Raw genomic sequence first — 57671 nt, forward strand, 5'->3', positions numbered from 1 at the left:
CTGCTACTGGTGCTAGTGTTGTTGTTACTCAGAAGGGTATTGATGAGGTTGCTCAGCACTTCCTCGCTAAGAAGGGTATTATGGCTGTGAGGAGGGTGAAGAGGAGCGACATAGAAAAAATAGCCAAGGCAACAGGAGCAAAAATAGTAACGAATATCGACGATATTACACCCGAAGACCTGGGTTATGCGGAGCTAGTAGAAGAAAAAAGAGTAGGAGAAGACAAAATGATATTCATAGAAGGAGCAAAGAACCCAAAAAGCGTAACAATACTCATAAGGGCTGGATTCGAGAGACTCGTCGAAGAAGCTGACAGAGCTTTGCATGACGCTCTGAGTGCTGTAGCAGATGCAGTAATGGACGGAAAGATCGTCGCTGGCGGGGGAGCAGTAGAGGCAGAGATCTCAAAACGGCTGAGAGAGTACGCAAAGACCGTAGCCGGGAAGAAGACACTAGCAATAGAGGCTTTCATAAGAGCCCTAGAGGCGCTACCACAGACTCTAGCCTACAACGCTGGCCTCGACACAATAGAGATACTAATGAAGCTGAGGAGCGCCCACGAAAAAGGACAGAAGTGGGCAGGCCTAGACGTCGAAACAGGGGAAATAGTTGACATGATGGAGAAGGGCGTCATTGAGCCCCTAAGAGTTAAGGCAAACGCCATCAAGGCTGGAACAGAAGTGGCTACAATGATACTCAGGATCGACGACGTGATAGCAGCCAGGAAAACCAAGGAGGAAGAGAAGGGCGGCAAGAAGTAGAAATAACACGATCGCTGGAGAAGAACACAACACTTAATTTCTTAATATATTTATCTACGTTCACCTTTTTCGCTATAATGGGTGTCTAGTCACGCGCCCAATAATACTGCTCTCAGGAACGCCTGGGACGGGAAAAAGCTCGATAGCACCCTTACTAGGCGAGGCCTTCAATTGTATTCACGTCGACTCTTCCAGGTTCCTTCGAGACTTAGGTCTAGCCGAGAGAGATCCTACTGGGAGAGAAACCAACATTGTACAACCGAGTAGAATAGGACAAGCTGTAAGGGAACTTGTTAGAAGCGGCGAATGCATAATACTTGAAACAACATATCCGTCCCTGTGGCTTGAAAACGGGTTAGACGAGTATACAGCCATTATCGTGCTACTCAGAGTACACCCCCTTGAACTATGTAAGAGGCTGGAAAATGCTAGGAACTGGCCTCCAGATAAGATAATAGAGAACTGCTTGGCAGAGGCTTTCAACGAGGTAGCTAACGAACTGCTCGACTATGAGCACTCGGTTATAGAAGTGGATACCACGGGTAAAGGTGCACGGCAGGTGGTGGAAGAGATCACAGAGGATCTCATCGAGTGGAGGACCGGGATAAACGTGGACTGGCTAGAGATGGATCCGTCCCTCATAGACTACATCTCGAAATGGATTGAAAGGCTTGACTTTGACAAGTACAGGTTCGGGTATGGAGGGCGCCTGGACTAGTGCCTCGCCCCTGACGAGTTTATCCAGTAAATGAACTTTATCGTCGCCGAGACCCATGGCCGCCTGGATTGTCTGCTTGTCCCTCTGGGATCTAAGAGCGTGCACTATCTTGGTATTCGTGTTGAGAAATACTCTATCAGGGACCATGCTTGGAGCCTGTGTCGCGTAGATTACGTGGAGCCCGAATTTCCTGGCCTCAGAGAGGAGTTCCTCGAAGAGACTAGAGTCGCCATTAAATAGATTATGGGCTTCATCGACCGCGACTAGCACATCTATCCTCTTCTCCCTTATATAGAGGTAGAGATACGAGAGTAGGGATAGCGCGTAGACCCTCCTAGCCCTAGGACTTTTAATGGAAGAGACATCGACGACAATATAGTTATCCTCTAAGATTAAGTCCCCCTGCAAAGCATTCTCTATATCCGTTAGAATAGCGAGCCTCCTCCTCAGCCCCCTCTTAACCTCTCTATCCCATCCCGACTCCTCGGGCCACGAATCTATCCTAGATAGCAACTCTAGTGCGCTAGACACCGGCGAATCCAGTATCCTACCTAGTAGATAAGCCTGGGGATCTGATAAGCCGAGACTCGACGCTAGAATGTCCACCAGCATTCTTCTTCCTTCACGAGTGAATGTCATCTTAACTAGTGGAACGGGAAAATCGCCCCTATCAGCTCTAGCAACCCTATGCCTGCTTCCGAGTGAGTGCTCTCCCGTCCAGTCTACCACTATACTCTTCCAGCCAAACTTAGCTGCTTGATCGGTTATGATCCGGAGAGTGGTCGACTTACCGCTACCCGTCGAGCCATATATACCGATGTGACCCTCCAAGTCTTCCATAGTCAAGTAGACGGGTTCCGGTAAAGGAGTCTCTATTGTCTCGCCTAGATAGATTCTCTTCTCTCCATCTCTCCGGGAGGATTCTCTTATATCCGTGAGATAGTGAATGTATAAACCACTATCTGAGGAGTTATCTGCCACGAATAAGTCGAGTATCGGTCTGGCGTCCATTTCTCCTCTAAATTCGAGTCTAGCTCCTTTGACTAGGGCTGCTATTATGGTCTCAAATATCTCTACCTCGCGATCGAGCAACTCTTTCCTCCCGCAGAGCAGTAGGCGCGTCGACCCATCATTGTTTTTATCAAAAAGCGATAGCAGAATATAGCCTGAATATCCGCGTTTAGCACGTTCCTTAATAACCTCTACTATGTTACTAGCCGTCTCGGGCTCTCTAGCTTTAACGGCATACGACCTACATACTTCGAGGGAGTCTGAGAATGTCCTCTTAACCAGAAGTTTTCTATTTTTAATTAATAACAATATAAATATGAATATGAATAAATATATTGATATGAATGGGTCTTTGTACTCGTATACGGCTAGGGAAAAGCCTGCCGTCTTCAACAGTAAGACTAGCCCCACGAGGCCCGGTATGATTCTAATCCATCTAGGAATATCTGCAGGATCCATCAATCCCCACATAGGAAAATTCTAGGTTATACTAGGGGTGGGGGAGGAGCCCGGTACTAATACATATAGCATGAGTTTACAATTACTCCCCTTCACTTAATCCTCCTAATGCACAGGTAGTACTTCGTCTCCGGTTCTAGGCCCAGGCTAGGTTTAAACTTAAAGAGTATACCCCAGACGGAGAACAACGTGAAGTCATCTTCAAGCTTTGACGTGACATATCCCTGTCCACAGAAAATGAACTTATCTAGACTAGAGGGCTTCGACGTGTAAAACTCGAATACGATCTTGTCTCCCTCCGAAACTGTAATAGTATCCCCTATCAAGTCGAATTCCACATGGGCCCTACGACTCCCAGCCTTGGCGATCCTCTGTCCTCTCAGTTTGCCTGGCTCGATCCCCTCGACGGTCACGGTCAGCTTCTTAGCCGGTGAACCCATCACACGACACCCGCCTAACTCTATTAAACCCAGCCCTTTACGTTGTCGTGTTGGGGGTAAAAATGGCACTTGTAGGGGAGGCCTCCAGAAGGTTTGTGGCGCGTCTAAACGCCCTCCTGGGAAAGAGCGTTATAGTCCATACCATGAAGGGTAACACGTATAAGGGTACTCTCTATGGCTTCGATCAATCCTCTCTAAGTATTGTGTTAACTAACGCGGAAGACGCCAAGGGTAATAAACATCCAATAATCCTTATAGCCGGGCACAACTTGGCTGAGATCAGAGTCGAGGAGACCGCCATATTTGATGCCAGGGAGTTCGCTGACTTCCTAGTACGCTATGGGGGAATAGCACTGCATCAGGTGAGGGTTTACGAAGACTTGAACATAGTCGAGGTTTCGAGGAGTGTGAAGGTGTCGAAAGATGGTGTTGAGGGTAGCGGTCCCCTAGCCCAAAAGATCTACACTCTCTACAGGGAGTACCTAAGGAAGAAGGGAGTCGGGGAATGAACAGGGTCCCCGGCGTTTTCGAGATAAAGGAAACGGACCTTCATGGGCGCATTGGGAAGCTACATACTAAGAGTGGAGTTATTGAAACTCCTGCATTCTTGCCTGTTATAGATGTATATAGGCAGGAGATTGCCCCCAGCAAAGTAAAAGAGATCGGCTTCAATCAAGTGATAACAAATGCTTACTTGACCTTCAAGAGGTTCGGCGAGGAGGCGGTCAAAAAAAGTATACATGGTGTGATTGGCTTCGACGGAGTGGTTATGACCGACTCCGGAGCATATCAGATGCTTGAGTATGGCGATGTAGACGTCGACCAGGAAACCATAATAAAGTACCAAGTAGACATATCAACGGATATAGGTGTGATCCTGGACGTCCCAACCGGCAAGACAGACTATGATAGTGCTAAGCAGAGCGTTGAGAAAACAATACAGAGGGCGAGAGAAGCGGTTGAACTGATAAAGGATACCGAGCAAGTGTGGGTCTTACCAGTCCAAGGGGCTGGTTATAGTGATCTAATAGAGGAGAGTTCTAAGCACGCAAGGGAACTATCTATACACTATGGCATGCTGGGGATAGGAGGGCTAACCGAGCATATGGAGAGCTATGACTACCTAACAGTCATCAAAACAATCTACTCGGCTAAGAGACTACTCCCCGGAGGCAAGCCTGTTCATTTATTCGGGGCTGGGCACCCCCTGGTCATAGCTCTGGCTGCTGCACTCGGTGTCGACACATTCGATAGCGCTAGCTACATCCTCTACGCTAGAGACGATAGGTACATAACGGAGTATGGTGTAGAGAAGCTGGACCGCCTAGAATACTTCCCATGCAATTGCCCCGTCTGCACCAGATACTCCCCAAGAGAATTGATGGAAATGGACAAGAGGGAGAGGACCCGGCTATTGGCTATACACAACTTGCATGTGATCCGGAAGACGATAGAACGAGTAAAACAGGCTATAAAAGAGGGTAGGCTGTGGGAGTACCTCGAAGAACTCTCAAGAAGACACCCCTCTGCTTACGAGGCCCTTAGAGCACTTAAGGACAAGACAGATCTGCTGGAGCCTGGGACACCCTATGTCAAGGGAATAGTAAGGGGGCTACGACTGTACAATGAGGAGTCAACATGGAGGCCTAAAATCAGAGCCTATAGGAGAAAGATCGAAGCTTACCTGCAGGGTAGGAAGGCGCCTGTGATAGTCTTGAAGCCTTATCCTCCCAAGCCGGAGGATTGCCCAAGGCCGTCCGGCATCGATAGGGGGGTTCTAGTCCTGTACTACACCCCGTATCTTGGCCTAGTCCCGGAGGAGCTGTGCGGGGTGTATCCCACAATTCATTTCAATTATCCCGAGAGAACGCTGCCTCTTGAGGTTGTTGATGACATGATAAACTACATTATAAAAATTATTAAAAAATATTATAACGATTCTAAAATCGTGGTTGAGGATGGCGTGGGCTGGAGATCCGAAGCATCCCGCCGTATAAGAAGAGCTATTATTCTATAGCGCTATTGTTTAGCTACATGTAGATCCCAGGCCTCTCTTTGTCCTCGCCTCTCCGGGACTCCTCCTCTATCATCCGCATTAACTGCTCCACAAGTTCTCTTTGTTTCACGCCCATGTCCTCAAGACTCTTTACATCGACATCTCTTCCTAAGAATTTCTTGGCCACTAGCTTGACGCCGAAGGCGGCCGCAGTCCAATCTGCTTCCTCGGCGGTGGTATAGGGCAGTACTATAGTCGCTGGTACTTGGAAATAGTCTAGGTGCATATAGAGGAGGGCTAGGGGACCCATAACTCCTAACCCCGTCTCCATAGACGGCGCTTCTAGCTCTGGTCCGCGATAGAACTTGTTGGCTATGTATCTATAGCCGTGCTCTTCTCCCTCGGGTCTATACTCGACTCTCAATCCACCGACCAAGACCGCTACTCTAGGCTTGAACCTGCTAACCCACTCGCTCAACCCCCAGATGTACTCGTCGGTATGCTCTCTCTCTGGTAACGCTCTATTGACCACTATCACGGTCCTCGGATCCTCAACTAGGTAGATATCGTAGGGATACCCCGGCCCGTCGTCTTCGATGAGGACTACGGGGGGCATAGACTCAGTAAGTATGTACCCGATCTTCTTCCCACCCATCAATAAAGCAAGATACTTCGAGACAAGATAGCCTACCATACCAAATCCGCGGAAACCGGTTACGAATACGGCGCCCTCTAACTCTCTCCTATCCACATCAACTACTACTTCTACGGACACTCCTCTCACACCCTAGATCTAACCCTGGCAACCTCGCCGTATACAAGGCCTTCCATCATATTAACAGGCACTCTGAGCCTGCCGACCCCAATAAGAGAATCCTCCTTATCGACAATCACCACCTCGTCCCCCGGTCTCAGGCCCGGATCGATGCCAACGATATCCCTGGCTAGAATACTCCCCCTAATTTCCCTATCCCCCCTGACCACTAACCGGAAGCGGGGCGGGACAGTTGACGAGACTATCCTCTCAGCGGCGGGTATCGATACGGAGAAAAGGCCATCGTTAGGTCTTAGGGTCAGATAGACTCGCCCCTCTAGTATAACGTATCGCACCCTACCTCTTCTAATATCAACGGAGAACTCCTCGCCTTCAGGGAAGAGAGAGAACGCCACATTCCAGTCCCATTGGAATGCTGCTATAGCCCTGAGGACCTCTATCTCATCTCGTGAGGCTTTCCTCCTCAACACCAGTACCCACGGGAGGGGATGGGGGGAGGGGCTAATAGTGTTGAGTTATTGAAACCCCAGAATTGTTCGAACCCATTCTCTCCCTCACCTTGTCTATTGCCTTGAGTAGGTCCTCCATGGTAATCCTCTTTCTCCCACTCCTAATAGCGTAGTAGCCTGCTTCGGTTACGACCGCTTTTATATCTGCCCCGCTAAAGCCCTCTGTCAGGCTAGCAAGTAGTTCGAGGTCTACGTTCCTGGCAAGCTTAACCTTCCTCATGTGTACCTTAAATATCTCCAGCCTGGCCTGCTTACCGGGTAGTGGTACCTCGATTATCCTATCGAACCGGCCCGGCCTTAGTAAAGCCGGATCGAGTAGGTCTAATCTGTTCGTTGCAGCTATCACCTTAACGTTGGACAGGGGTTCGAAGCCGTCTAGCTCCGCTAGCAGTTGGAGAAGCGTCCTCTGGACCTCCCTGTCCCCGCTGGTGCCTAGATCTGCTCTTCTAGACCCTATAGCGTCTATCTCGTCTATGAATATGATGGCCGGGCTATTGTCGCGGGCGTATCTAAACACCTCGCGGACCAGCCTAGCCCCCTCGCCTATAAACTTGTTCACGAACTCGCTCGCCACAACTCTAATGAACCTAGCGTTAGAGGCCCTAGCGACTGCCTTGGCGAGCAGGGTCTTACCGGTGCCCGGGGGACCATATAGGAGAACGCCCTTAGGGGGCTCTATCCCGACCTCCTTGAACAATTCGGGTTTAACCAGGGGTAGGACTACGACCTCCTGGAGCTCCCTTATCTGGTCGCCGAGACCTCCTACATCCTTGAAGGTGACGTTAGGCCTCTCGATAACTTCCATAGCCTTGACCATGGGGTCTACACTGTTCGGTAGGACTCTCACTATCGTCGAGCCCCTGTTGTTTAGCGCGACCCTCATTCCAGGCCTCAGGGTTCTCGGCTCTATACCGTTGGAGACTTTGACTATAAGGTTCGGGCCCGTAGTGCTTTTGACCACGACGGAGTCATCGTCTAGAACTTCTATGACGGTGGCCTCTATATGGGGCGGACTCATCAGCTTTTCAATCTCTCTCCTATACCTCTCAAGATCTTGCTCTAGGCTCATCTTTATCTGGATCAAGTGCTTGACTCTCTCGCGCAGGAATCGCACCTCCTCCTCTACGTCGTCGAAGTGCCTCCTACCACTAGCACTTAGCGACAAGCCCCATCTCCACCATGTTATACCGTTGGTCCATGAACCTTTATAACGTGAGGAACTAGCTCGCCGTCCCGTATATATCCGGAAGATACCATAGTATTCCGTAGTAATACGCGAACTGTATTAAGTCCGGATAGATAACCTAGTTTGACCCTGGGGAGGCGCTGGTCAGTGGCTCGGACAGGAGAGGTACTGTACTGCGAGATGTGTGGATCCAGGATCGCTGGTAGGCCCTACCGAGCAGTCGTCGACGGCGTGGAAATGGTCCTGTGTGCGAGCTGCTATATGAAGCTGGCCAAGAGCGGGAGAGCAGTTCTCCTAAGAGAGCCCTCTAAGAACCCTACCAGGAAGAGGCCAGCGCCTGTCAAGAGAGTATCCAGCAAAAGGGTTCCCCTAGACCAGTTCGACATAGTAGAAGACTATTATGACAGAATAAGGAGGGCCAGGGAAGCGAAGGGTTGGACCATGGCGGTGCTAGCTCAAAAGCTAAGGATAAGCGAGGCGATGCTCCGAAAGATAGAATCCGGTAAAATGAAGCCCTCGATAAACCTGGCCAGGAAAATAGAGAATCTCTTGAAGATAAAAATACTGGAACCCACAGAAGTCAGCGAAGAAGAGGACTACAAACAGGAGCCGGGGACCCTCACTCTAGGTGATGTAGTTATTGTCAGGAAAGACGAAGACTAGCTCTATAGAGGAGGCCATACTCCTAATTCCAAGGAAAGATATCGCCTACCTGGAAGAAGCGTTATCTCTTGCACAAACAGCTGGCTATAGAGTCAAGAGCATAGTAAAACTAAGGAACCCGAGGAGGCTGGGAAGAGGCCTCATAGAAAAAATAGCCATAGAGGCCGAGGAGAATGGGATCGACACGATAATTATCTATGCAGAACCCCCTCCGACGACTATATACCAGCTGCAAAAGGCTACACGGAAGAGAGTAGTCGATAGAGTGTCACTTATACTGGAGATCTTCTGGAGACACGCAGGATCCCGTGAAGCGCAACTGCAGATAGAGGCAGCCCGAATAAAACATCAGCTCCCTCTCCTCCGGGAATACGTCAGGAGGGCGAGGATGGGAGAGGACCCCGGCTTCCTAGGTCCCGGCGAGTACGCCATCGACAAGTACAGGTATAGTCTAGAGAGGAAACTAGCCAGGATAAGGCGGCAGCTCGACGAGATAAGGAAAAGGAGAGTCGACTATTTTGAGAGGAGACGACGGCTTGGCATGGCCCACGCCTCCCTAGTGGGGTATGCCAGTGCCGGGAAAACCACTCTCTTCAACGCCTTGACCGGCGAGACTAAGCCCACGGGAGAGGAGTATTTCACCACACTACACCCTAAGCACAAAGCCATTGTCGCCGAGGGAGTTAAGATTGTCTTCGTAGACACAGTTGGTTTTATTAGGAAGGTCCCCCATGAGATAATAGAAGCCTTCAAGTCTACGCTCGAAGAAGTCGCCTACTCTGATGTAATAGTCTTTGTAGTCGATGTGGCGGAAACCGATAGGGATATCATCGACAAGGTTGAGGCGGGCCTTGACACCCTAGCCAACATAGGAGCAGCTGGCTTAGACGGCCGTCTGATAGTAGCTGCCAACAAAGTGGACTTGCTCAAGGACTACGAGCGTGTACACAAGATAAAGCTAGTCGAAGACGCGATAAACGAATACGTTCCACACACGCCTGTAGTACCCGTGTCGGCTAGGACGAGAGAAGGTTTGAGAGACCTGCTCAAGAGGGTGGCACTGATTGCAGGAAAGACTGTCAGGGCCCTGGGACCCCTATCGTAGAGTCTACGTACTACGCCTTGGGCATAGGCCTGCTAGAGATAAGCGGGTAACCACCCATGTAGCACTCGTTGCCAGGGCTTTCGGTGCCAATGGGTTCGTCCTAGAGGGAGTGTGCGATGAAGGCATAGAGCGTGGCTTAGAGAGAGTATCCCGGTGCTGGGGTGGCAGTGTCCACTACGAGTGTGGAGTGAATGGGAAGAGCTATGCGAAAAGATGGAAGGATAAGGGGGGAGAGATAATACACCTCACGATGTATGGGATTCCCCTAGACGACGTGATAGACTCTATACGGGTTAGCGCGAAGCCCAAGCTAATTATAGTGGGCGCTGAAAAGGTTGAGAGATACTACTATGATATAGCAGACTATAACGTAGCTATAGGCAACCAGCCTCACAGCGAGGTTGCTGCTCTAGCCGTCTTCTTGGATAGGCTATATAGGGGCCGGGAGCTATATAATGTATTCACCGGGGCGCGAGCCCAGATAATACCTAGCGATAAGGGGAAAACGGTGACTGGAGGTGTCAAATGCGGATAGTAAAGCCAAGACAGAGGCATTATATAGGTTCATAAAAAAGCTAGCGAGGAAGTCGAACCTCAACCCAGAGAACACCGTCAAGATATTCACAACGCTACTATCTTCAACCGATGGGAAGGGGTTGAGTGACGAGGAGCTATCTGAACACACAGGGTTAAGACAGGGAGAGATAAGGAATATCCTCCGGCTGTTCTACTCCCTACGCATGGTAGCCTATAGGAGGGGCAGGCATCCAGCGACTGGCGCTACACGGTATTACTGGTATATCGATTTCTCCGGGATAAACATGAGCCTATACTGGAGGAAGATACAGGTCCTGGAGAGGCTGAGGCAGAGGCTAGAGTACGAGGAGAACAACACGTTCTTCAGATGCCCTAGGGATGGAGCACGCTACACCTTTGAAGAGGCCTTCGAGTACGAATTCACGTGTCCCCGGTGCAACTCGATCCTGGTAGAAGAGGATAACACTAAGATCAAGGAGTTGCTCCGCAGGGTCATCGCCAGGCTCGAGGAGGAGATAAAACGGGATGAGGAACTACTACGAGCTCCTTGACCTCTTCTCAGGCGCCGGGGGATTCGCTAGAGGGTTCGAGGAGGCCGGTTATAGGCCGGTTGTGGGTGTAGATAACTTCCCTCCGGCTGCGAAGACTTACAAGCTGAACTTTCCGGGGGCATACTTTATAGCGGATGACATCAAGGAAGTCAATGCCGCCCTCATAAGGGATTACACCGGTTATGGTAGAGGAGATGTCAGTGTTATCATAGCTAGCCCTCCATGCGAGCCATTCACCGGAGCCAATCCGAGGAGGCAAAGGAATCCCCTGGATAGACTCTATAGGGATCCCGCAGGCCAGCTATTCCTGCATGCCATCCGGATAATTGGAGAAGTGAGACCAGCTATATTCGTCATAGAAAACGTCGCCGGGATACTGGAGCATCCAATACAAGCCGCTATACGCAGAGAACTGGCTACACGCGGCTACCGAAGCGTTTACTTCAACGTGCTGAAGGCCGAAGACTATGGGACCCCCAGCCATAGAGTCAGGGTCTTTGTGTCAAATATCAGGATCGAGCCGAAGAAGAGGAGGGCCCCGAGTGTCGAGGAGGCCCTGAGGGGTCTACCACCACCAGGGGCTCCGTATCCCTTCAACCACGAGGCTCCACTCAGGATCTCGAAGAGATACTCTAAGAGGCTAGCTAGACTCAGATGGGGCGAGTCCCTCATCAAGTATACTGGCGCCGGTGGGAGGAAGCTCCCTAACTACATTAGGCTTGACCCCCGGGGAGTAGCGCCTACAGTGATGGGGAGCTCCCGCTTCATACACCCCTATGAGGATAGACTCCTGACCGTGAGAGAGCAGGCCAGGCTAATGGGGTTCCCAGACTACCACATCTTTACTGGAAGCCGCGACGCCCAATATGACATGGTCGGGGAGGCAGTACCCCCTCCCCTGGCGAAGGCCATAGCAGAGGCTATAACCCGGGAGCTCGACAGGAGGTAGTGAGGGGCTATACCGTGGAGGTAATACCGGTCATCCACAACGTCAGCAGTGTACAACGCGTAGTTGACATGGCTAGGCTGGTGTATAGCCTAGGCTATGACACCCTCATAGTTACCAAGGCTTACGGGGGAGCCGCCCAGTCGGGAATCCCGGAAGCCATGAGGATCGCCTTACGCGAGAATAAGAGGCTCATAGTGCTTCCAGAGCTCTCTGACGCCGTCGAGTTGCTCAAACCAGACCAAATCTTCATTGTCACCAAGGATTACTCTGAGGAGCACCTAGACCCGGCGAAGCCCCCGCGTCTAGAGGGAAGGATACTCATAGCCTTCTCAGGCTCGGACCCCGACTTCTCGATACAAGAAGCCCGCCTAGGGAGGCCCATCTACTTGAAGGGAATCGAGGGGGGTAGACTAGGCCCCCTCGCCGAGGCAGGCATAATACTCTACGCCCTCAAAGGGAGGGATTAGGTGTATTGGCTGGAAGCGCTAGTGTAAAGGAATATATCAAGGAGGCTAAATACTATTCCAGCATCGCCGTCGACCTGGCGCTCTACAGCCTAGCAAGCGGGAACAAGATAGCCGCAATGGAGGTCCTACAGATAGAGGACAGGATCGACCAGGTGGTCAGAGACCTGGCTGCTAAGGCCAGCCTAGCCGTGAGGAGCCCAGAGCAAACAGGCTTAGCAGTAGCTATAACCGAGATAGCGAGGGCCTTCGACAGGATAACAGACGCCGCGGGAGATCTGGCAGGCCTCGTCATAAGAGACTACCCCATACACGAGTACGTGAAGGGAGTGGTTAACTGCTGCGGGGAGGTGATAAGCCTCATCCAATCCTCGAATACCGTGTCGAAACTAGAGGGTAATGTTGACATACTACTAGTGAGGAGGGGCGACAGCTACATACTAGCACCCGAAAAAGAGGAGATCCAGGAGGGAGACCTGGTAGTAGTCCGTGGGACCCCGGAGGAGGTGGCACAAGTAGCTAGGCAGTTGCAGAAACCCCCTGAGAGGTCCCCCCTGGGGGGAACGGAGCTCGTCACGGCCGCTCTAGCAGGGGACGAGCTAGCTAGTAACCTCTTGAAGCTGAAGAACCTCGGTAAACTCATGCTAGAGATGTCATTCCACGCATTGATCTACGTAGATAAAAGCCTGGCAAACCTCATACTCGACCTGGAAACCGGGATAGATACTCTATACCTGAAGGTCCTGGAAGACAGCTACGTGACGGTGATACCACTGAGATCGAGGGAGAGCGTCAGCCTAAGCATATTCGCAAACGCCATGGAGACGCTGGCCGATGCAGCGGTCTTCATAGCCAGGATAGTCCTGTCCCCCGAGTACTATGAATACTCGGAGTTCCTGGGCGAAGCCGTTGAGGAAGCGGAGGAGGGATACGCAAGGCTACAGGTGACCGGTAAACTGGACGGCACGCCCTTGAACGCCCTAGGGCTATCGGACTGGGGCGTAGAGATACTAGCCGTGAGGAGAGGCAACAAGTGGATAGTCCCAGTGCCCTCCAACTACACGCTGAAAAAGGGGGACATAGTCCTCGTGAAATACTTCAAGGAGCCAGGCGAGGATGCCAGGGACGAAGAAGAGATCCTAAAGCTATTGAGCGAGGCGGGCTTCAGGGAACTCGAAGAGGCAGAAGGAGATTAGCCGGGCGAATGCAACCCTATCTATTGTGGCGGCTTAGGGGGTCCCTCAGGGTGTAACGGCTTGCCACGGATACCGCCTGAATTATGCGCAAGGTGCAAGGGCTATAAGAGACTATGCGGGCTCCCTAAATGCCCAATCCTAGAAGCCTTCAGAGCCCAGGTATCGGCCGCCGCTAAAACCAAGGGGACCCTCGTTGAGGGGGCCACCCCGCCCGGTATACTCGTGGGGGAAGCCGGCTACCCCAACGTAAGGGTCTATTTTCTAGTACCGCCACGGGTCTACGGTGAGGAAGCCCGCTACCATGAAGCCCCCGCCGAGTGGGCCGATAGGAGGGAGCCCCTAGCCCGGATAATATCCCTCCGGGGCGAGCTCCTCTCAGCCAGCATAACCCTCCCCGTGAGGGACCCCTACAGGCTCTACGAGACAGAGATAGGCCTGGCGGCCATATCATCGGAGCCCGTAGACTCGGAGGTCAAGCTGGCCAAGCCCCCGATACCCCGCCTCTCCTTCGACGGAATAAGCAAGCCAAGGGGACCCTCAGCGCCAGCCGAGAAGATTAAGATCTCAGGGGACCCTAGGCTACCGCGGCCCGTGGAGAAAGCCATATGGGATGACGCGCCTGCTACAACCGCGATCAGCGAGCTCTACACTAGAGGCGTTGACATATACGAGATACAGAGGCTCATGGCGGCTGGCTTCCTGGGGAGGCTAAAGCAGAGGAGGATAGTCCCCACAAGATGGGCCATCACAGCCGTGGACGAGGCCCTATCAAGGACCCTGAGGGGACTGCTAAGCGACAAGCCGGAGATAGACTCGATAGAAGTCTACAGGGGGGAATACCTGGGCAACAGGTTCATCATAATACTCCAGCCGGGGCCCGGGACCTTCGAGTGGATCGAGGCATGGCAGCCCCAGACCCTATGGACCAGGAACGCGAGGGACCCCGTTATAGTCCGCGTCGAGGAGGACCCCCTGGGCCGGAGGAACCTTGAAGACGGTGGTTTCTCGGCTGCAAAGATAGCTGTGCTGGAGTATCTGGCGAGAAGGGGTAGGAGGGCCGACGTGGTGATACTAAGGGAAGTAACCCCCTCATACTATGCTCCCGTGGGCAACTGGCACATAAGGGAGACAGTGAGAAGGGCTATGGCCCAAGGACCCGTGCTAGTAGCCAGCGATATCGCTGAGGCTGCTAGCTACGCCTCGAAACACCTAGACAACTACACCCAGATGGCTTCGCGCAGCCTTACCCTGCCCGGCGGGAGGCATAGGAGGACTCGTATAACCGATTACCTCTAGGAGCCCCGGGCTATCAATATTACTCCTGTGAGCTCTAGTTTAATGCGGCGGGGCGGGTTGTCAAGGAACTTCATAGCTAATATCGTGTACTTGCTCCTCCTAGCGGCGTCGCTCTTCGGGGCCTACATAGCCTCCCAGATAGACGCTCCTTATGGTGTCTGGGCTGGCTTAGAGTCCATGCTATATAGCCTGGGAGGCGGGCTAGTGCTGTACTCCCTTGTCCCCCTCCTGGTGGGAGGTAAGAGGATGATTAGATCCTCCCTCCTTTTTGCAGTTGTGGGCCTTGCTATAGTAGCCCTCGACTATCGCTTGTACGTCACAATCTATCAGGGCTATTATACTACTCCAACCCCCTTCTATAGGTATATTGTCATGGCACCGTTCACATTCATCTTAATGGCCCTTTTCGGGGTCCTTTGGGTTTGGACAGTACTAACGTCTTGAACCCTGCTATTGCCCTAGAGGAGGACGCGTATATCTCGCCCTTCTAGAAGTTAGTAAACATACTATACGGGTTGGGTCTGGGTATTATTGTCTCCCACCCTGGGGTCCCTCGGGTAATATCACCGGTCAATATGCAAACAACTAGATTACATGCTCACCATAGTATGTGGCCGAAGATTCTTGACACGCCATAATACGACTGGTGTATAGTAGTATGTATGTTGCTAGTGGTCTCCAGTACAGGATTTGAGAGTCTCCTTCATGTTCTTTGTCAGCCCGATCCTCACACCAAGCCTTGGATCCGTGTAGATATAGATAATGCCCTTGCTCTGCAGCCTCCTAGCTATGCGTAGGAGCCAGTGGTAGTCTGCTTCCATTACGTCCGCTAAGTTGTCCAGGTAGATGTAGGTGCTCCCCCACTTTGTATAGTGTGAGAGTAGGCTTGAGAGGACTTCTAGCTCCTCCTCGTCTAGGTCATCCTTATACACCTCTAGTATGCATTTAGCCCTCTGCACCCTCTCTTGTAGTTCATTGTGGCCTTTACCTATTCGAGGTGCAATAAACGACAAGGAACCACTCCCCCCTCCCCTCTTGCCCTCCTTTTCTTTGTGGTTTATTGTATCCTTAACAGGATAAGTGGACAAGATACGTCTAGCAATGCTAGCCATCTTGTCAACGTCCTCTGCAGTCTCCCTCTCCAGCACCTTCTCCGCGTACTCCTCCCCCTGGGGGGTCAGGCTCCAGTAGCCGTTGACGTACTCCACGAACCCCCTAGCCTTCCAGTACGAGAGGTAGCTTGAGATGTACTTCGCCTCATACCCCAGGACAGCCGCCATCTCACTGCTCCTCATGGGCCTAGAGAGTAGTAGGACCATTATCGCGTCGACAAGCCGGCTCCGAGGCCCTCCTCGGCCCTTCTCCCTGGCTTGTTCTAGGATACGTCTCACTGTGTCTGTGACATCCTCCACTAAACCGCACCCGGAGGAGTCTCTTGGCCCGGGAATATACTAGGGAGGGACCCCCAGGTATCACCTACAGTACTCTGCGGAGATGAGCCTCAGCACTCCCGTGAAGGCCTTCGCTACGCACTCTCGGGGGACCACAACTACGACTCCACGCGCCACCCCGGGGTCTAGGCCGCGCAGCTCCCCGGCTTCCTCCTCGGGCAGCCCCGGGTACTGAGGGACCCCGTTGTCCACGCCGCCTACAATACATAGCCTACAGTTCTCGGCGACCAGGTAGTCCCTAACCCTATACACACCCACGAGGTCCCTCACAGGCTCGAGGACTGGTGTCACGATGACTATAGCCTCGCCCAGGGGCGTTGTCCTGACCCTGTAGAGGCGGACAGCCTCCTCTACTTGTCTATAGAGGCTTCGGCCCTTCTCGGTTGCGGTGTGTCCCCTCCCTTTTCCGGCCTTGGCGGCGAGGCCTAGGGCCTCTAGCCTCTGTAGTAGCGTCTTGACGGGGGCCTCGCCTAGCCCTAGGAGCCTCTGTAGACGGGGCCTGCCCAGGGGGTCCTCCTCGGATAAGAGTTTCAGGGCGGTGTAGACGTGGTAAGGGGTGTAGCCTACGCTTCCTCCCCTACTGCTCTCCGCCGCCCTTAACACGGCCTCTACCGCCTGGCAGGCCTCTCGCCGGCTCGACACTCCATGCTCCCTCGTCGGGTAGGATCCCCTGGTCGATCATGAATACTGCTAGGTCTTGGGGGGTTATGTCGTTATCCCCGAGGATCACGTTCTCTATACTCTTCCAGTCCCTCCTGGCCTTTCTACCGAAGTCGTCCCAGAGCCAGTCTATTACCTCGTCGAGATCCACCCCACTCCTCTTAAGCTGCTGCATAAGGGCCTCCTTGACCGCCCGCTCCTTAATCCTCACCCTGTAAGGTAACCCGTTCCCCAACCAGTACACCGAGCGCTCAAGGGGGAGCGGCTAGAGGCTATAACCTTGCCAGGGACCCGGGTATCCCTGGAGGTGGCGCGCTCGTGACCCTGTACAAGTTGAAGAGAAGGCACCTGGTCTGCCTCGACTCGTACACGCCTGACGAGCTTAGAGCGTTGATCGATATGGGGCTGGAGTTCAAGAGGCGCTACTATTCTGGGGAGAGACTAGTACCGGTGTTAAAGGGCAAGAGCATCGCCATGATATTCGAGAAGCCCAGTACAAGGACTAGGGTCAGCTTCGAGGTCGCGGCCTGGCAGTTGGGGGCCCAGGCCCTCTACCTGGGCTGGAGGGACCTCCAGCTCGGCCGGGGGGAGACCATCGCCGACACGGCCAGGGTGCTGTCGAGGTATGTGGACGGGATAGTGGCTAGGGTTAAGGAGCATGAGAAGGTCGAGGAGCTAGCCAGGCACTCAAGGGTCCCGGTAATAAATGGACTAAGCGATCTAAGCCATCCAGTCCAGGCGCTAGGGGACTACATGACTATCCTCGAAGTGCTGGGCCGGCTTCATGGAGTGAAGCTCGCCTTCGTGGGTGACGGAAGTGATAACGTGCTTCACAGCCTCCTGATAGCGGGGGCGAAGCTGGGAGTCGACATCACAGTAGCCACCCCCAGGGAGCTGAGGCCCAACGAGTCGATCCTCAGGAGAGCCCTTGAAGCGGCCCGAGAGTCAGGGTCTACGATAGAGATAGTAGAGGATCCATACACGGCGGTGGAAGGCGCCGATATAGTATATACTGATGTGTGGGTGAGCATGGGCCAGGAGGAACTGAGGGAAGCCAAGATCCGTCTACTGAGGCCGTACCAGGTCAATTCAAAGCTCATGGAGGCCGCGGGTGGAAGGGCTTTCTTCATGCACTGTCTACCAGCCCATAGGGGCGAGGAGGTTACCGATGAAGTGATTGATGGCGAGCGTAGCTTGGTGTGGGATCAGGCCGAGAATAGGCTACATATACAGAAGGCTATACTGGCCGCACTCATAGCCTAGACATTGAACCCTAATAATTAAACCATAGCCAACCCGATCTCCGGCAGGCCGGTCCTGGCGAGCCCGTACTCCTCGCGTATCTCATCGAACACGGCGTCTATTATATCCGCTAGCAGAGGGACCCCACCCGATGAAACCTCCCTCCCCTCGACTATGACCGTGGGCAGGCCCATATCCCTGGCCTCCTCTATGGAAACAGGGACCTTGACCACGTCCACCTCGACAGGTATCCCATACTCTACGGCTAGGAACAGCTGGGCCTTCCTAGCTATCTCCTCGGCCAGCCTACTCTCATCATTCAGGCCGGAGTACACGGTTATAGTGATCGAGTCTCCCATAGCCTCGACCCACCCGTAGGTGTTTTTACACTGCTATAGTGATATGCCGGTGCGGATGGTAGTCTCCCAGTAGTACCCACGCCCTATTCCCCGAAGGACCCTATAACCCTCTCGATCTCAACAGTGGGTACCCCGCCGGGTCTCATGACAACAGGCTTCCCAGTAGATAGATCCACGACCGTGCTCGGCACCCCGAGCTCTACCCGCCCACCATCGATGTACAAATCCACCCTATCCCCTAGCTGCCGGACAGCCTCCTCCACCCTTACCGGGGGAGGCCAGCCACTCCTATTGGCGCTAGTACCCACGAGGAGCCCGCCCACACTCCTAGCTATCTCCCTGACCAGGGGACACCGGGGCAGTCTGACCCCGAGGGACCCCCACCTGGCTAGGTGGCCTGGTAGATCCCCGCGACTCTTCTCGACTATCGTCAGGGGGCCTGGCCAGAACTTGATCGCTAGCCTCCAGAATAGGGGGCCTGGCTTGACTAATAGGAGTGCGTGGTGGGACTCGCCCAGGAGTATCGGCAGGGGCTTAGAGGGGTCCCTCTCCTTTACCCGATAGACCCTCTCGAAGGCTTGCTCGTCTAGGGGGTCTGCTAGGAGCCCGTATAGAGTGTCTGTCGGCGCCACTACCAGCCCGCCGGACTCAATGACCTCGACGGCGGCATCTATCACTTCTTGGTCCAGGCTCCTGCACCCGGCCTTGACCATCCTCACGCTGGCCACCGCTACACATAGTCTTCCACCGGCTTGGATAAACAATAGACTATAACCTCTGCCGGGTGCCTTCTCTGAAGTATAATAAGGCTAGGCCTCGAACCCTCTACGGTTGGGGTCAGCAAGGTGCAACGAGGCAGGATAGACGAGTCGAAGCTAGTGATCTCGCGGAGGAGGCTTGCCCAGCTGTTAAAGGAGGTTAAGAAATGGAGCGCCCCAGCCACGGTTTTGCTGAGCCTATACATACCGCCGGGGAGGCCTATAAGCGATGTGTTGAACCTGTTAAGCCAGGAACTCTCGGTTGCCGACAACATAAAGTTGAAAAAGACTAGGAACGCGGTGAAGAGGGCTCTATCGGCGGCCATCGATAGGCTAAAGATGATACCCAAGGTGCCTCCGAACGGCCTCGTTCTATTCTGCGGAGAGGACATGGATACCGGCGACTTTGCCTGCTACGTCTTCAGCCCCCCGGAGAAGATAAACGTCTTCTACTATAGGACTGATAAGAGGTTCATAACAGAGTTCCTAGAGGAGATGGTTGAGGACCGGGACGTTATAGGCATATTGATCGTTGAGAGGGACCAGGCCACTATAGGCGTGCTACGGGGCTCCAGGCTGGAGGTGCTTGAAGAGCTGACGGACTACATCCCGGGTAAACACAAAATGGGCGGTCAGAGCCAGAGGAGGTTCGACAGGATAATAGAGCAGATGGTGGAAGACTTCTTCAAGCGCCTAGCCGAGCACGCCGCTAGGCATCTCCTACCATACCATGAGAAGGGCAACTTGAAGGGGATAATCGTCGCCGGGCCCGGCTATGCTAAAATGGACTTCGTCAAGGGCAAATACCTGGACTATAGGCTCCAACAGCTCGTCTCGAAGGATCTGGTTGATGTAGCTTATCAGGGCGATCAGGGCCTAAAGGAAGTCGTATTAAAGGCAGAGAACGTGGTCCAGACGCAGCTCTACCGCGATGCTGTGGAAGCCTTGGAGGAGTTCAAAGGCCACCTGGCCCGTGGGACTGGAATGGTTGTCTATGGCGATAGCGAGGTCAAGGCTGCACTGGAGATGGGGGCCGTCAAGACACTACTCATACACGAGGATAGGGAGGACCTGGAGGACTGGAAGGATGTTGCTGAGAGGCTGAGTGGGGCGAAGGTTGTCGTGATACCCTCTGGCCTCCCAGAGGCCGAGTGGTTTAAGAACACCTTTAACGGCCTCGCGGGTATACTGAGGTTCAAGATAGCCAGGTAGCCTAGTCTTTGGCTAGCGCGTGTCGAAGCCTCTCGATCCCACCTATAGATAGTATATATTCGGCCGTGCTCCGGGTTACCGCGTTCATCCAGCGGGGGTCGCCTAGCGACATGAGCTCTCTTATCCGCTCGCCTCTCCATTCATCCCTGTTATAGACCGGCGGCTTGATTACCCCAATGCCAGCGTCCTCGAAGATCTTTCCTATGACCGGGTTCCGCGTGAGTATCGCGTCTACCCTGGGCACATATGATAGTACATAGTAGACTGATCCGATGCTGGTTTCCAGGGTTCTTATAGTTGCTGTGATGAACCTCTCCAAGCCTAGATCCTCGTCCATGAGGCTCAGCCTTATCATTTCTATCCTCTCACCGGCCGTGAAGGGGTTCCTGGGGGTATAGTTCTCGGAGGCCATACCGACTAGATAGACTATCTCCTCGAACCCGTTTTCCAGAGCCCACCGCGTTATAGCCAGGTGGCCCTTGTGGAACGGCTGGAATCTGCCGAAGATCAATGCCCTCTTAGGCTTTCTCCTCATGGATCCTACCCCACGGACCTAGTCTACGCTCGGGGATAGAAAGCTTGATAGGCATTAGTTTGCCCTACAAGAGTATCCCGGTGCCTAGGCTATGCCGGAGGAACTCGGAAGGCCTGGAGAGGATATTACCCGCAACCTAACGGTTATCTACCAGGACGACGATATAGTCGTTTATACTGCCCCCAACGAGGACGAGTTAAAAGATATCCTGCTAGACCTGTTGAGGAAACACCAGAGGATGAATATCAGAGAGTTGCACGGCCATCTCTCGGGGCTAGCCAGCGAGGATAAGATTCGCATGGCGCTGAACGACTTATTGAAGGATAACAAAGTTGTTGTTGACAGAAACGGGTACTTCTATCCAGCGGAGCTCGCCGAGGAGCTAGAGGAGGAGTACTATACAGAGTATGACTGGGATCTTGAGTACCCCAGTGAATATGACGCTGGAGAATTCTAGGGAAAGTTTATTAATAATAACTAACTGTTATTATTTACTATATCGGCCCTACTAGATATGCTTGGTTCACCACGTCCTGGAAGTCCCTCGGCAGGACCTTCTTCCTACTGGTATAGTACTCGTACATCTTCTCAAGGAACTTAGTGAATACCGGGCAACCATCAAACCTACCGTCTCTATCACACCTGCCAGGCTTTCCTTCAACAGTAATCATTAGCAGGCACTGCCCCGTCTTCTTATCGAAGTAAGGACACAGCTTGTGATACTTCTTAGCACTCTTAACCATATTATTAATCCACTTCTCCTTAAGCGATTCAGGCTTCTTCTCCTCTCCATGCTCAACCTCGGCCACTCCTACTTACACCTCCGTCGCAATAGTGGCCTACCCGAGGACATTATTTTTTATCCCAAACCCCTAGGAGGGCGCCATCCAGAGCAGTAGCGATAATACAAACATCACAATCCACCCATTCATGTCAGCCCGGAAAATCTTGCTTCCATCCAGAGGCGGTATAGGTAGCAGGTTGAAGAACGCGATCCACCCATTTATCATCGCTACAATCGACATGTAATGACTCCAATAACCCTTTACTAGGAGCGACGCGCCGAGAGCCAATAGACCCAATACTATGTTTGTAGCCGGCCCCGCCTCCACGCTCCTAACCCACCCCCGTGGATTGTAGACATAATAGGCGGTAACACCCACGTAGCCCGGGGCCAGGATAACGATCCCCGGTATAAACCCCGTCAGAAACGTCAAGAGGACTCCATAGGGCGTAGCATAGAACTCCGCGTACAATCCATGCCTCCTGGCAACGGTCCTATGCGCTATTTCATGGCCTATGAAACCTACAAGCACGCCTATAAAGTAGGGACTGGTGTAAAACGACGGCTTTAAAATATTCCATATTTTCCCTACGGCGACGATCATTGAAACTAGCGCGAGAATCCACGACACAGGCTCCCCTATAGGCCTCGATCCACGCATTCCATGCTTCCTCCAGATCCAATCGGATAGCCCGTTAACCTCCCTTAATACCGGTTCCGCAGCCATAGACTGAGGAGGAGGGTCCCCCGGGTATGAGTGAAATAGACTTTGAGCTGGCCCTCGAAATAATAGCTGAAGACCTCAGGAGGCTTGAGAGGGCAGCGAAGGCCCTCGAAGAAAACGGGAACATGCAAGCCGCCTATGATGCTAGGTCGTGGAAGATAGCCATGGGTAGGCTCTACGTGGACCTCAGGAATCTTGCCGACTCTATAGAGGGGGAAAGGTTCATAGAGGCCTCTGAGGGGGCATGCACGCTACTACACAGGATATACACGCTACTCAACGCTGCAGGCGAGGAGAGATACATGTTCGTGACCGGCCCCAGCAAGAGGATCCTCACGGCGTTATTAACCCTCGCCTCCAAGTACTGCAACAAGGGATGAGCGGGCTTCTCGGCCTCTTCCGATCGGTGAGGGAGCTTTAGGCCGGCGACCCGCTATACTCGGACTCGTTTAAACTCTAGGTATGAGATATATGTCCTCAACGGTGACTATATAATTATAGAGGAGGTGATGGTCAAATGGCACTGGAGAACCACGTCGAAGTCGAATTTCCCCGCGTGCCCATAAAGCCTGTTGGAGCTAAAGAGGTAAGAGAGCTGGAAATAGCTCTCATCATAGGGACTATACTCAGGCCCGACGTATTCAAGGAATTCCTTGAGCCCAAAGAGTTCACCACCTGGGTCGACAGCCTAGCTGTAGCGGCGGGTGCACTAGCTAGGGAGAAAGCCGGCTATACCATATCCAGGATCGCCGAGGAACTCGGCAGGTCCGAGGCCACGATCAGGAACCATCTACAGGGCAAGACGAAGGCAGGCCAGTTAGTCCGTGAAACTTACGACATGCTAAAGACCGGTAAACTCAGGATAATAGTCCCCATTGCTCCGGCGGAAGCCAGGAAGCTGGAAGAGCGGGTCAGGGAGTTAGAGGAAGAGAATAAGAAGCTCAAGGACAAGCTAGAGAAGGCTAAACGTACTCTGCAAGAGCTACTGGCCGAGCTCTAGCGTTCCCCACTATATACCCCCTCCACCGGACTCCACTACTGGAGGCGGGTGTATAGACGATTGTCTCATAGCCTAGACGAGTTCACGGCGGCTAAGGCTAAGAAGGGACCAGTGATCTACAAGCCAATCCATATACTCTACACGAGGCCTAGGTCCGAGTGCAATTTCTTCAAATATACCGAGGAGTCAGGCGGCTACATAGCCTGGTGCATGGTCCTAAACAGGCCGTTAACTAAAGACGAGGCGATAAAGTGCGAGAAGTACTGGAAAACTTGCCCCTATAGGAGGATCGGCCTTCAGATGGAGGAAGATAGCATGGAGGGCTAGGCTCTAACACGCCTGATTGAAACACCCAGCTCTCCTGCCCTAGCCCTAACCTGGTCCGAGAGCTTTGGACCAGCCCCGTAGAGGACTAGTATGGGCTTGTATCCCTCCTCCTTTGCCTTACCTGCTAGCCCCTCGACTATATCCACGGGGACAGGCCCGCTCTTATAGTAGACCTTCACCGCCAGTTTATCCCCCTTCTTGACAGCCGTGAAGTTATACGGTGCAGCTTCGTCAACCGTCACTACATCGACTCTATAGCCAGCTTCCCTGTACCTTCCTGCGACCTTACCCACAACACCGTACTTCTGGGCGAGTTTCTTCGCCTCGAAGGCCTCTCTCGCAGTGGTCAACGCGTATACACCCTGGTTGCATAAGGATGTGCCGTGCTTTTTTATGGCTTGCCGGGTTCTACATGGGTTCCACTATCTCCACGGTAGACACTGTATGCCTCCTCTAGGCTACCTATCGAAGCTGTCCTCCCAGTCTTCCTAACGTACTCTATGACGGCTTCGACCTTGGGCCCCATGCTCCCTGGAGGGAAATAGCCTTCACGGTGGTAGGCTTCTAGTTCGTCAACACTCACCTTTCCAAGCCATATCTCGCCTGGCCCGCCATAGTTTAATGCCACACCCTTAACATCGGTCAATATAATGAACCGGTCAGCCTTTATGGTCTGAGCCAGGAGGCTACTGGCTAGGTCTTTATCAATAACGGCTTCCACAGGCTCTAGATCCTCGGTAACCGGTATTCCCCCGCCACCGACAGCTATCACAATGTACCCTTCTTTGACTAGGCCCTCTACCACCTTAGACTCTAGTATCTTGATCGGCCTCGGACTAGGCACTACTCTCCGGTATAACCCACGGGGGTCCCTCTTGAACACCCAACCATGCCGCCTGGCCAGCTCCTCCGCCTCTTCCCGAGTATAGTATGAGCCTATGAACTTCGATGGGTCACGGAAGGCTGGATCCCTACTCGACACTACAACCCTGGTAACAACCGTGGCGGTCTTAACACTTATCCCTAGCCTAGCGGCTTCTCGCTCCAAGGCATGAGCTATCAGGTATCCAATCCAGCCTTGGGTCATGGCGACTGCTAGATCCAGGCTCTGCCTGGGCTTGTCCCTTGGCAAAGCCTCAAAAGCCTCAAGTAGGTATCCTACCTGGGGCCCATTGCCGTGTGTAATCACTAGTCTTACTCCGTCAGCGGCAATCCTGAGGAGCTGTCTTACGGCGCTCCGCACGGTTCGCCATTGCTCCTCCGGAGAACCCTTCATCCCTTTCTTTATAATGGCATTGCCTCCGAGGGCTATGACTAGGGTCTCCAAGCTCTTCACCGCTCTATACCGTACTTCAGCTTCATCTTGGCTCTGGCGAGGAACTTCTCTACGAGTTCTTCCAGGGTGGGTCCCTCAATTATCTTCACGTCATAGTATACCTGTACTATTGGCTTGTCCACCTTCACTATTCTATCCAATCTTATTGGGGTCCCGGCAACCACTACATCGGCAGGAGTGTTCTTTATGGTCTCTTCGAGGTCCCTTATCTGGCTTGGCGTGTAGCCGGTGCTTGGAAGAACGGGCCCCATATGGGGGTACTCCTTGTAGATCTCGGCGATGACCCCCTTGGCATATGGTCTGGGGTCTATTATCTCGCGTGCACCGAACTTTTTAGCCGCCACGTAGCCAGCGCCATAGGGCGAGCCTCCGTGGGTTACGGTGGGAGAGTCCTCAACTACCACAACTCTCTTGTCTCTTATTAGGCTGGGGTCGTCTACTTTGACCTCACTCACCGCAACGGAGATCTCTGCGCTTGGATTAATTCTCTTAACATTCATCTTTATCTCTTCTACGGCCTCCCTACTCGATTGATCGGCCTTGTTTATTATGACAGCGTCTGCCATCCTAACGTTTACTTCGCCAGGGAAGCTCTTAACTTCGTGGCCTGGCCTCATAGCGTCGGCGACCGTTATCATGTAATCGGGCTTGTAGAAGGGCCAGTCGTTGTTGCCCCCGTCCCAGAGTATTATGTCGGCTTCCCTTTCGGCTTGTTTAAGGATCTCGCCATAGTCTACTCCAGCGTAAACTACGACTCCCATGTTTATGTAATGCTCGTATTCTTCCCGCTCCTCTACGGTCACGTTATACTTGTCCAAGTCCTCCATGGACTCGAACCTCTGGACGGCCATCTTAGCTAGATCCCCGTAAGCCATTGGATGCCTGACGGGCACTACCCGGAAGCCCCTCGCTCTCAGGAGCCCAACTATTCTCCTCGATACACTGCTCTTCCCAGCGCCCGTTCTAACAGCGGTAACTGCTATAACGGGCTTCGCCGAAGCCAGCATAGTGTCTCTAGGGCCTAGGATCATAAAGGATGCCCCCGTCCCCAGGGCCGCGGATAGCTTATGTCCCACGTCATCGTAAAGGAGGTCGCTGTAAGCGAGCACTACCATATCGACTCCGAACGACTTGACCACGTCACCCAAATCCTCCTCTGGGACTATAGGGATCCCAGAAGGATACAGGCTACCGGCAAGCTCTGGAGGATAACGACGCCCCTCTATACCCGGTATCTGAGCCGCGGTAAACGCTACAACCCTATACTTAGGGTTGTCCCTGAAGAAGACGTTGAAATTGTGGAAGTCCCTTCCGCCTGCTCCCATAATTACAACTCTAACAGGCCTCTCCATAACAACCACCAATACTCATCGTCGCAGTACGTGGAATAAGAGGCTTGGTTATAATGATCCCACCAGTATATGGAGAGCGAACCGCATATTTTTGCCGTTACTCCTTCAGTCTCCACAGGTCGATTGGGTGCGTGACATTTGGCTAAGGGTAAGGGAGGTAAGGAGCGTTCCCCTAAGAAGCATAAAGGCGAGATAGGGGGCATCACTACCCGCCTAGCGCTACTCGCCTCAAAATATTCAACCCCGATAACGTTGGCCGTACTCATACTCCTGCTGGCGCTAGGCACTTACGTCAGGATCTTGCCAGCGCTCAAATACGGGTTAGAACTAGACGCCAACGACCCGTGGATCGCCTACTGGGAGGCGGAGTACTTCCACAAGCATGGACTCTTCAGCTTCTCAGGGCTCTCGCACGTGAAGGAGTTCTGGTGGCCCGTTGGGAGGGACATCCTCCACTCGGACTCGCTAGGGGTAGCCTGGCTAGCAGCAGCCACCTATGGGCTGGGGGCCAAGCTCGGATTATCCCTCAAGGAATGGATAGCGCTTTTCCCAGTGTTCGCGGGTAGCCTAGCTATACTAATGTTGTTCCTGCTAGTCTACACTATCACTAGGTCGAAGCTGGCTGGCTTGGTCTCCGCAGCATTCTTCGCCTTGTCTCCAGGAGCCATTACCAGGACGACTGTCGGATTCGTCGAGAAGACTGGTATAGCTGTCCCGGCCCTGGCACTATTCTATATCTTCCTCACCCTATCGCTTAGACATAGGAAGTCGACTAGAGGACTCTTGTATTCGGTACTAGCGGGGCTCTCGGGAAGCTTGGTAGGCTTCCTGTGGGGAGGCTATCACCTCGTGACTATATCAATCGCGTTAGCTATGTTGATAGACCCCCTCTTCGGAAAACCTGAGATAGACAGACTTAAGATGTATGCAGTGCTCACTATCTCCTACGTAATATCCGCCTCGGCCATCCCAAGCATAGGATTACAATATTTCGTGGGCAGGCTAGGGTCCCTCGACATAGTAATGCTCGTCATATACGCCCTCGAAGTATACGTGGATAAGATTCCCCTCATAAACAAGATACTGGAAGACGGAATCACACCGAGATTCCAAGCCTGGCTAATCCTAGTACTCCTAACGGCCGGGTTCATAGCAGTTTATACTGGCCTCATACCAATGAGCCTCAGATTCCAGGCAGCCCTAGGCATAAGGAATATCAGCCCCCTCGTCGAGAGCGTCCAAGAGCACCAGCCAGCGCCTCTCTCTAGGCTATTCAGGGAATACGGCCTAGCTTTGCTCTTCGTCCTAGCCGGAGTCATCGTGTTTACAGCCAGGTTCTTGAAGGGAAGATACGAGCTCCACGAAGCGATTCCGAGCGCTGTACTGTATTTCATGGCTCTCCTACTCTTCTATGCCAACAAGCAACTAGCGTACTTTACCCAGATGGCGTCGCTCTATGTGACGATAGCTGCCGGCCTGGCCGTTGCAGAGTTTACGAGCGGCGCGGTATGGGTTCACAGGCCAGGCAAGGCCGGCAGTAGACATGAGCTGGGCGATCCATTGAAGGTACTAGCAGGAATATTTATAGTGCTCATAGTCGGTATGGGGGTGGCGTACTATGGCGACCAAGCGTACAACTCCAACAGCTACAGAGCCCCGCAAATACTCACGTCAGGCCTATCGCCGTTAACCATCCTAACACCTGAGGGCGAGAGGAAGGTAGTAGTCCCGTTGAACGACGCGTGGTTGAACGCCCTCCAATGGATAAAGAACAATACTAGAAAGGATGCCCTAGTCATCAGCTGGTGGGACTACGGTTACTGGATAACAGTCAATACTGGGAGGAGAACTGTAGCAGACGGCTCTACCTTTAACGAGACGCAGATCCGGGCTCTGGCAAGGCTCCTGACAGGCGACGAGGGAGAGGCAAACTATCTCTTAAGAAGCGTATTCAAGGCCGAGCCCAATAACACCTACATAGTCTTCTACGAGGTCTTCGAGGGAGTAGTCGACTTAAAGAACAACATGACAATACTCTATCCCAAGCCCGAAGCGATACAGAGACCCCAGCAGGGCCTGCCAGGAGTAGTAATACACGGTTTAGCAGACTTCCCCAAGTCCATACAAATGCTCCGAATATCCTACAGGATCCCCCCATTCTCAAAGTCCATACTACACACGGCATACACTACAGTCTACGTCGACAGGAGGGGTAGCGAGTGGATCGAGTTCCCAGGCTTCGTAGGCCAGCCCCAGGAGAACGCCACCAGAGTCAAGAACGCTCTAATATATAAGATGGCCATAGACGGCATATCATCACTGCCCAAGACTGCGATCACGGATTCATCATGCGAGGCCGTGATTAACAGGACCAGAGCCTCCCTAATGGCGGTAGCTGCGGCTTCCTCGCCGATGGGAGGCTACGAGGTCCAGTATATACTCCCTGGGAAGCCTTTCAACTCGTTCAAACCAGTCGCGACAAGCATATCCTGTCCGATAGTGAACCAACAGACAGACAGGTACACGCTACTAGCGGTGGTAGTGTTCATATACCAGTGGACCGGTTAATAGGCTTCCTACACCAAATATTACATCGCCTGGGGATCGGATAACCGTTACGAGAGGCTTAGGGAAATGGCCAAAGGCTCCAGGAAGAGAAACATTATGAAGACCATGATGGAAGCACTGGCATTAGTACGTAGAGCGCAAATCGAGGTACGCAGGGCTAAAGCCAGGGCAAAGACTATGTCCAAGTTACTCTCAGAGGCCGAGTACCGGGAACTGGCAACCTCTCTCGAAACCCTCGATATAGTCTTAGAGAAGATTGCCCTGAGACTCCAAACTATGCTGGTCGCTGGGGTGATCAATAGAGAACTCCTAGAAGCCCCGCGGGAGATATTGAGAAAGGCTATGTCTATATCCTCTATGATACCGCCGAACATAGGAGAGACGCTGGCAGAGATATCAGACGCTATCGATATGCTCATCTCCTCCGCTCCAACGATGCCTGAGGAGGCGCCATCTTTGATCGAGATGAGTGAGTCATCGCCGTCGGATTACGCTGAGAGTGTCTTACGTGAAGCCAGAGAGGAAGCCAGGAGGAGGCTTGAGGGATTGAGTGAATAAATCCCTAGAAGCGACATGATTCTCCCTGCGGGCCCATGAGGAGTCCTAGCCAGGCTTAGCTGGCGTGCTGAGTGGACCACAATCCGAGGCCCAAATTATAACCCTCTCCCGGCCCTGGGTCGTTCTGGGTAGAGGAGTTGTGGGTTGGAGCATACTAGACCTCTTGAGGAACAATCCAGAAAAGCTAAAGCACTATGTAAGGATTAGGTTGATGGACGAAGCGCTAGTCGACAAGGCTCTGAACCTAGACGCTAGATGGCGGAGCCTTCTTACAGAGGTTAACGAGCTACGCCATAAACACAATGTGATTAGCAGGTCAATCGGTAAAACAAGAGATCCTAGCGAGAAGAGGAAGCTAATTGAGGAGGCTAAGGCTCTACTGTCAGAGTTAAGAGAGAAGGAAGAGGAGCTCAAGAGAATTGAAGCTGAGAGGGAGAGAGTTCTCCTAATGCTTCCTAATGTAGTAGAAGACGATGTACCGGTGGGAGACGAGACAGCGACTGTCCCAGTGGAGTTCTGGGGTAGACCTCGGGTGTGGAGGGGGCATCTAAAAGAGTTCATGGAGGAGACTAGGGGCTTTAACGTGGAGTATGATGTAATCGACTGGAAGCCGATAGGCCACGCGGACATGCTGGAGAACGTGCTAAGACTAGGTGATACTCTAAGAGCCGCGAAGGTGGCTGGTTCACGGTTCTATTATCTCTTCGAGGACCTGGTGTGGCTTGACTTGGCTCTGCTCCAGTACGCGCTCGACGTATTAACCAGGAAGGGCTACACTGTCGTCCTCCCTCCATATATGCTGCGCCACGAGGTCATGACAAGGGTTATCGATATTGATACCTTTAAGGACGCTATCTACAAGCTAGAGAACGATGACCTGTACTTGATTTCAACCGCTGAGCATCCCCTGGCATCACTCTATTACAAAGAGGAGCTCTACGATGACGAGCTGCCCTTGAAGCTGGTCGGGATAAGCCCATGCTTCAGGAGAGAGGCTGGTGCTGGTAACAGGGACTTGAAGGGCATATTCCGTGTACACCAGTTCCATAAAGTAGAGCAGTTCATATTCTCTCGGCCGGAGGATAGCAGGAAGCTCCACGAGGAGCTTATAGAGAACTCCAAGGAGATCTTTCGAGGGCTGGAGATCCCCTTCCGTGTAGTCAATATTGCTTCAGGCGACCTGGGGGCTTGTGCCGTGAAGAAGTACGATCTTGAGGCGTGGATGCCAGCGCAGGGTAGGTACAGGGAGATGGTCAGCGCGAGCAACTGCACAGACTGGCAAGCCTACAGGCTAGGGATAAGGCTCATTAGGAGGAAGGGGATGGAAAGGGACTATGTGCACACACTAAACGCGACAGGCATAGCTAGCACTAGAGCTATAACAGCGATACTAGAGAACTTCCAGGAAGAGGACGGCACCGTCAAGATACCCAAGGTGTTAAAGAGGTATCTGGAGCCCTTCAAGAAAGCCCCCAAGGACTATATACTGCCTAGGAGGGAACCACCTATACCATCACATAGATCCGGGGTCTAACGTCCTAGTATCCTCTTAAGCGCCTTTCCAAATCCACCCATATCCTCGCTACCGCCCATACGACTCATGGCTATAGCCCGGGCCTTATCCTCGCTCATAAACGCGTACTTCTTAGCTATGGATACGAGGACCCGTAGCTCTTCGTCTGTAGCATAACTTATCGGCGTGTCTCTTTCTCCGTTCTCCATCCAAACCCTAATCAGCCTGTCGTAGATCGGTTCAACCTTGGGATCACTATAGAAGGCAGCCTTCCTCCAGGCGACGTCGTTGTCTTCTATCAGTTCGACAAGCTCCTTTATCAAACGCTCTCTCTCGGTCAATCCAGAGGCACCACTAGGTGCTTAGGCTCTAATAGGCCTAATTAGTTAGTATCCTTGGGAGGAGAGATCGGCCTGGAGCCGCCTCTTCCACTCCTCCACGACGTCGTATCCAAACACGGCTTTGAGCAGCTCTCGTCCCTCAGGCGTTACATAGTCGGGGCTCCAAGGCGGGTCGAATACGATCTCGACCTCTACGTCCTCGGCCTCCGGGACCATTTCACGTATCGCATCTTCTGCATACGCCGCTATCTGTCCCGAGACCGGGCAGCCAATCGCTGTTAGGGTCATGGCTATCCTGATATAGTACTTGCCCGGCTTGGTCTCTTCCACGTGGATCTCGTAGACAAGGCCTAGATCGTAGACGTTTACCGGGATCTCCGGGTCATATACATCCTTGAGCGCTTTTATCACCTTCTCGACTATTTCCTTGGGCCCCGTGACGACTGGGGATTTCCGCTGTCCGCTGCTCAAAGTGTACACCAGGGTATCGGATCCCGTCTAGACTATTTAAGGAGGAGTTTATGTGCTACGGCCCCTGGAGAGTTTAAGTGTCAATATTAAGGAAATATATGGTGATAATAATAGTATGGTGAGCCCGCCTAGAAACAAGGGTTTATAATTCACGAACCCTCCAAGCAGGCTCGTAAGAGAGCCTACACTAGCTACCACGAGCGTCAACTTAATCTTTAGCGATACAATCGATCTCGCCTGTTTCACCGCCCAGTTCCCTCGACTTCGATACAACATACTCAAGGACTCTCAGAGCTTTAGCCCGAGCGTCATCGAGGGTTTCAGCAGAGGCTAATGCCCGTATCTCAAGTAGGGGTGATCCCGTTTCATGGCCTTTGGGATGGCTCTTGAGATAGACGCCGGGCTCCATCTTAGCCGCCCTCTTAATCCAGGGGGCTAGGCTAGACTCTGGAACGCCTCTTACCGTAAATCCACAGTCGACCGCACGACGGTGAGGAGCTATCCTCTTCAAGAGGGGGGATACGTAGTTATCGAACATAGTCTTCATCTCGGCCGGAACGCCGGGGAGGCTCACGACAATGGTATCGTTTACCTCCAGGTACGAGCCTGGAGCGGCTCCTACCGGGTTCGGAATAGCCTCAGCGCCTTCTGGAAGATAGGCCATCTTGACTCTGTCCTCTGTTAGCGTGTAGCCCGCCTTCTCGTAGAACTGCCTCACCATATCGAGCGCCCTCTCGTTGAGGACGAGCCTCCTCCCAGCGGCCCTAGCTACCCCCTCTAGGGTTCTATCATCGTATGTCGGGCCTAACCCGCCCGTTGTAACAACGATTCTAGCCCTAGCTATAGCCCTGCCAACTTCTTCCTCTATATCATCCAAGTCGTCGGGAACGGTTATTATGCGCTCGACCGAGAAACCCATGAAGGTCAATTTCTCGGCCAACCACGAGGCATTTGTATTAACTACTCTTCCTATAAGTATCTCGTTCCCCACGGTAACTATCCACGCAACAGGCTTCTCGTCTCCCACAGGTTCCACCCTAGTTTAACGTTGGCCTCTTGCGGTGACTATAGTCCCCGCTATCATCCCGGAGGGCCCTCTTCGGCCCTGTCCGCGGGTCGGCGCGCACTTGTAAATGTGCCTTGCAAGCTTTATCTCGGTTCTGCCAGCCTAGTGAATGAGGTCTAGTATGGTCTCTACACTCCCTTCTATAGCGTAATGTACCTTCGTGTAGCCAGTCCTGAACTCGATCACATCATGTCTAACTCTAGCAGGATCCTCTTTCTTGATCAAGACTCTGGCCATCAGGCTGGCGATGGTCCTCATCTCATCCTTGCCCATGCCGAATCTAGTCATCTCCTGGACTCCCAGCCTAAGGCCGCTGGGGTCTTTGACGGCCTCTGGGGGATCCCATGGCAGGAGGTTCTTGTTCACGATTATATTGGCCTCCTCAAGTAGGATCGCTGCTTTAGCCCCACGGCCTAGATCCCTGACATCGATGAGAACCTGGTGGCTCCTGGTGTAGCCCTTGTCCTCCCCTACTACCTTAAATCCAAGTGCGGCTAGCTCCTCTGCTAGTGCTCTCGCATTGTTCACAACCCTTCTAGCATATTCCTCTCCGTAGATAGACATTTCGACCGCTGTCACAGCGGTAGCCGGTATCCTGTGCAGGTGGTGGTTGCTCACGAACCAGGGGAAGATTGTTTTGGAGACATTCTTGTACAGGTCTTTTTCGGTGAATGCAATTAACCCGCCCTGGGGGCCCGGGAAGGTCTTGTGTGTTGAGGCTGTCATCACGTCGGCTCCGTGGCTGAGTGGGTTCCTCCATACGCCACCGAATATGAGTCCGAACACGTGGGCTGCGTCATATACGAGTTTCGCCCCGACACTGTGTGCGGCGTTGGCTAGCTCCTTAACAGGGTGGGGGAACAGGTAGACGCTCCCCCCAAGCACTACGAATTTGGGCTCTTCTTTCTCTATGACTTTTATAGCTCCGTCGACGTCGACGTTCATATTCTCCTCGTCATAAGGCAGGTCTACCTGCTTTATACCCAGGGCTCCAACCGTGCCGAACTTCGTATGGCTCACATGGGCTCCCGCCTGTACCGGCGCTATAGCTGCCCTGTCGCCAGGCTCTGCTAGCACCCTGAATACGGCCGCGTTGGCGAGGGTCCCGCTAGTGGGTCTAAGCTCGACGCCTACAGCTCCGATTTTACTGGCTATGAAGTCTGCCGTCGCCACCTCCAACTCGTCAATGTATCTGGCTCCCTGGTAGTACCTCTTGAAGGGTTTCCCCTCGGCGTATCTATGCATGAAATCTGAAGTGTATGTTTTCAATGCTAGGGGGCTCATAACGTTCTCGCTAGCGATCAAATTGATTGATTCAAGGAGCCTCCACTTGTTCTGTAGGTTTGTCCTTGAGAGAACCAGATCCAGTAGCTCTCTGGGGTCCACAAGGGAGCACCGTGCTAACAATTATGAGCCTCAACGGGCTTTATATTAGAAGGTGGAGTGTATGCCGCTTTTCCCAATCGACACCAGCGATCGTAAGCCTGTCGGCCTGACGCGCGAGACCGTATCCGCCATAGGCATAGGTACGTGGGCTATAAGGAACCCGTCAAAGATGGTCGAAGCACTTGTATACGCGTTCACCCACGGAATAGACAACGTCGACACCGCCGAGATGTATGGTAGTGGCAGCGCCGAGAGAGTCGTAGGGGAAGCACTTAAACGGGTCGGTAGGGATAACGTGTTCATAACTACAAAGCTGTTACCATATAGGTTTAGATCCGAGGACCTGGCGGTAAAGGCAGCAAAGGCCAGCCTAGATAGACTCGGTGTAAACTATGTCGACCTGATTCTAATACACTGGCCCGACGATCTAGCTAGTATTGGGGAACAGGTCAGGAGCTTGGAGGCTTTAGCCGAGAGGGGGCTTACCAGGTATATCGGAGTAAGCAACTTTGACGCGAGGCTGCTGGAAGAGGCCCTTCAACACACAAGGAAATACGATATAGTAGTGGACCAGGTCCACTATAGTGTGCTCCATCGACACCCAGAGGTAGAACTTCTACCCTTAACTATCAAGAAGGGTGTACTCGTCCAAGCCTATACTCCTATAGAACGTGGAAGGGTAGCCGGTGTCGACTTGCTAGTTAAAATCGCCGAGAAGTATGGCAAGAGCCCCGTCCAGGTAGCCCTGAACTATCTAATATCGAGGCCGATGGTCATGGCAATCCCTAAGACTGAGCGTGTCGAGAGGGTTAAGGAGTTTATCGGGGCTATGGGTTGGAGGCTGGCTGCGAGTGATCTAGAGAATATAGAGAGATCCTTATATTAATTAATTTATTATTAAGATAACTAGTTTAATTTGGAGGTTTATATGGTGATACCTTGGTATACAGCGGGTGGCCTCTTATTTATGGTTCCCCACGTAATACATCCGGTTGGGGGTCCCAGTGGTACAACCTTCCCACCAGGAGAGACGGCTACCCAAGATCAAAGTGAGGCTCACAAGCACCTCAACCCTAGACCTAACCCTCGTGGCTTGGAGAGTCGCCGAGAGGTTATGGAAGAAGTATGGGATCGAAATAGATGTAGAGGATGAACCATACTACCTCGTAGATCCTCTCATGGGCGTGGGACACAGTACGGGTGGGATGCGTATAGTAGTAGAAGACGCCAATGGCGTGCCTCTGGCTTACGAGCTTAGCCTAACAGACTATGACGACCCGGTAGAGGGGCTAGAGCATATAGTACTGGGTATACTAACCCAGGGGGTCCCGGTTATAGGCGAGGACAGTATCGAGGTACTAGTTGAGAAGGACCACCTAGCGGGCCTAGCCATAGCCTAGGACCACCTGCTACTGACCTCGCGCCTAGCCGAGAGCCAATTAGCAGCGTGAGCCAATATATGGGAGAAGAGGTCTCCTGGCGTATAGAAGAGGCTATCACAGAAGGGACACTTGTAAAGGCCATTAACCTTGACTACCCGGATTATTGAGCCCTTATAGCTTACCGCAACCTCCTCTCTATCCTCTGGACGCATTAGAGGACCCTCGGTAAATCCAGATGCACCACATGCGGCGAAGCGATTTTAAATAATTCCCCCGGGCGCGTCGATGCCTAGAATATTATCTGGGTTGTCTAGCTTAATTAACTCCAGGAGGACAGGAATTCCCTGGAGGAGGCTATCGGGCTCCAAGGCCTTGGGGATGACGGATTGAACGTAGATCCGCTGGACGAGCTGAGAAGGCTTGGCTTTAAAGTCGAGTGTAGACCGGAACTCCTATCCAATGGAGCTAGGGATATCGTAGAGACGGGTCCCTGCCTATTTGAGGGACCCCTAGGCCCTATAAAGGTGAAGGGACTCCTAGTAATCACTGAGAAGCCAGATCCTGTCCTCCTGAAGGAAATAGCGCGGATACGGATATCAGAATCACGGCCCCTGGCAATAATAGTATCAAAGGATAACCCTGGAAAAGATGTTGAGGCGCTAGCCAGCACCCTAGGAATACTCGTCAGCACGCTCGAAGCCAAGCTGAAGACTCACAAGCCCTCAAAGGAATACACAGTCATACCCCAGCTAGATGATAGCGCTGCCAGGAGGATATTCGAAGGTAAGGTCAAGGGAAGCCTCCTTGGCCTCCTAGGAGGAGTTCTAGCCCCGAAGAAGGTAAGATTCATGGGGCTCAGGCTAGTCTACTTCCCCTTAAGGTGCTACGACCTCCTTATCCATAAACTCGATGAAGAGGCCGAGGCGCTAGAGAGCAGGAGATCCACCTTGTGCTTCGAGACCGCTACCGGCACATTAGTGGAGGCAAGGGACGGCGTGATTCGCCTGAGGGAGGAACTGGTTAGGCTAGGCGAGCTGGAGGATGAGGCGGTGAGGGTCATAGAGATAGTGTCGTCGATCGGCAAGGCCAGTTTAAGCGAGATAGCAGAGCACCTAGGCGACATAGAGAGGGCTAGGGTGACCACAGACGTCCTAGTAGAGCTGGGCCTCCTAGAGCCTGACTATGAGGGCCTGTTCCGCGTCACTGCACTACACCTAGAGGATTATGGGGACCCCATCGCCTACTACTCGGAGAGGAAACTACTCATCGAGGGGAAGCCAGCTAAATGCACTCGCCGCTTTGAGCCTGGATTCGAGCTCTCAAAGCTTGACCGGATAGTCAAGGCTTTTGGCCTAGTTGAGGCCGTCAGCACGGTCTACTATCCCCTCTATATAGGCGTGTTCAGAAAGTTCAAGAACGAGAGATACGTTGATGTAACCACGATAATCGACGCTGTAGTGGGAGAGAGGCTAGAGGACCTGGAAGAGGCCATAGCCGACAGTAACATGATATACCAGCTCGACATGATAGTCGAGGAGGTAACAGGCGAGGCTAGAACCAGAGAGCCCTGCCCCAAGGCAGAGACGCCAGCCGGCGACTCCTAAGAGAATTATAGAAGACTCCATAGTGCTCAGGGCTCAGAACCGGCTCGACCAGTTCACAGCCCAACCCTTGGGCTCCCAGTCGGGCTAAGGGTTCCTCATCGCCCAGAGTCTCTAGAGAAGCTCCAAGGCTTAAGTATCCGGGTGCCGTGTGAGAGGGGCATGTACCCCGCCTTACCGTTCCGCCGCCATCTTCATCCCCCAGGGGATAGGGGTCTCGGCGGACGTGAGACCGGCGGGGCCACTAAATACACTGTATAGTGTGGGGGCTCATACCTTTTACCCCGGTGCACGCTAATTACCGTCCTCATAAAAGTCTAGGAGCCCGGGGGACTTGGATTTGCCTGAATCACCCGCTGACGATGCGATTAGAGCTATGACCGAGATCGCCAGGTTTATAGAGGAAGCAGCCAAGGAAATCGACAAGGCCCAGGTAGATAGCCTAGTTGATCTGCTGATAGACGTCTACAGTAGACGGCCTCATAAGGTCCTTGTGATGGGCGCTGGGAGGAGCGGGCTGGTTGGGAGAGCGTTCGCCATGCGCCTACTCCACCTTGGCTTCAACGCCTATGTGCTGGGGGACACCATAGTACCGAGTATCAGTGAAGGAGACGTAGTGATAGCAATATCGGGCAGCGGTAAGACGAAGCTCATAGTGACTGCCGCTGAGGCGGCCAAGCAGGTGGGCGCCGTGGTAGTGGCTATAACCACCTATCCCGATAGCCCTCTGGGCAGGCTAGCCGATGTGGTCGTTAGGGTGCCTGGGAGGACGAAGCATAGCAAGCTAGACGACTACTTCGCTAGGCAGATCCTCGGAATCCACGAGCCCCTGGCCCCCCTGGGCACTCTATTCGAGGACACGACGCTAGTCTTCCTAGACGGCGTGATATACGCACTTATGAAGAGGCTAAAAGTCTCCGAGGAGGAAATGAGGAATAGACATGCGAACATCGAGCTCTAGAGGAGAAACCACTAGAGGGAGGGGCATACTAGCCCCATTCGACCCATGGAATAGCCCCCTCTGCACATGCCCATTCAAGCTATCGTTGAACCCCTACACCGGGTGCTCCTTCAAATGCCTATACTGCTACGCGACAGCCTACATAGGCCAACGCGACAGCACGCCTAAGAAGGACTTTCTGAGGAGGCTGAAACGGGAACTAGCCCGCTGGGACCCGAAGCTGCCGATCAACATGGGCACGAGCAGCGACCCCTATCCGCCAGAGGAGGCTGGCTACGGGCTGACGAGGACTGCCCTCGAACTACTAGTTGGCCTGGGTAGGAGAGTTCTCATAACCACCAAGGGCGTCCTCTACGCGCAGAGAGACCTAGACCTCATATCCAAGGGGAACGTCGCAGTCACCCCCACCATAACCCTGCTCGACCCTGGGCTCTCGCTGATTATTGAGCCTGGGGCTCCGCCTGCGGAGAAGAGGATAGACGCTGTCAGGAGGGCTGTAGGGGCGGGGGTCCCTGTTGGCGTGAGGATCGACCCCGTGATACCCTATGTAAACGATGACCCAGCTATGCTGGAAGACCTAGTCGAGAGGGTCGCCGAGGCGGGCGCCGTCTTCATAGTAACGTCGACCTATAAGGCTAGGCCCGATAACATGGCTAGGATGCGGGCTGCCCTAGGTAGCCTAGGAGAGCGCATATACAGGCTCTATCGGTCCAGGGGGGTTAGAGTGGGTGGATACACTTACCTGCCCGAGGAGGATAGGAAGAGGCTTCTAGAGCCCGTTGTAAAGGCGGCTAGGAGACTGGGCCTCCAGTACGCGCACTGCCGCGAGGGCTTCAGGGGGAGAGAATGGTTCAACGCGCCGAGCTGCGATGGGACGCATTTGATCCCGGAAAGGGTGGAGCCCCGTGCAGTACGCCTCGATGGCTGGCTACATTGACGGGGTAATTGTCGAGGCTAACGTAGCGGGCATGCCAGCCTTTTATCTCGTCAAGGGATACGCTCACCCAGAACACCACCTGGTAGTGCAACCCTATAGGTATCCGGACTGCAGGCGTAACCCCCCGGCCCACATTTACTATAACAGGTGCCTCGGAGTAGAGACTACCATGGTCCCCAGGGTGAGGATCCTAAGGACCATACGGCCGGAGGCAGCGGTGAAGGTGCTCCCAGAGAGGGTTAAGCCGCGGATCCAGGAGTTGATCGAGGTATTGGGCTTGGAGTGGTATGGCGTGACGGGCTCCTATGCGCTCAACTGCGAGGGTCCCTCAAGCGATGTAGACGTGTTGGGCCTCTACAGGCCTGGCTTGCTGGGCGCCCTATGGGACCTGGCTAGGGACGGGTTGATCCGGCAGTGCAAGCGCCGCGACGTGTTGGCTAAGAGGAGCAGAGGCCCGGGGGGCCTGGCTCTAGAGGCTTCCAGGATAGAAGAGAGCCTAGTTGACTCATGCTACAGAGGCCAGCCCTACACGCTCAGGCTGGTTACTAGCATCTGGGAGGAACCCTGTGATCGGGCCCTAATACCGTACGGCTATGTGGAGCTTGCTGGGTGGATGAAGCCCCTCGGAGAGCCCATAACGGTCCCGACGCGCTACCGGATAGATACAGGGTCGGCGACGGTTATCGTTGAAACGTGGCGGACCAGGTATCAGGAGATAAAAGAGGGCCGCTACAGGGTTAAAGGGTTGCTGAGGCTCGACGTGGCTAGTGGCGATCTAATCCTATGGCCCGATATGGGTGGGTGGATTGCTGAAGCCTAGCCCCCACTCCTCCCTTATAGTGACTAGAGACGGCTTAGTAGGCCAGGTAGTGGGGGTCCCTACCCCTCCAGGCTATCTGGCCATAATCCCCAAGTACGTCGAGTGCAAGGGTCCCTCCCCCTGGAGCTACAAGGATAGGATGCTCTGCAGGATAATCCCCTCTTATGGCCCCGAGGGCCTGGCTAGGGTTATGGAGGCCCTGCCCGGTAGGTGGAGGAGGGACCCTCTCTACGGGACCCTCATGCCTTATGTCGCCGATGACGAGGTGCTATTATTTATCCATCCTAGAGATGCCCTGGCCAGGCTCATCGCCTCGACCCCTGTTGAGTCTGCCGGCGTGGTGGAGGCTGTATATGAGATCGTAGAGGAGTCAGGCGTCTCCGCCGGGGAACTCGGGTTAACGGGTAGCCACGCTCTGGGCGCGCCCCATAGCGGTTCCGACATAGACCTGGTAGTCTACGGCGTCGAGGGCGTTGTAAAGGTCTACGATTACTTTAGGGGGATTAGGAGGGGTCCCTCAAGGGAGGTCCTGGAGGGCCTTGAGGTACATCCCACCCTGGATATCTCCTGGAGGAGGAGTCGGGTAGGGGGGTTTAGAGTCACTTGGGTCGGCGCGCCAATATACTGGCATTGCCCCCCGCTTTCACACTACTACAGAGTTGAGGGTCCCTCGCACCGCTACAGTATTAGGGCGTGCGTGGAGCCCGGCCAGACGAGAGCTCTACTCTACCCGCCCTGCGTCGAGGCGGGAGACTACTGGATAGTGTCCTACGAGTATAATCTTGGAGGATTATTCTATGAGGGAGGGTGCTTTGAGTTGAGGACCATGGGCACTGGAGATGGGGTATTGTATCTGGGGATTAGAGAGTACCCGGGCCTGGTTAGAAGGCTCTAGCCTCCTCGCTGGGGGCCACTCCTAGCGCCTCTAGGGCTTCTAATAGCCTGGCCCTTCTCTCTTCTTGGTTCTCGGCGGCGAGACATGCCTCTATGACCTTGGCCAGGACCCTGTAGAGCGTCGCTATCTCGTTTGCCTGGTGCTTTACCTTGGAGTCTAGCACCTTTACTGTTGCGTTCGTTGAGTCTAGGAGTAGCTCTATCACGGTCAGGAGCTCGTCGATATCGCCGTGGTGATGATGGTGATGCTCGTGTTCATGTCCGTGCCTCTCTGAGACTTCCTCTACTACCTTCTCTATGTCCTCCTTCTTCTTCGGCAACGTCATCCTCTTCTTCCGCTTCCTCTGCTCGGCCAATCCCCATCAATCCCCTGAACGCGTCCTTTACCTCATACGCTGGTTTTAGAGGGGTATTAACCATTATTTTATACGCACCGCCCTTACACCGACAGGATAGATAGAAGAGGGCGACTCTGGGATGGGGGATGAGAAGCTACTGAACCCGCGGATAATAGAGTTAGAGGGTAAAGCCCAGATAGGCATGGTGGAACACGTCGAACTTGTGGACTGCGAGAAACCCAGTGGCTGGAAGAAGCTCAGGGCGAAGCTCATAGACGGTTCTATCGAGGAGACAGGCTGTATGGAGCCCGATGCCGCTAAGAGAAACTACATGGTCTTCGTACTATACGCTAGGAAATGGGGCAAGGTGGTTAATACAGGCGAGCCAGAGTAGAGGTCCGTATCACGGCGTGCCGATGATGAATGGTATTACCGCTTAGCCTGGTACGGGGCGGTGAAGAGCAGGCCAGCCTGAGGCTCACGATCCTCGATCCTCCTCTCCACAGATCTTATTGGCCTCCTCGATCTTCTTGAGATAGGTCTCTGCACTCTCCTTGATCCTACGCAGGCTTTCGACGATGGAGGCGGGGACACAGTCCGCGAGGGTCCCCTTCAGCTTAGCTTCGAGTACTCGCCTGGCCTCCGTGGCTATGGCGTAGACGTTGTTCATTATCTCGTAGAAGAGGTTCAACTCCTGTAGCAGATACTCCATCCCCTTCCTGGTGAGCTTGTAGACCTTCCGGGCCCTCCCCTTCTCTACAACCAGTTCCTCCTCGACGAGTCCCTCCTTGCTGAGATCGTGGAGCACGGGGTATATGCTCCCCGGGCTAGGCTTTATCGCGCCCGCGGTCACCTCCTGGATCTTCTTGGATAGGTCGTAGCCGTGGCTGGGGGCTATGGCTAGGATTGCTAGTATGAGGAAGCGTATGCGGTATTTGAAGGGGTCCCTCCTCTCCTGGTCATTCACTAGTCTGCACACCCCTAGGGTGTTTCGGCCACCACGACGCCCTACCTAGGAGGGCTATTAGCGGCGGTGTTAATATTAGGCTCGCATTGACGCCTGCTAGCAGTACCCCGAATATGAGTGCTGTGCCCATCATACTGAGGCCTGGACTGGAGGCTAGCGCCAGGCCCACATAGGCTCCAGCCATTATCGCCGCTAGCCCTAGCACTGTCGGCGTGCCTAGCGCTATAGAGTCGGCTACTCCCTCTCGCGAGCAGTCTCTTGTACACTCCTCCCTAGCCCTGGCTATGTAGAAGCTGTTATAGTCCATCCCAACCCCCAGTATCGCCGTGAACACGATTACGGGCAGATACCACATCACCTCCTCCCCGAGTAGGTCCTGGAATAGGAGGATCGTGAGCGCGCTTCCAGCGTATGCAGCTATAACCACCGCCAGTATCGCTGATAGCGCTGTTACAACGCCGCCATAGGCTGCTAGGAATGTGAGGAACATCAGCGTGAGCGCTACCGGGTACACTCTGTGGTAGAACCTGTCGTTTATTAGGTTCTGCAGGTCCAGGTTAACTGCAGCCATACCACCTACCAGGCTCTCGGGGTCTATTGTGTGGGCTTTCTCTCTCAGGGTCTTCGCGCACTCCACTCCCTCCTTACTCATAGGGTAGACGCTCATGACGACCTTAACCACCCTGTCCTGGTATGCGTCTTCTACCTCGGCTTTGGCGACGCATGACAGGTCCTTGACGCCGGCTCGTATCTCGCCCGCTTTCTCCTTGCTTGACGCGACGATGTAGACCGGATATAGTACTCCGGCGTCGTAGTTGGTGTTTATATAGTCGAGGGCTCTCCGGGCCTCAGAGTCTCTGGGCAGGTTTATCGCGAAGTCATAGCCGCCGGTGAAGCCAGTCATGACGACGCCGGCGAATACCGCCAGTATCACAGCGATAGACAGTGGCGCTAGGGGCTTTGACGCTATGAACTTTCCAACACCCTTGAACCGGGGTTCCCTGTTGGCCGAGGCGACTGGGTGTCTCGGCCACCAGAACCATCTAGTCTCTCCAACGTATGCTAGTAGTGCCGGGATGAAGGTTATGCTGGCTATCATCACCGAGAATATGGTTAGTGGCACGTTCGACCCTATGCTCGATATGAAGGGGAAGTCCCATGCCAGCATCATGCTGCCGAACCCTATCATAGCCGTCGTGGCCCCTGCCAGCACGGGCCTGAGGGATTTCCTGTAGGCCTCGACCGCGGCCTCCCTGCTGTTTAGGCCTTGCGCGGCGGCTTCACGGAACCTCCTAGCCACATAGGCGGCGTAGTCTATGCCTAGGCCCAGGCCGGTCGTGAACATTATCGTCCTGCTATGGGTGGTTACATCCACTACGCCGTACTTGCCGAGTAGGTAGGCTAGGGCTAGGCTGAGTACTAGCCCGAAGCCGATCCCTATGAAGGGTAGGAATACTGCTGCTATGCTCTCCATGATCAAGCCCAGTATGATTATGACGAACACCATGCTTAGCTTATCGCTCTTCTCTATGTCCCGCTGGGCGGCCTCTCGTATCTCGTAGGACATGTACTCGTTACCGTCTAGCAGCACCTTTACATTGTTGTACCCGGCGTCCTTTAGCCCCTCCAGTACACGCGTCTTAATGTGCTCTGCTGTAGAGGCTTTTTCGGCCAGGCTGTCCCCCTCGATGTTTACTCCTATGAGGAACCCGTTGCCTCCTCTCTCAACCAACACGCCCTCGATCTTATCCATCACGTCATCGAATGCCTTGGCGACGGTTTTGTTGACTAGGTCCTCTAGTGCATCGTCATAGCTAAGCCTGCCCTCTACGATCATGACTGCATAGCTGGCTAGGATCTCGGCTTCATTCCTGGTAATGTTATGGCCTTGACGGGCCGCGATCTCCGCCAGTATTTCGGGCGCCTCCTTGAGGATCGTCTCGTTATCGGCTCCGAGGAGGTTTCTCTCCCAGAGCGGGTCGACGAATGAAGCGATCCTGGGCCCAGCCTTTCTGGATAGGAGGAGCTTCGTAGCAACGTATGAGGCCTCGTCTAGGGACTTTGTTTTAACTAGTGTTTCTACTTTGTCGTTAGAGAGCTCGATTTGCGCCGATTCCAGGGTTAATATGGCGGCAACTCCGTACTTTTGGGGTCTCTCTAGGACTCCGGAGGCGTTTGGATCGTACTCTAAGAGTGCGTTTACTAGGAGGGTTTTGAATGGCTCTGGGATCTCTATACCCTTGCTCCTCGCATATTCGATGACGGTTTCAACCGCGTAGCTAGCTGCCTTCTCCCTGGTGAAGGCTCCCTCTACGACATCGCCTGCTATTTTCTCTGCTATAGCTTTATTGACTCCCCGACTCTCTAGGAACCCAGTCAGTATAGAGGGTATGGTTTTGTTGGTCACGGTACAGTTTGACTTTACTATCGAGTTCACCGTGTAGTTAGCTAGCTCCACGGCCTGCGGGGGTAACTGGCTTAATATGGAGGCTCCTATCTGCTTGCCTAGAAGGGGCTTGAGGGATTCCATAGTCTGGCTCAGCAGGGCTAGTAGTTGCAACTGCCCTGTTGCCGTGTCTGGCGCGCCTAGAATAATGCTTCTATGGTCTTGCATCCCCGCGACGGTAGCCTTCCATATAGCGGCGGTCGCATTATATAATGCCTGGGCTTCTCTCGGTGTCCCTGCAGACTGTAGTCCCTGCCACGCCAGCTCCGCCGCTAGGTCTGCCGCCAGCGTGTTGTTGAAGTTTGAGGGACCCCCGTTTGCCAGGGTTGCATTGTAGACCGCGTAGATTATGCCGGGGTTTAGGGGACCTGCCTGTGTTATGTTGCTGGCCTTGACTACAATGGATACGTCGGCCTCGTCGATCGGGGGATTCGTGTAGGCGTCTGTTAGCTTTTCCAGGAGGGCTTCGGATCGGATTACATCGTAGTAGGTCTTCATTACTACGGGGAGGAATACGTTGCACGACAAGTTCAGGGACCCGGATATCCTCTCTACTAGGGGGAGTCCGGCTTGCAGGCCTGTCCCGGCGTTCCAGTAGCCCTGGTACGCCCTATCGGAGGCCTCTAGCAGGCCTGCAGTCTGGTTTATCCCGGCCCTCAGCTTGCTGTAGGTCTGTGAGGTAGCTAGTAGCCCCTCGACTGCTTGGACCGACATGTTTAGCCCTTTATCGAGGCCCTTAGCCGACTGGGCCTCTATGTTCTCGACTATGTCTATCCACGATGAGAAGCTAGCGTTACTGTACTCCTCTTTCAGGCCGTTGTACCATGGTTTCAGCTTGTGGTAGCTGTCCACGTTAACTGGAACCCCTGAGACTACTAGCATGAAGCCCGGAGCGGCCGCGGTTTTGTTTCCAACTCTGAGCTTCGCCATCTCATTCTCTGCCTTTATGCTCTCCGAGGTGGGTGGTAGGAACTCCTCCTCGCTGGTCTTTACTATATCGTTTATAGAGGCTGCCAGCGGGCCTGCTATGATTACCACGATCAGCCATACCGCTATTATGGTCCACGGCCTCTTCCTTATGACGCCCTCCAACACATATCAACACCCGAGCTATGTCAGACACCGATCTATTATTTATAGTTGCCTATTTACACCCGGGGGCATGTTCCATAGATGGTGCCGGCCGTGGAAAGGGTATGGTTGCTGTTCCTGGACCTCGACGGCACGCTCTGGGATCACAAGGACATATCCTCTCTCACCCCACCTTTCAAGAGGATAAATGATGAAGTGATAGTTGATAGTAGGGGGGTTGAGGTTAACCTCTACGGGGATATGGTCAAGCTGTTGAAGTGGGCCAAGGAGAGAGGGGCTATAGTATCGTCGCTGAGCTGGAACGATCCCCGCAAGGCGCTGGAAGCCCTAAAGGCCTTCAACCTACTAGGTCTATTCGACTACCATGCCATAGAGGTGCATCCGAACAAGGGGGAATACGCCAGCAGGGTCGTTGACACGGTAGAGTCTAGGCTTGGAGTGAAGCTTAGGGGGTGTCAGATAGTCTATATAGACGATAGAGACATACACTTGGACAATGTTAAGAGGCACTTGGGCGAGATAATCTTTCTAAGAGCGTGGGTTGACTTCAAAGACTACAACGAGGCTAGGAGGATTATAGAGGAGAGGCTATGCCTAGACACCTAGGGCATGATCCCGGAAACCTTTATTCCCTGCTCTCCTACACGAGTTGAACCACGGGGGCGAACCACTTGTCCTTACCCAAGTCGGCTAGGGATCCAAAACTAGTCCTAGACATGCTATCCAGGATGGCGGTCCGCGATCTAGACCCCTGGTCCGGGAGAATGTTTGGCCACGTCTATGACACGGGGCTTAAGGAGCTGAGAGAGGCTGCAAGGAAAGCTTTCGAGATGTTCCAGGACAAGACTATGCTCGACTTCACAGTCTATCCAAGCGTCTTGGACCTGGAGAGACAGGTAGTCCGGATGAGTGCCTCGCTCGTCAATGGCGGCGACGAGGTTGTAGGCGCATTCACCTACGGAGGGACCGAGAGCATAATGCTAGCCGTCAAGGCCGCCAGGGACTACTTCAAGAGTAGAGCAGGCGGTGGGACCCCGACCATGATCCTCCCGGTCACGGGTCACCCCGCCTTTGTTAAAGCTGCAGAGTATCTGGGTCTCCGGGTTGTCAGGGCGCCTGTGGACGGCGAATCGTATAGGGTCGACGTAGAGGCCGTTAAGGAGATGGTGTCCAGGGATACGGCCATAATAGTGGCGTCAGCGCCCAACTATCCGATGGGCGTGATCGACGATATAGAAGCGTTGAGCGACCTGGCTATGGACAAGGGAGTCTGGCTACACGTCGATGCCTGCATAGGCGGCTTCCTACTGCCATTCCTCAGGGATGCCGGCGATAACGTGCCGCCCTTCGGCTTCGAGCTCCCGGGAGTGGCGTCGCTCTCAATGGACCTCCACAAGTACGGTTATGCACCTCGCGGCGCCTCGGTCGTGCTCTATAGGGGCGAGGACCGTAGGCTGAGGCACATCTTTGTAAATGCCAGCTGGCCCGGGTATCCGATAGTGAACATGGCAGTCCTATCAACAAGGTCAGCTGGCCCCCTGGCGGCGTCATGGCTTGTATTGAATTCCCTAGGGTATGAGGGCTACCTCGACCTCGCTAGGAAGGTGCTCGCGGCCCGGGAGGCCATTAGACGCGGTGTGACCAGCCTTGGGTTCAGCGTGTTGGGCGATCCTCATAGCGGCATCCTAGCGTTCTCCACGGGAGAGATATCTCCTACTAGGCTGGCAGTAGCCATGGCCCGTAGGAAATGGTACATACAGGTGCAGCCAGGCTCCAGGCCTCTAGGCCTGCCTAGGAGCATACACCTAACCATAAGCCCCGTCCATCACGGCATTGTGGACGAGTTCCTCAGAGACCTCGCCAGCGCTAAGGAGGAGGCTCTAGGCCTCGATATGCCCTCAGACGAGGAACTCGATCAGCTGGCCGCTATTATAGAGTCCTCTAAGCCCGAAGAGGTCCTCGCCATGCTAGGGCTCGGCGAAGGAGGAGGCAGCCTCGATGAGAGCGTGTTGTCTCTAGTCGACGAGCTAATCTACAGGCTCAACCCAGGCACTGTCGAGGCATTGCTTAGGCTCGCCGTGAGCAGGCTGTTCAGGTAGCCTGGTGCCTGTTTATCTCCCTGAACAACTTTTTGTTCCTTGAATAAAGCTCTCTATAGTGCTTGAACAACTCGTCATAGACCTTTGAATATTCCCCACTCGGTCTATAAACTCTATCATACTCGAATCGGGAAACCGCTTCCCTCACAGAGTCGTAGATGCCTATGCTGACCGCGGCCAGTGCAGCCGCTCCCCTCAGCCCAGCATCTTGAGGGTCCCTTAGCCTCTTCACAGGCCTCTTTAGGGCGCTGGCTAGGGACAAGCACCACTCGTCGAAGAGGGTCCCTCCTCCTATCGCGGCCAGGTACTCCTGGGGGCCAACTAGCTTCTCAAAGTACCCGTAGGCCCACTTCATGTTTAAGACAACGCCATCCACTATAGCCCTTATAACATCCTCTCTCCCCGTTTCAAGAGATATATTGAAGAGGATTCCCCTGAGGCTGGGCTCATCGACGGGAGAGCGCTCGCCGTAGAGCCACGGCGCAAACATTACTCCAGCCCCGCCAGGCTTCACCTCGCCTAGCGCCTCTTCAACTAGGTCGTACCTGCCCTCGACGCCGGAGATCTTCATGAACCACTCCAGGGCTCCCGCGGCCACTTCCTGCTCCGCCACCACGAAGTAGTATTGTGGGATGGCGCTCAGTATAGACCCGATATAGTGGGATATGTCCAGCAGTCTCCTAGAGCTGTGGGCGGCGATCCAGTCGCTAGTCCCAATGTAGACGTGAGCCTCACCCTCCCCTACGGCGCCTGAGCCGACGCCCGCCGCCGTCATATCACCTGCACCCACGACCACTGGGATCCCGGGATCCAGGCCTAGATCCCTAGCCGCATCACCCTTCAACCGCCCAGCTATCGCAGTACTATCCAGTATCTCGGGGAGCTTCTCGCCCGGGATACCGTACTCTCTGAGCAGGCCGGGATGCCATCTGGCAACCCTATCCCTCGTATCAGCCAGCCACGTCAGGCTGGCCTCGTCGTGGCTTGTAACGTACCTTCCAGTAGCCCTGGCGATCAAGTAGCCCTTAATGTCGAGGAACTTGTAGGCCCGCTCGAAGACCTCACCCTCATTATCCCTTATCCAGTGGAGCTTGGAGATGGGATCCTTACCCGTCTTCCCGGGAGCCCCTCCGGTTATCCTCAAGAGCCTCAGGAGCTTGAACAGGTTATACCCCTGTACCCGGGGGAACCCCCTCCACAGCTCCCTGGGATAGCCGGCACCCCTCTCGTCAAGCCATATAATAGCCTTCCTAAGAGGCCGGCCCCTGGAATCCACCGGCACGACCCCAGCCATGTGGGCAGTATAGACTAGGGCGGCAGGCTTCAAACCCGAGCTATCAACAAGCTCCCTAGACAGCTCTGCTATATCACTCCACAAAACCTCCACATCTTGCTCAGCCCACCCACGACGCGGATACTCGATGACGGACGGCTTCGACGCCCGAGCCACAACCCTAAACCCGTCAACCTCTACCAGCGCCACCTTCAAGCTAGTAGTACCCACATCAACCGCGAGGACGGTCTTTAGGCCCCTCGGCAACCCAGCTGACCTCTATACTAACCTGGATAATGATGATAGTTATAGCGGTTATCTCTATCCCACATTAACAGGGTTCCAGCCGGTCTATAACTACCTAAACATTATCTCATCTTCTCATCTAGGATGTGCCTGGGGAGGCACTAGCAGGCTCTTACCAGATAACGGTCGCTCCCAGCTTCCGAGCAACATAAGATAAGTCTGTGTCCCCTGTTACAATCGGCGCGCCGCTACTTACAGCTATGGCTATCGTCGTAGCGTCCGCTACCGATAGTTTCCTTCGCTTAAGACTGGGATCCTTTGACGCTCTCAATAGTTTATCTCCTATGAGTTTTACATTCGACGCCTTCAATGCAATGTTCAAGTCTAGGACTGTAATTGTGAAGTACCTGTTTATGAATTCCAGCAGTTCCTCTTCATCTCTGAAGGGCAACCTGCCTCTCTTCCAGTGATAGGCCAGCTCATATACGATTAAGTAGTGAAGCATGCCCTTGATAGTGCCTTTCCTCACTTTTTCTAGAACCTCGGTCACTCCGCTGGGCGCTTGCCCGGTTAGGTCTGCTATTATAGCATACGTATCCACTACGACCTTCCTAATCTCTTCAGCCAAAACTCCTCAGCCTCGTCAAGCTCCCTCTCAGCCTCGTCAATATCTACCCTCAGCTTCCTGCCCCGCTCTCTCAATTCGCTCCATAAGTCTCTAGTTTTCAAAATGATCGTGTCACCCTCCACTCTTAAGTCGAGGATCATGCCCTCGCTTATTCCAAGCTTCTCTCGTATCTTCTTCGGTATAACTATAACGCCACGCTTACCAACGCGAATCATGGCTCGGAGCTTAGCCACTTGGAATACACCCTGTTATCTTCTGAGGGAAACCATTGTCAGTCAGACTTAATTTATCTTCAGTAGCAATGATCAAAGTAGATCTTATGGCGTTGAAACTCCTGGCGTTCAACGATGATCTTTCGGAGGATACCATACCCATAGTTATCCCCAGCATCGCTATATCGGAACTAAATCTATGATGTAGGCATCTCATACTCTCCCTTGGCTGGCTACGGGAGGGCTATTTAATAGACGAAACACTAGTGACCCGATATTCATCGCGGAATGACTGACAACGACCGGGATTAGCGAGGCCGTCATCACTCTTAAATAGCCCAGTAAAATGCCTACTAGGAACACCTCTACCAGGAGGAGTTTTCTCCTATTCAGCGGTCCTATGTGGACAATCGCGAACAACAGGGCAGGTAGCAGAATAGTAACGGAGAGAGGCTCGTGGGATTCCATTAAGTAACCCTCAGCCAGGCCTCTAAACAAGGTCTCCTCGCCTAGCGGAGCAAGAAGCACTAGTGAGAGCAAAGCCAGTGCTTTATCCTCCTCAAGCGCCTCACTCGATATCGGAGCTACCTCGTCTCCCTGAACTAGACGGGCGCTCACATAGTTTACTAGAACAGATATAACTAGGAAAACACTGAAAGAATATAAACCAATAACTAGGACTCCCCTGTCAACATAGTACGAAACCACGCCTTCTATGCCTGCTAGATAAGCTGCAATGAGTGATAGGACTAGAAACATCACCTGAGTAAATGTCCCAGCTACAAGCTTCTCTCTAGGACCCTGCGAGAGCCTAGTCCCAAGGGCTGCTCCAATTACTGCTGAGGGAAAGAATACTACAAGCCATAGAATGACGTCATAAACGATCTTCACTACCAGGCTAAGTGCCACCACGAACCCGCCTCGTCCTTCGCCGAGTCGCTTAGATTAAGCGCTGGGGACTCGGAGAAAAGATAGCTAGGAAGTTTGCTATACAAACAACGTCATTGACCTAAAAAGCCTTGTAGGAGGCTAGCCCTATAGGCTGAGGGGTTTCCCGGGTGTCCTCGATAAAGGATTTCGAAGAAGCCTTGAAGATTGTAGAGAAGCACTTGGATTTCGCCCGGCTCGTCTATCGAAGCCTACCCTTCGTGTTCTGGGCAGGCGTCATACCACTACTGTATATCGTCACGTCCTTCGTGCCGGGCGTGGGGAAGCAGACGGCGCTAGGCCTGGGCATAGGTGCTGGTCTAGCTCTTTGGTTTCTCCTAGAGGAGAGTACTGCGTATAGGGTTCTTGAGAGGCTTGATGCTGTTCTAGGTAGAGAGGTTAGGAGCCCGACGCTCTATACGGTATCGCAGATGGCATCATGGATTATTGGAGCGGTTATAGCCTACGCCTCTCTGAGGCTAGGGCTCCCGGAGCCTGCCTGGCCCCTAGTATTCTTCGGCACAGGCATGGGCTTGCTCATGGCCGTGGATAAGGTCTTTAGAGGCGGATATGATAAGGAAATGGCTGTAGCGTGCGTTCTACCCCTACTATCCGTCTTCATAATGAGTAGGTCACCGTTGCCAGGAGAAGACTTCGCGGTAATGATCGCATCCTCCAGCCTCGCTCTCACCGGACTCCTATACCTAAGGAGGGCATTTAGGGGTTGAAGGAATGCAGAGAACCCAGCGACCTAGGCGAAATAACTAAGAGCCCTCTGGGAAACCCAGTGCGACTAGCCATAGCCCTCTACCTCCTACCAAGACAAGCCGCATACTTCTCCACAATAGCAAAAGCACTAGGGCTCTCCCCGGGGAACCTGCGGCACCACCTAAACGTGATGCTGCAACACGATCTTATAGAGGAGAAGTACGTTATAGAAGAGCGGCCGAGAAAGCTCATAATCCTTACTATGAAAGGGGCAAGGGAGCTAAACAAGGTACTCGTTGCCTTCAACAAGCTGTTCTCAAGTGGTCAAGGTTGACAGAGCAGAGCGGCAGGGAATGCAAGGTCAATGGACGAAGCTCTTGGAGGCCAGTACAAGTAGTCTTTCAACTAAGCTTGAGCCATAATTGTATTCGGGCCAGAGAAGATTTTCAGCGTATACTCTGTGTCCCCTGTTATTTTCCCCGACCGCACTAGACTTGCAACTGAAGAACTAAGTGTTACGGTAACAAAATCACGCTCTAACAGTAGGAGGCATGGGGCGGCTAGTATTGGCGGGCGTCTGTGAGTTCTTGGGGCTTAACTCGCTTTCCCCAAGACTTGACGGGTCACGTTTAATGAGCTATAGGTACATAATTATAACTAGTATGTAGTTAGTTATGTAGTATTTGTATTACGGCGGCTATCGTTGAGTGTAGTGGTTAGCTTTAGGATCCCTAGGAGGCTTAAGAAGAGGATGGAGAAGGCTCAAGCACATTAACTGGAGCGAGGTGGTGAGGAGGGCTATAGAGCAGGTGGTGATAGTGGAGGAGGCCAGGCTCCGTGGGAAGGATAGGGCTAGGATAGCCTGGGCCTCGCTCAAGATTGACGAGCTGAGACGTAGAGTAGAGGAATGGAGTAGCGTGGAGGAGCTCAGGAGATGGAGGGAGATTACTCGGCGACAACAGTTATGATAGTGATGAGGAAGGGCCTAACCATCCACGACGCCTCCCTACGTAGTCCTAGCTCTTAGCAAACAAGCAATCCTCTACACGGCAGACGAAAGACTACTCAAGAAAATCACAGACCTAGGTATAAGGAAACACACCCGCGAATACAAACTACTATAACAAGTATCTCTAAGTTTGAAGTGTTGAAGTATCAAACCTGTCTATACCGACTTATCTATAGAGATACTATTACATTTTATATTTATAATAAATTATCATAATTAAAACATTTAATATTACCATTGTCTTAGCTTTCTATAGCATTCTCTGTGGAAAATGGCGGGCCCGCCGGGATTTGAACCCGGGACCTCCGGCTCCGCAGGCCGAGGCAATAAATACTTAGGTTGCACTAGTTCATGAGGAAATGCAACATATACTTCAGCATGATAATTCGCCTTGAATCCTAAGTCCGAATAAGAATGCAACATCACAGGAGTAAAGGCTTAGAGCCTCTAATTACAACGAATATGGTGGGGGTCTGGGTTGTCTAAGGTAGTTCGTGTTAGGTATGAGAAGGGTGTGCTTAAGCCGCTGGAGCCTCTTGACTTGGAGGAGGGTGAAGAGGCTTTTATCACGATAAAGCGTGATATTAGAAGAGTACTAAAGAAGTATCGTGGTGCTCTCGGGAGATCCTCGATCAAGGAGTTGTTAGAGCTTGAGGAGGAGGCTCATTGGCAGTAGATCGAGCCTATATCGATACAAGCCTCATACTAGCAATACTCCTTGAAACAGAGAAGAGCAACATGGCTCAGCAGGTTCTAGAGGCTTACAGTGAATACGAATTCATAATTTCTGGTACAGCGGTTAACGAAGCCCTCTACGTTGCCACCTACGAGTACTATAGGCAGAAAGGAGAAATTAAAGGAAGATACAGCTTGAGGAAATTAATCACAAAGAAGGGTTATCCAAAAGAGGTTCTAGACACGATAAACTCTTTCTTGAAAGATCTAGATATAAAAATAATAAACGACTACTTTGAATACAACGAGTATCTCAGAATATTACGAGAATACAAACTCCTACCAAACGATGCACAAATAGCACTAACCTGCAGACACAATGCTATCAGAACCATCCTTACATTCGACGAGGACTTCAAAAGAGTACCATGGCTGAAAGTAATCCCCTAAACTAGTGACGACGACGTGATTGATTATCAGACCTGCAAGGTCCTTAGCGCAGCTTCACAGCCCGGTCATTGATACACTATGCCCGGGCTTAGTGAAGATTTAGGTGTGTTTGTGGCGGGCCCGCCGGGATTTGAACCCGGGACCTCCGGCTCCGCAGGCCGGCGCTCTCTCCTGGCTGAGCTACGGGCCCTCTCTCATGTCCGTTATTTCGACCGTGTAATGCGGGGATTTAAGGGATGCCGGTTGCAGTATGTGCTCTCACGGTGGAGTTGTCTCAGCGAACTGCCTGGAGACCGGTTTTGTAGGGATGTTTGTGTTGGGGTCCTGCTTTGTGGTGGGGCTAGATCTCCTCTCCCTTGGCTAGTTTCTCGACGAGTTCCTTTGCATAGTCGTATCGTACTTTGCCGTCTCGGATCATTTTCCCGGCTACTTTATCGATAAGGTCTCCCATCGCGCCGGCCATTACGGCTAGGTTTTTGGCGTGGAGCTTCATGTGTCCTCTCTGGATGCCTTCGGTGACTAGGGCTCGGAGTGCTGCTAGGTTCTGGGCTAGGCCGACTGCGGCCATTACCTCGGCTAGGCCTCTGGCTGTATTAACGCCCATTATCTTGAGAGCTAGCTGGGCTATGGGGTGTACCTTGACAGCCCCGCCGACTATGCCTACTTGTAGGGGCATTTCGAGGCTGCCCACCAGGTCTCCCTCCTCGTCGATCTCCCAGTGGCTTAGGGGCTTGTAGACGCCAGTCCTTGCGGCGTAGGCGTGCGCCCCAGCCTCGATAGCCCTGTGGTCCTGTGCGGTGGCTAGGGCTACCGCTATGACGCCGTTCATTACGCCCTTGTTGTGGGTTGCAGCCCTATAGGGGTCGGCCTCCGCGAGTATGCTGGCCCACTCTATCCTCTCAGCCACATCCCTGCCTCCAACATTCTCAGGGCTGGTCTTCGCCCATGCCCTGGCAAGCCTGTAGACGGCGTTGTTAGTTATGATCCTCATCATGACCCTGCCCTTCGTGATCCTTTCTAGGAGTGGGGCTATCGCCTCGACCATGGTGTTCACAGCGTTGGCCCCCATAGCGTCTAACACGTCAACTACTAGGTGGGCTATTAACGCGGGACCTCTAGGCGTGTCTACTATCCTAACTTCTAGGTCCCTGGCTCCTCCTCCGAGCTTTACTAGCACGGGGTCCTGTTGGTTTGCATGGTCCAGTATCTCCTCCTTGTGCTCGATTATCTTGAGGGCCTTGTAGTGGGGGCTGGCGACGTCTACTATGTGGACCTGGCCTATCATGAACTGCTTGTCCGCGACAGCCCTTATCCCATCGTTATCCCTGAGCATCTTGGCGGCATTACTGGCGGCCGCAACCACACTTGACTCCTCTATGACCATTGGTACGAGCACGTCCCTCCCATTGATCTTGAAGTTCGTGGCTATTGCGAAAGGATAGGTCATCCCGCCAATCACGTTCTCGATCATCGCATCAGCTATCTTCGGATCCAGGTTCCCAAACCTGCGTAGGAGCTCCTTCTCCTCAGCAGTCATCCCGGTGAGGTTGGCTACGGTTTCAAGCCTGTCCTCTATACTCTTCTTATAGAATCCGGGCAGCCTAGATGTGAATCCCTCAGGCATAATAGTACACCGTATAGTCACTCGACAGGCTCCGATATAAATCGCTCACGAAATCATATAAAATAACTAAAAGTAATAAAATTTTTAATAATAGAAGGTCAGAGCATCCTTACCCCTTCACGGCCAAGAACCAACACCTCCACAGAGCCCTCACGGTACGGATACGAGTTCGCATAAGTCACTCCCTCCACCCTCTGTATCCACGACTTGCTTCGCCGGTGCAAATGACCGTAAACCACGGTTTCCACACCATACTCCCGCACAGGGCCCTCCAGTCGGATAGACCCTGCATAGGCTAGGTCGAAATCCCTCTCATCACCATAAGATGCCACGAGTTCCCTCCTGGGAACGTGATGGTACACAATTATCTTCCTAGAACCTGCTGGAACAGCCTCCAACTGAGCCTTCACCCTATTAACATTGATCTCAACATACTCTTCATTGCTCATAGGCAACTTGACGTAAAGACAGTCCCTCCTCCACCATTCCGGGCAGAGCCACAACTGCCCCCTCTCGCATAGCTCTAGTTGGCGCAGGCTAACTCCAAAGGGGTTGCAGTTCTCGAAGTCCACTCTACTATAACCCTGAGGTGCAAGCGTATAATCATACCAGCCGGTAGCCCCCACTATATACACGTCGTTTATTTCGAGCGGCTCTTCACCCAGGCCAAGAACCTTAACTCCATGCTCCTCTAGGAAGCTGGCGAGCTGCTCAACCTGCCTTATACTATCAACTCCCTTACTCCTGGCCCTCCTGGAGAGGTAGTGCTCGTGATTACCCATGACGACTGCGACTCTCTTAAACCCGATTTTATTTATAAGCCTGAGAAACTTCCTCACCAGGTTATAGTGGGGTATGTCTAGGAAGTCTCCCGCAAGTAACAGTAAATCGGGCCTGACACTCGATGCCTTCACTAGCACGTCGAGAGCCCGGGGATTCGGATAGTGGAGATCCCCTACTACTGCAACGAGCACCATGCCCAGGGCATACCCTTTGTATAGCAAAGTCCACCGCTATTATATTACAAGGTGCGATACCCTTATCAGATAGGGTCCTGGGCTGGTACTTATGGAACAGGCGGGTGGCTGGATTAGCGAGTTCTTCATAAGTAGAGGATGGCTCTTCGGGCATGTACTACGGGCGCGTAGGGAGCATGGCGTGGAGGAGGCCCGCCTCATTGCCAGGCTCCTAGAAGAACACGGGGTCCCTCGGGGTTCCCGCGTGATAGACTTGGGGTGTGGTAGTGGAAGGATAAGCGTCCCCTTGGCCAGAGAAGGCTATAGGGTGACATGCCTTGACATATCCCCCAAGTACGTCGAGGAGGCGTTAGAATACGCCAGGACTATGGGAGTGGAGGACCGCGTCGATGGGATAGTTGGTGATGCCTGGAGGGTCGACGAGCTGGTTAAGGGAAGCTATGACGCGGCTCTCATAGTCTGGACTACGCTCTTAGGATATAGGGAGTCGCCGGAGGCCGACGTCGAGCTACTATCGAGGATACGTAGGATAACGAGTCCAGAGGGCAAACTCTTCATACTAAGGCAAACGGACAGAGACCTAATAGTAGCTAGGAACGCCCATTGCGGAACGGATGTAATCGCAGGAGACCTCGGGGACCTGCTAGTCATGGAGAGGCCTCGCTTCGACCCCGTAACCTCCATCCTGGAGAACACCTGGGCGTACTACAGGAAGAGAGGCGACGAACTCGAATTCCTGGGCAAATCAAGCTTCCGGATGAGAATATACAGTATATCGGAGCTAGTAGACATGGCCTCCAGAGCCGGCTGGAGGCTCGAAGCCCTCTATGGAAACCTCAATCGAGACCCATTCATTCCCGGTCGTACTAGCGTTAACGCGGTCTTCAAGACGTCTTAATCAACCTGTAATACTGGTTGGATAGGCCGGGTTTAAACCAGGTTATTGCTCTGTAATTGCTATATCGTACAGTAGCCTTGGATTATGCTTCAACAATTCTCCCATCGCGTATTCTAACGATCCTGTCGGCCTTCGAGGCGAGTGCTAGATCGTGTGTTGCATAGACTACTGTTTTCCCTAGTCTATTGGCTTCCACAAGTAGCTCTATGACCCTTGTCTTATTCTTTGTGTCGAGGTTAGCGGTCGGC

General features: G+C 53.2%; 68 protein-coding genes and 1 tRNA gene (1 of these 69 running past the window's edge). 38 read left to right on the forward strand and 31 right to left on the reverse strand.

Annotation, left to right across the window (positions count from 1 at the left end; translation table 11 throughout):
- Positions 1-761: thermosome subunit (locus F7C38_00580; GenBank protein ID MCE4600048.1), on the forward strand; the 761-nt coding region annotated here is incomplete at its 5' end.
- 142 nt (positions 762-903) lie between these two features.
- Positions 904-1479, forward strand: a complete 576-nt coding sequence (locus F7C38_00585) for a hypothetical protein (GenBank protein ID MCE4600049.1) — start codon at positions 904-906, stop codon at positions 1477-1479.
- Here the strand turns inward: F7C38_00585 and F7C38_00590 are convergent.
- Positions 1381-2949 carry an ATP-binding protein gene (locus F7C38_00590; protein MCE4600050.1) on the reverse strand — a complete coding sequence of 523 codons (1569 nt, stop codon included), beginning with the start codon at positions 2947-2949 and terminating at the stop codon, positions 1381-1383. The two genes, F7C38_00585 and F7C38_00590, sit on opposite strands and share 99 nt — an antisense overlap.
- 92 nt (positions 2950-3041) lie before the next feature.
- Positions 3042-3389 (reverse strand): DNA-directed RNA polymerase subunit G, encoded by a 348-nt coding sequence (locus F7C38_00595; GenBank protein ID MCE4600051.1) that lies wholly within the window; start codon positions 3387-3389, stop codon positions 3042-3044.
- Between the two features lie 62 nt (positions 3390-3451).
- Here F7C38_00595 and F7C38_00600 point away from each other — a divergent pair, with 62 nt between their 5' ends.
- Positions 3452-3898 (forward strand): Lsm family RNA-binding protein, encoded by a 447-nt coding sequence (locus F7C38_00600; GenBank protein MCE4600052.1) that lies wholly within the window; start codon positions 3452-3454, stop codon positions 3896-3898.
- A complete protein-coding gene (gene tgtA / locus F7C38_00605; protein ID MCE4600053.1) occupies positions 3895-5406 on the forward strand; it encodes a tRNA guanosine(15) transglycosylase TgtA in 1512 nt (503 codons plus the stop codon). Before F7C38_00600 ends, tgtA begins: the two co-directional genes overlap by 4 nt.
- Before the next feature lie 13 nt (positions 5407-5419).
- Here the strand turns inward: tgtA and F7C38_00610 are convergent, their stop codons facing one another.
- Genes F7C38_00610 through F7C38_00620 form a run of 3 tightly spaced genes read right to left on the reverse strand, consistent with a single transcriptional unit; the run spans position 5420 to position 7783 of the window.
- Complete coding sequence (locus F7C38_00610; protein ID MCE4600054.1) at positions 5420-6160, reverse strand: PAC2 family protein; 741 nt, start codon at positions 6158-6160, stop codon at positions 5420-5422.
- A 5-nt stretch (positions 6161-6165) separates the two neighbouring features.
- Positions 6166-6627, reverse strand: coding sequence for a tRNA-guanine transglycosylase (locus F7C38_00615; protein ID MCE4600055.1), 462 nt, complete (start codon positions 6625-6627; stop codon positions 6166-6168).
- Positions 6628-6661: 34 nt separating this feature from the next.
- Entirely contained in the window at positions 6662-7783 is a 1122-nt protein-coding gene (locus tag F7C38_00620; GenBank protein MCE4600056.1) for a proteasome-activating nucleotidase, read from the reverse strand.
- Positions 7784-8002: 219 nt separating this feature from the next.
- On the opposite strand from F7C38_00620, the gene F7C38_00625 reads away from it, so the two are divergent.
- Genes F7C38_00625 through F7C38_00665 form a run of 9 tightly spaced genes read left to right on the forward strand, consistent with a single transcriptional unit; the run spans position 8003 to position 15060 of the window.
- Entirely contained in the window at positions 8003-8518 is a 516-nt protein-coding gene (locus F7C38_00625; protein ID MCE4600057.1) for a multiprotein bridging factor aMBF1, read from the forward strand.
- Positions 8496-9623 (forward strand): GTPase HflX, encoded by a 1128-nt coding sequence (gene hflX / locus F7C38_00630; protein ID MCE4600058.1) that lies wholly within the window; start codon positions 8496-8498, stop codon positions 9621-9623. The genes F7C38_00625 and hflX overlap by 23 nt, the downstream gene beginning before the upstream one ends.
- The gene (locus F7C38_00635; GenBank protein MCE4600059.1) at positions 9583-10158 is read left to right on the forward strand and encodes a tRNA (cytidine(56)-2'-O)-methyltransferase; all 576 of its coding nucleotides are present in this window, start codon (positions 9583-9585) and stop codon (positions 10156-10158) included. The genes hflX and F7C38_00635 overlap by 41 nt, the downstream gene beginning before the upstream one ends.
- Positions 10142-10711 (forward strand): transcription factor, encoded by a 570-nt coding sequence (locus F7C38_00640; GenBank protein MCE4600060.1) that lies wholly within the window; start codon positions 10142-10144, stop codon positions 10709-10711. The genes F7C38_00635 and F7C38_00640 overlap by 17 nt, the downstream gene beginning before the upstream one ends.
- Positions 10686-11660 (forward strand): DNA cytosine methyltransferase, encoded by a 975-nt coding sequence (locus tag F7C38_00645; GenBank protein ID MCE4600061.1) that lies wholly within the window; start codon positions 10686-10688, stop codon positions 11658-11660. Before F7C38_00640 ends, F7C38_00645 begins: the two co-directional genes overlap by 26 nt.
- A 14-nt stretch (positions 11661-11674) precedes the next feature.
- Positions 11675-12127 carry a RecB-family nuclease gene (locus F7C38_00650; protein ID MCE4600062.1) on the forward strand — a complete coding sequence of 151 codons (453 nt, stop codon included), beginning with the start codon at positions 11675-11677 and terminating at the stop codon, positions 12125-12127.
- A 5-nt stretch (positions 12128-12132) separates the two neighbouring features.
- Positions 12133-13320, forward strand: a complete 1188-nt coding sequence (locus F7C38_00655; GenBank protein ID MCE4600063.1) for a hypothetical protein — start codon at positions 12133-12135, stop codon at positions 13318-13320.
- 60 nt (positions 13321-13380) lie between these two features.
- Positions 13381-14616, forward strand: coding sequence for an Nre family DNA repair protein (locus tag F7C38_00660; protein MCE4600064.1), 1236 nt, complete (start codon positions 13381-13383; stop codon positions 14614-14616).
- Between the two features lie 57 nt (positions 14617-14673).
- Positions 14674-15060 (forward strand): hypothetical protein, encoded by a 387-nt coding sequence (locus F7C38_00665; protein ID MCE4600065.1) that lies wholly within the window; start codon positions 14674-14676, stop codon positions 15058-15060.
- A 224-nt stretch (positions 15061-15284) separates the two neighbouring features.
- Here the strand turns inward: F7C38_00665 and F7C38_00670 are convergent, their stop codons facing one another.
- Genes F7C38_00670 through F7C38_00680 form a run of 3 tightly spaced genes read right to left on the reverse strand, consistent with a single transcriptional unit; the run spans position 15285 to position 16962 of the window.
- The gene (locus tag F7C38_00670; GenBank protein MCE4600066.1) at positions 15285-16028 is read right to left on the reverse strand and encodes a replication initiator protein WhiP; all 744 of its coding nucleotides are present in this window, start codon (positions 16026-16028) and stop codon (positions 15285-15287) included.
- A 60-nt stretch (positions 16029-16088) separates the two neighbouring features.
- A complete protein-coding gene (locus F7C38_00675; GenBank protein ID MCE4600067.1) occupies positions 16089-16709 on the reverse strand; it encodes a hypothetical protein in 621 nt (206 codons plus the stop codon).
- Entirely contained in the window at positions 16645-16962 is a 318-nt protein-coding gene (locus F7C38_00680; GenBank protein ID MCE4600068.1) for a hypothetical protein, read from the reverse strand. Before F7C38_00680 ends, F7C38_00675 begins: the two co-directional genes overlap by 65 nt.
- 83 nt (positions 16963-17045) lie before the next feature.
- Between F7C38_00680 and argF the strand changes: the two genes are divergently transcribed.
- The gene (gene argF / locus F7C38_00685; GenBank protein ID MCE4600069.1) at positions 17046-17990 is read left to right on the forward strand and encodes an ornithine carbamoyltransferase; all 945 of its coding nucleotides are present in this window, start codon (positions 17046-17048) and stop codon (positions 17988-17990) included.
- Positions 17991-18007: 17 nt separating this feature from the next.
- Here argF and F7C38_00690 read toward each other — a convergent pair whose 3' ends face one another.
- Together F7C38_00690 and F7C38_00695 are read right to left on the reverse strand one after the other, a co-directional pair.
- A complete protein-coding gene (locus F7C38_00690; GenBank protein MCE4600070.1) occupies positions 18008-18328 on the reverse strand; it encodes a hypothetical protein in 321 nt (106 codons plus the stop codon).
- 83 nt (positions 18329-18411) lie between these two features.
- Positions 18412-19041 (reverse strand): threonylcarbamoyl-AMP synthase, encoded by a 630-nt coding sequence (locus F7C38_00695; protein MCE4600071.1) that lies wholly within the window; start codon positions 19039-19041, stop codon positions 18412-18414.
- A gap of 132 nt (positions 19042-19173) precedes the next feature.
- On the opposite strand from F7C38_00695, the gene prf1 reads away from it, so the two are divergent.
- Positions 19174-20298: a peptide chain release factor aRF-1 gene (gene prf1, locus F7C38_00700; GenBank protein ID MCE4600072.1), complete on the forward strand. Its 1125-nt coding sequence runs from the start codon at positions 19174-19176 to the stop codon at positions 20296-20298.
- A 1-nt stretch (position 20299) separates the two neighbouring features.
- On the opposite strand, the gene F7C38_00705 is transcribed toward prf1, so the two are convergent.
- A complete protein-coding gene (locus tag F7C38_00705; GenBank protein ID MCE4600073.1) occupies positions 20300-20833 on the reverse strand; it encodes a nicotinamide-nucleotide adenylyltransferase in 534 nt (177 codons plus the stop codon).
- Between the two features lie 91 nt (positions 20834-20924).
- Between F7C38_00705 and F7C38_00710 the strand changes: the two genes are divergently transcribed.
- Positions 20925-21290 (forward strand): ArsR family transcriptional regulator, encoded by a 366-nt coding sequence (locus tag F7C38_00710; protein MCE4600074.1) that lies wholly within the window; start codon positions 20925-20927, stop codon positions 21288-21290.
- Between the two features lie 37 nt (positions 21291-21327).
- Here F7C38_00710 and F7C38_00715 read toward each other — a convergent pair whose 3' ends face one another.
- Together F7C38_00715 and F7C38_00720 are read right to left on the reverse strand one after the other, a co-directional pair.
- Complete coding sequence (locus F7C38_00715) at positions 21328-21642, reverse strand: hypothetical protein (GenBank protein MCE4600075.1); 315 nt, start codon at positions 21640-21642, stop codon at positions 21328-21330.
- Positions 21643-21705: 63 nt separating this feature from the next.
- On the reverse strand, positions 21706-22278 hold the full coding sequence (locus tag F7C38_00720; protein MCE4600076.1) for a site-2 protease family protein: 573 nt from the start codon (positions 22276-22278) through the stop codon (positions 21706-21708).
- Between the two features lie 92 nt (positions 22279-22370).
- On the opposite strand from F7C38_00720, the gene F7C38_00725 reads away from it, so the two are divergent.
- The 3 genes from F7C38_00725 to F7C38_00735 all read left to right on the forward strand — a co-directional run bounded on the left by F7C38_00725 (position 22371) and on the right by F7C38_00735 (position 23668).
- Positions 22371-22721: a hypothetical protein gene (locus F7C38_00725; GenBank protein MCE4600077.1), complete on the forward strand. Its 351-nt coding sequence runs from the start codon at positions 22371-22373 to the stop codon at positions 22719-22721.
- A 137-nt stretch (positions 22722-22858) separates the two neighbouring features.
- Positions 22859-23341 (forward strand): transcriptional regulator, encoded by a 483-nt coding sequence (locus tag F7C38_00730; GenBank protein ID MCE4600078.1) that lies wholly within the window; start codon positions 22859-22861, stop codon positions 23339-23341.
- A gap of 60 nt (positions 23342-23401) precedes the next feature.
- On the forward strand, positions 23402-23668 hold the full coding sequence (locus tag F7C38_00735) for a hypothetical protein (protein ID MCE4600079.1): 267 nt from the start codon (positions 23402-23404) through the stop codon (positions 23666-23668).
- Here the strand turns inward: F7C38_00735 and F7C38_00740 are convergent.
- The 3 genes from F7C38_00740 to F7C38_00750 are packed head-to-tail and all read right to left on the reverse strand — an operon-like array spanning position 23665 to position 26356.
- Positions 23665-24018, reverse strand: coding sequence for a hypothetical protein (locus tag F7C38_00740; protein ID MCE4600080.1), 354 nt, complete (start codon positions 24016-24018; stop codon positions 23665-23667). The two genes, F7C38_00735 and F7C38_00740, sit on opposite strands and share 4 nt — an antisense overlap.
- A gap of 41 nt (positions 24019-24059) precedes the next feature.
- Positions 24060-25004, reverse strand: coding sequence for a carbamate kinase (gene arcC, locus F7C38_00745; protein ID MCE4600081.1), 945 nt, complete (start codon positions 25002-25004; stop codon positions 24060-24062).
- A complete protein-coding gene (locus F7C38_00750; GenBank protein ID MCE4600082.1) occupies positions 25001-26356 on the reverse strand; it encodes a cyclic 2,3-diphosphoglycerate synthase in 1356 nt (451 codons plus the stop codon). Before F7C38_00750 ends, arcC begins: the two co-directional genes overlap by 4 nt.
- A gap of 138 nt (positions 26357-26494) precedes the next feature.
- Here F7C38_00750 and F7C38_00755 point away from each other — a divergent pair, with 138 nt between their 5' ends.
- The 3 genes from F7C38_00755 to serS all read left to right on the forward strand — a co-directional run bounded on the left by F7C38_00755 (position 26495) and on the right by serS (position 31016).
- Positions 26495-28924 (forward strand): hypothetical protein, encoded by a 2430-nt coding sequence (locus F7C38_00755; protein MCE4600083.1) that lies wholly within the window; start codon positions 26495-26497, stop codon positions 28922-28924.
- 66 nt (positions 28925-28990) lie between these two features.
- Complete coding sequence (locus F7C38_00760; GenBank protein ID MCE4600084.1) at positions 28991-29482, forward strand: hypothetical protein; 492 nt, start codon at positions 28991-28993, stop codon at positions 29480-29482.
- Between the two features lie 139 nt (positions 29483-29621).
- Positions 29622-31016, forward strand: coding sequence for a serine--tRNA ligase (gene serS, locus F7C38_00765; protein MCE4600085.1), 1395 nt, complete (start codon positions 29622-29624; stop codon positions 31014-31016).
- Here serS and F7C38_00770 read toward each other — a convergent pair.
- The 4 genes from F7C38_00770 to F7C38_00785 all read right to left on the reverse strand — a co-directional run bounded on the left by F7C38_00770 (position 31013) and on the right by F7C38_00785 (position 34259).
- A complete protein-coding gene (locus F7C38_00770) occupies positions 31013-31336 on the reverse strand; it encodes a hypothetical protein (protein ID MCE4600086.1) in 324 nt (107 codons plus the stop codon). The genes serS and F7C38_00770 overlap by 4 nt on opposite strands.
- 45 nt (positions 31337-31381) lie before the next feature.
- A complete protein-coding gene (locus F7C38_00775) occupies positions 31382-31807 on the reverse strand; it encodes a metal-sulfur cluster assembly factor (GenBank protein MCE4600087.1) in 426 nt (141 codons plus the stop codon).
- Between the two features lie 208 nt (positions 31808-32015).
- Entirely contained in the window at positions 32016-32834 is an 819-nt protein-coding gene (locus F7C38_00780; protein MCE4600088.1) for a nicotinamide mononucleotide deamidase-related protein, read from the reverse strand.
- A 141-nt stretch (positions 32835-32975) separates the two neighbouring features.
- Positions 32976-34259, reverse strand: coding sequence for a serine hydroxymethyltransferase (locus F7C38_00785; protein ID MCE4600089.1), 1284 nt, complete (start codon positions 34257-34259; stop codon positions 32976-32978).
- Positions 34260-34320: 61 nt separating this feature from the next.
- Here F7C38_00785 and F7C38_00790 point away from each other — a divergent pair, with 61 nt between their 5' ends.
- The 7 genes from F7C38_00790 (at position 34321) to F7C38_00820 (ending at position 40855) form a co-directional block, all read left to right on the forward strand.
- A complete protein-coding gene (locus tag F7C38_00790; GenBank protein ID MCE4600090.1) occupies positions 34321-35145 on the forward strand; it encodes an aldo/keto reductase in 825 nt (274 codons plus the stop codon).
- 118 nt (positions 35146-35263) lie between these two features.
- Entirely contained in the window at positions 35264-35659 is a 396-nt protein-coding gene (locus F7C38_00795; protein MCE4600091.1) for a hypothetical protein, read from the forward strand.
- Positions 35660-36027: 368 nt separating this feature from the next.
- Entirely contained in the window at positions 36028-37245 is a 1218-nt protein-coding gene (locus F7C38_00800) for a hypothetical protein (GenBank protein ID MCE4600092.1), read from the forward strand.
- A 373-nt stretch (positions 37246-37618) separates the two neighbouring features.
- On the forward strand, positions 37619-38203 hold the full coding sequence (gene hxlB, locus F7C38_00805; GenBank protein MCE4600093.1) for a 6-phospho-3-hexuloisomerase: 585 nt from the start codon (positions 37619-37621) through the stop codon (positions 38201-38203).
- On the forward strand, positions 38184-39140 hold the full coding sequence (locus tag F7C38_00810; GenBank protein MCE4600094.1) for a radical SAM protein: 957 nt from the start codon (positions 38184-38186) through the stop codon (positions 39138-39140). Before hxlB ends, F7C38_00810 begins: the two co-directional genes overlap by 20 nt.
- Positions 39109-39960: a hypothetical protein gene (locus F7C38_00815; protein MCE4600095.1), complete on the forward strand. Its 852-nt coding sequence runs from the start codon at positions 39109-39111 to the stop codon at positions 39958-39960. The genes F7C38_00810 and F7C38_00815 overlap by 32 nt, the downstream gene beginning before the upstream one ends.
- Complete coding sequence (locus F7C38_00820; GenBank protein ID MCE4600096.1) at positions 39947-40855, forward strand: nucleotidyltransferase domain-containing protein; 909 nt, start codon at positions 39947-39949, stop codon at positions 40853-40855. The genes F7C38_00815 and F7C38_00820 overlap by 14 nt, the downstream gene beginning before the upstream one ends.
- On the opposite strand, the gene F7C38_00825 is transcribed toward F7C38_00820, so the two are convergent.
- Entirely contained in the window at positions 40842-41210 is a 369-nt protein-coding gene (locus tag F7C38_00825; protein ID MCE4600097.1) for a hypothetical protein, read from the reverse strand. The two genes, F7C38_00820 and F7C38_00825, sit on opposite strands and share 14 nt — an antisense overlap.
- A gap of 121 nt (positions 41211-41331) precedes the next feature.
- On the opposite strand from F7C38_00825, the gene F7C38_00830 reads away from it, so the two are divergent.
- Positions 41332-41586, forward strand: a complete 255-nt coding sequence (locus tag F7C38_00830; GenBank protein ID MCE4600098.1) for a hypothetical protein — start codon at positions 41332-41334, stop codon at positions 41584-41586.
- 84 nt (positions 41587-41670) lie between these two features.
- Here F7C38_00830 and F7C38_00835 read toward each other — a convergent pair whose 3' ends face one another.
- Both F7C38_00835 and F7C38_00840 read right to left on the reverse strand, forming a co-directional pair.
- Positions 41671-42159, reverse strand: a complete 489-nt coding sequence (locus F7C38_00835) for a PadR family transcriptional regulator (GenBank protein ID MCE4600099.1) — start codon at positions 42157-42159, stop codon at positions 41671-41673.
- Entirely contained in the window at positions 42152-45697 is a 3546-nt protein-coding gene (locus F7C38_00840) for an MMPL family transporter (GenBank protein ID MCE4600100.1), read from the reverse strand. Before F7C38_00840 ends, F7C38_00835 begins: the two co-directional genes overlap by 8 nt.
- A 93-nt stretch (positions 45698-45790) precedes the next feature.
- Here F7C38_00840 and F7C38_00845 point away from each other — a divergent pair, with 93 nt between their 5' ends.
- Positions 45791-46303 carry a magnesium-dependent phosphatase-1 gene (locus tag F7C38_00845; protein MCE4600101.1) on the forward strand — a complete coding sequence of 171 codons (513 nt, stop codon included), beginning with the start codon at positions 45791-45793 and terminating at the stop codon, positions 46301-46303.
- A gap of 65 nt (positions 46304-46368) precedes the next feature.
- On the forward strand, positions 46369-47796 hold the full coding sequence (locus F7C38_00850; protein ID MCE4600102.1) for an aspartate aminotransferase family protein: 1428 nt from the start codon (positions 46369-46371) through the stop codon (positions 47794-47796).
- Here F7C38_00850 and F7C38_00855 read toward each other — a convergent pair.
- The 4 genes from F7C38_00855 to F7C38_00870 form a co-directional block, all read right to left on the reverse strand.
- Positions 47789-49336 carry an FGGY-family carbohydrate kinase gene (locus F7C38_00855; GenBank protein ID MCE4600103.1) on the reverse strand — a complete coding sequence of 516 codons (1548 nt, stop codon included), beginning with the start codon at positions 49334-49336 and terminating at the stop codon, positions 47789-47791. The genes F7C38_00850 and F7C38_00855 overlap by 8 nt on opposite strands.
- 151 nt (positions 49337-49487) lie before the next feature.
- Positions 49488-49943 carry a PIN domain-containing protein gene (locus tag F7C38_00860; GenBank protein MCE4600104.1) on the reverse strand — a complete coding sequence of 152 codons (456 nt, stop codon included), beginning with the start codon at positions 49941-49943 and terminating at the stop codon, positions 49488-49490.
- Positions 49916-50176 (reverse strand): AbrB/MazE/SpoVT family DNA-binding domain-containing protein, encoded by a 261-nt coding sequence (locus tag F7C38_00865; protein MCE4600105.1) that lies wholly within the window; start codon positions 50174-50176, stop codon positions 49916-49918. The genes F7C38_00860 and F7C38_00865 overlap by 28 nt, the downstream gene beginning before the upstream one ends.
- 192 nt (positions 50177-50368) lie before the next feature.
- Entirely contained in the window at positions 50369-51064 is a 696-nt protein-coding gene (locus F7C38_00870) for a CPBP family intramembrane metalloprotease (protein ID MCE4600106.1), read from the reverse strand.
- Positions 51065-51213: 149 nt separating this feature from the next.
- On the opposite strand from F7C38_00870, the gene F7C38_00875 reads away from it, so the two are divergent.
- The 5 genes from F7C38_00875 (at position 51214) to F7C38_00895 (ending at position 53924) form a co-directional block, all read left to right on the forward strand.
- On the forward strand, positions 51214-51810 hold the full coding sequence (locus F7C38_00875) for a hypothetical protein (GenBank protein MCE4600107.1): 597 nt from the start codon (positions 51214-51216) through the stop codon (positions 51808-51810).
- Complete coding sequence (locus tag F7C38_00880) at positions 51807-52124, forward strand: helix-turn-helix domain-containing protein (GenBank protein MCE4600108.1); 318 nt, start codon at positions 51807-51809, stop codon at positions 52122-52124. The genes F7C38_00875 and F7C38_00880 overlap by 4 nt, the downstream gene beginning before the upstream one ends.
- Before the next feature lie 454 nt (positions 52125-52578).
- Positions 52579-52758, forward strand: a complete 180-nt coding sequence (locus F7C38_00885; protein MCE4600109.1) for a hypothetical protein — start codon at positions 52579-52581, stop codon at positions 52756-52758.
- Between the two features lie 519 nt (positions 52759-53277).
- Complete coding sequence (locus F7C38_00890) at positions 53278-53475, forward strand: antitoxin family protein (GenBank protein ID MCE4600110.1); 198 nt, start codon at positions 53278-53280, stop codon at positions 53473-53475.
- Entirely contained in the window at positions 53466-53924 is a 459-nt protein-coding gene (locus F7C38_00895; GenBank protein MCE4600111.1) for a PIN domain-containing protein, read from the forward strand. Before F7C38_00890 ends, F7C38_00895 begins: the two co-directional genes overlap by 10 nt.
- A gap of 112 nt (positions 53925-54036) precedes the next feature.
- Here the strand turns inward: F7C38_00895 and F7C38_00900 are convergent.
- The 3 genes from F7C38_00900 to F7C38_00910 all read right to left on the reverse strand — a co-directional run bounded on the left by F7C38_00900 (position 54037) and on the right by F7C38_00910 (position 56552).
- Positions 54037-54114: transfer RNA gene (locus F7C38_00900), tRNA-Arg, on the reverse strand.
- Positions 54115-54264: 150 nt separating this feature from the next.
- Entirely contained in the window at positions 54265-55548 is a 1284-nt protein-coding gene (locus F7C38_00905) for a hydroxymethylglutaryl-CoA reductase, degradative (protein MCE4600112.1), read from the reverse strand.
- A 98-nt stretch (positions 55549-55646) separates the two neighbouring features.
- Positions 55647-56552 carry a metallophosphoesterase gene (locus F7C38_00910; protein MCE4600113.1) on the reverse strand — a complete coding sequence of 302 codons (906 nt, stop codon included), beginning with the start codon at positions 56550-56552 and terminating at the stop codon, positions 55647-55649.
- Between the two features lie 64 nt (positions 56553-56616).
- On the opposite strand from F7C38_00910, the gene F7C38_00915 reads away from it, so the two are divergent.
- Entirely contained in the window at positions 56617-57423 is an 807-nt protein-coding gene (locus F7C38_00915; GenBank protein ID MCE4600114.1) for a methyltransferase domain-containing protein, read from the forward strand.
- An 82-nt stretch (positions 57424-57505) separates the two neighbouring features.
- Here F7C38_00915 and F7C38_00920 read toward each other — a convergent pair whose 3' ends face one another.
- Positions 57506-57671: the 3' portion of an ABC transporter ATP-binding protein gene (locus F7C38_00920; GenBank protein MCE4600115.1), read on the reverse strand. The gene runs 512 nt beyond the window's last position; the window shows 166 of its 678 coding nt (coding positions 513-678); its start codon lies off the right edge, out of view; the stop codon is at positions 57506-57508.

The organism is Candidatus Thermodiscus eudorianus (assembly GCA_015521085.1).
Taxonomy (GTDB): Archaea; Thermoproteota; Thermoprotei_A; order Sulfolobales; family Acidilobaceae; genus Thermodiscus; species Thermodiscus eudorianus.

Bases quoted from the DNA above. Each gene is read 5' to 3' on its own strand.
- F7C38_00750 (MCE4600082.1), bottom strand. From the start codon at position 26,356: ATGGAGAGGCCTGTTAGAGTTGTAATTATGGGAGCAGGCGGAAGGGAC.
- F7C38_00760 (MCE4600084.1), top strand. From the start codon at position 28,991: ATGGCCAAAGGCTCCAGGAAGAGAAACATTATGAAGACCATGATGGAA.
- F7C38_00595 (MCE4600051.1), bottom strand. From the start codon at position 3,389: ATGGGTTCACCGGCTAAGAAGCTGACCGTGACCGTCGAGGGGATCGAG.
- F7C38_00905 (MCE4600112.1), bottom strand. From the start codon at position 55,548: ATGCCTGAGGGATTCACATCTAGGCTGCCCGGATTCTATAAGAAGAGT.
- F7C38_00790 (MCE4600090.1), top strand. From the start codon at position 34,321: ATGCCGCTTTTCCCAATCGACACCAGCGATCGTAAGCCTGTCGGCCTG.
- F7C38_00730 (MCE4600078.1), top strand. From the start codon at position 22,859: ATGGCACTGGAGAACCACGTCGAAGTCGAATTTCCCCGCGTGCCCATA.
- F7C38_00695 (MCE4600071.1), bottom strand. From the start codon at position 19,041: ATGGTCAAGGCCGGGTGCAGGAGCCTGGACCAAGAAGTGATAGATGCC.
- F7C38_00645 (MCE4600061.1), top strand. From the start codon at position 10,686: ATGAGGAACTACTACGAGCTCCTTGACCTCTTCTCAGGCGCCGGGGGA.
- F7C38_00720 (MCE4600076.1), bottom strand. From the start codon at position 22,278: ATGCGTGGATCGAGGCCTATAGGGGAGCCTGTGTCGTGGATTCTCGCG.
- F7C38_00710 (MCE4600074.1), top strand. From the start codon at position 20,925: ATGCCGGAGGAACTCGGAAGGCCTGGAGAGGATATTACCCGCAACCTA.
- F7C38_00830 (MCE4600098.1), top strand. From the start codon at position 41,332: ATGGGGGATGAGAAGCTACTGAACCCGCGGATAATAGAGTTAGAGGGT.
- F7C38_00600 (MCE4600052.1), top strand. From the start codon at position 3,452: ATGGCACTTGTAGGGGAGGCCTCCAGAAGGTTTGTGGCGCGTCTAAAC.
- F7C38_00590 (MCE4600050.1), bottom strand. From the start codon at position 2,949: ATGGATCCTGCAGATATTCCTAGATGGATTAGAATCATACCGGGCCTC.
- tgtA (MCE4600053.1), top strand. From the start codon at position 3,895: ATGAACAGGGTCCCCGGCGTTTTCGAGATAAAGGAAACGGACCTTCAT.
- F7C38_00690 (MCE4600070.1), bottom strand. From the start codon at position 18,328: ATGGGAGACTCGATCACTATAACCGTGTACTCCGGCCTGAATGATGAG.
- F7C38_00810 (MCE4600094.1), top strand. From the start codon at position 38,184: ATGCGAACATCGAGCTCTAGAGGAGAAACCACTAGAGGGAGGGGCATA.
- F7C38_00725 (MCE4600077.1), top strand. From the start codon at position 22,371: ATGAGTGAAATAGACTTTGAGCTGGCCCTCGAAATAATAGCTGAAGAC.
- hxlB (MCE4600093.1), top strand. From the start codon at position 37,619: ATGACCGAGATCGCCAGGTTTATAGAGGAAGCAGCCAAGGAAATCGAC.
- F7C38_00705 (MCE4600073.1), bottom strand. From the start codon at position 20,833: ATGAGGAGAAAGCCTAAGAGGGCATTGATCTTCGGCAGATTCCAGCCG.
- F7C38_00915 (MCE4600114.1), top strand. From the start codon at position 56,617: ATGGAACAGGCGGGTGGCTGGATTAGCGAGTTCTTCATAAGTAGAGGA.